This is a genomic window from Fibrobacter sp. (assembly GCA_024399065.1).
GTDB lineage: Bacteria > Fibrobacterota > Fibrobacteria > Fibrobacterales > Fibrobacteraceae > Fibrobacter.
In genome coordinates this window covers 57,672-115,342 of record JAKSIB010000006.1, presented here as the reverse complement: position 1 = coordinate 115,342, position 57,671 = coordinate 57,672, and the positions used below count along the sequence as shown (strand labels likewise).

The window sequence follows — 57,671 nt, the reverse complement described above, 5'->3', positions numbered from 1 at the left end:
ACAAAATTTCTGGAGTAAGAAAGACCAAGGAACGTCTTTTCGTAAGTCCAGGCGATAGTGGAGGAAAGGATGAAGGCCAAGATGAGAGTGTAGGCCAAGGTGATGAGAGATGCATTGGCAGTACCAGATTGTACCGCTAAAAGATCGAGCATAAGGTCTCCGTTTTAGAAAAAAAACACTTCCACCCATAATTTACTTTAAAATTTGACGTTTTTTCGCCATTTTTGTGTAAAAAAGGGTGAACAAGAACCTCTCTCATCCCACAAATATTGCCGTTTTGGAACAAAACTGCCCTATTTCTAAACACCAATAGGATATTTAGAAAAAACGCGTCTAAATTGCTCGTAAATAATTGAAAACGTGAAGAAGCCCACTTTTACAAGCAGGCTCCTTAAAATCTGTCAAATTTTTGAAATTTCGCAGATTTCGTCAATTAATTGAAGCGTCCTGCCACCTGTTTGCGGCGACGGCCCCTTTCGGAGATAAGGGCTTCGAGCAAGAATAGGAAGGCGGCAAAGCCGAGGAAAATCTGATAGCGGTCCTGGTAGTTCTCCATACGGTCGCTAGCCTGCTCCTTCTTTTCGAGGGTGGCGATTTCAGTCAGGACCTTCTGGAGCTGGAATTCACCAGGGCTTGCATAGAAGTACAAACCGCCAGTGACACTTGCAATCTCCTGCAAGGTGCCGTCCTCGAGGCGAGTGGTGACAATGTTACCTTGGGCATCCTTCTTGTAGGCGACTTCCCCATTGCGGCCGGGAACCGGAATAGGAACGCCTTCGCGGGAACCAATACCGATGGTGTAAATGCGGATACCGAGGGCGGCAGCTTCCTTGGCGGCATTAACTGCAGCTGCCTCCAGTTCTTCACCATCACTCATGAGGATCATCACGGAATACTGGCCGGCACTACCAGAATTCTGGTACAAGGCCATACCCTTGCGAATTGCATTCTCAAGGTTCGTACCCGGCATGAGCCAACCCGGGGTAAGTTCTCGAAGCATCATCTGCACCGTACCATAGTCCAAGGTCAAGGGAACCATCACCTGGGCTTCACCGGAGAAAGCAACCAAGCCCACACGATCGCCGGACAAGGATTCCAGGAACGCAGAAATTTCATGGCGGCTACGGGTCAAACGATTGGGCTTAATATCTTCGGCCAGCATGGAAAGGGAAATGTCCTGCAGAAGAACCAGGTCCAAGCCCTTACGTTCAATATGCTCCATCTTGCGACCCCACTGGGGGCGAGCCAGGGCAACAAACAGAAAGGCAATAGCCAAAAGAAGAATCAAAACCTTAGCCAGACGACGCCACGGAGAGACGGACGTGGAAAGTTTCGGCAACATGGACAGGGATACAAATCGTGCTGCCAACTTCTTGCGACGGCGGTAGGCATAGACAAACAGTAGCGCAAAAAGCGGGAGGGATAGAAGGCCCCACAAGAAACTCGGTTCAGCAAAACGCATTACGGGATCCTCACAAAGCGGGTGTTAGCCAAAAGCAGTTCCAGCAAAATCAGGAGAGCGCCCGCCAAAAGCCACGGATAGAACTTCTCTGCATAACGGGCGTAGGCGATGGTCTCGATTTCAGTCTTTTCAAGTTCGTCGATTTCGGAATAAATTCGTTCCAGTTCTTCCTTGTTTTCAGCACGATAGAAACGGCCACCAGTCTTCAAGGCTACAGCCGTAAGCACGTTTTCGTCGATACCTTCTTCGGGAGTAATGTCGCGTTCACCCCAGCTAATTTCACCAGTCCAGGGATTCTGCTGGAAAGAAAGAATCTTGCCGTTCTTTTTACCCACACCGATGGTGTAAACCTTCACACCAAGGGACTGGGCAACTTCGGCGGCGCGCATAGGCGGCACAAGGCTTGCGTTATCACGGCCATCCGTCAGCAAGACAACAACCTTGGACTTTGCTTCGGACTTCTGCAAACGGGCAAGGGCGTTCATCAAGCCATCACCAATAGCGGTGCGGGAAGCGTAAACGGAATCCTGGGCAAGGTCGCCAGAAGCCTTCAAAATTTCAAGCAGGGAACCATAATCTAAGGTCAGCGGGCACTGAGTCATGGATTTGGAACCGAAGGCAGAAAGACCAATGCGGTCACTATGACGTTTCTGGATAAATTCGGCAATCACTTCCTGGGCATAACCCAGGCGGCTGTACTTCCAGTAGTTCCCAGACTTGAGCATGCGTTCTGCATTCATCACCCCGAGCTTAGCCTGTTCTGCGCGGGTAAGCATATCCAAAGTGCCCATAGAACCAGAAATATCCAGGGCAAGCATAATATCAACACCATCGGTAGAAGTGTATTCCACTTCCATGGCATTCTGAGGACGAGCCAAGGCAACGACGAAGCAGCAGAGGGCTGTCAAACGAAGGGCCGGCACGATATGGCGGAAGCGAACCCTTTTACTGGGGACCGCTTTTTTAGCAATGGACAACGCAGGGAACTTGATGGTGCTCTTGCGGCGACGATTCCTGTATATGTAAGAGGCAATCAGAACGGGAACCAAAAGCAAAAGCCAAAAGGCTTCCGGGTTCTGAAAATGCAACGATCCAATATCCATGAATACTCCAAAAACGCTAATTCAATAAAATCACAAAAGAATATACAATTTCTAGACAAGGCAAAATTTACGAAAAATCCTAAAAAAAGACCACACGCAACAAAGGTAAACCACGAATATCATGGTCTATCACCCCAAAGAGGCTCGCAAAACCACCTAGGGTTTCTAACTTATGATTTGAAAAACAAAAAGAGGGATATATGAACTTTATTTCTAAAGCAGCTTTGGCAACATCCGTAATGTGCATTTTCGGATGCGGAAACACAACCAAAGATACAAAGCAGGTTGAATCAGCCACAAACGAAACCGCTACAGAATCTGCACAGGTTTCCTCAGATTACAAGACCATCACTTTAAGCGACGGTGCCTCAGTCACCTGGATTAAGGACAACGCTGGCGACAAGCTGAATCCTCGCGACTTGTTCAGCGACGCAAGCGATTCCCTCTACAATAGTTTGAATCTCGCCGATGGCATTCCGGCATCTGTCAGCACTTTCCTGATGAAGGCTGATGGCGAATACGTATTGTTCGATGCAGGCCTCGGTGACTTCGGCGGTCAAATGGCTAACCATTTGAAGGAACTGAACGTAAATTCCGATGACATCAAGCTGATTTACCTCACCCACCTTCACGTGGACCACATTTCCGGCCTAGTCAAAAAGACTGAAACTGGTTTTGAAAAAGTTTTCAAGAACGCCACCGTTTACGTTGGCCAAGTTGAAAAGGACGCCTGGTTCAACGACATCGAAAAGAACGATTTGCAGAAAGCAATTCTCGGAGTCTATAGCGACAAACTGAAACTGTTCGCTTTCGGCGACATCCTCCCCCACGAAGTGGAAGCTATCGACGCCATCGGTCATACTCCGGGCCACACCGTTTTTCGCCACAAGGAACTTCTGGTTATTGGTGACTTGATGCATGGTTACGCATTGCAAATCAACCATCCGGAAATCAATTCCAACTACGACATGGACAAGACAAAATCCGTCGAAAGCCGCAAGAAAATTCTTGAATACGCCAAGGCAAACAAGTTGACTATGGCCGGTATGCACCTGCCCACCCCTGGTTTCGCAGAATAAATCAAGCCGACTTCGTGGAGTAACCAATGTCTGAAAACAAGTACACAAAGTGGGTAGCCTGCTGGGGCAATGCAACCTCCATTACCGACCGTAAGGAAGCCGTTTATGCCAAGGACATCACCCTTCGCTACCCCATTCGCATGTGCTTTTCTGGAAGCAAGCTGAGGTTCCGTTTTTCCAATTTGACGGGAACAGAAGCGATAACCATTAGCGAAGCATTCGTTGCCCACACCCCCATCACATTTGAAGGAAACAAGCAGGGCGTTATCGCACCCGGCAAGGAACTTGAAAGCGACGAAATTCCTTTCAACGTTACCGCAGGTGAAACTCTTGATGTAAGCCTTTACTTTGCCGACTTCACCCAGATGAACGCCGGCACCTTGATTACGGGTCCTCTTTCCAGCGGCAAGTATAGCTACGGTAATTTTGCAAATGCAGACGAATTGCCCGCAGATCTTACTCGAAATACCAACTGGTTCTATTTCCTGAACACCATCGATATTCTGACCGAAGAAAAGAATTTCGCATTGGTCTGCTACGGCGATTCCATTACTGCCCAAGATTGGCCGGACTACCTGAGCCTTCGCGCGGCACGAGAAGGATTCAACAATGTCTCCATCATCCGCAGGGCTGTCAGCGGAACTCGAATCTTGCGTCAGTACGATTGCATTACCTACGCTGCCTATGGTTTGAAAGGAGCCACCCGTTTCCCCATTGAAATGAATGTGGCCGGAGCAAAGTCCGTCATCATCCAGCACGGCATCAACGACATCATCCACCCGGTGGGCGCCGACGTAAACCAGTTCCGTCCTTGGAGCGACATGCCCACCCCCCAGGACTTGATCGACGGTGTAGAAAAGCTGTATATTGAGCACGCACGCTCATTGGGTCTCAAAGTTTGGAGCGGGACCCTTCTCCCCATTTTCGGTTGGAGAACCTACAACGAAAACCGGGACGTCATCCGTAACGAATTCAACAAGTGGCTTCGTGAATCCGACAAGTTCAATGGTTGTGTAGATTTCGACAAGGCAGTCCAGGATTCTGCTGATCCGAAAAAATTTGCCGACGGCTTTGACTCCGGAGACCACCTGCACCCCAGCGCCAAGGCCTACGAAGCCATGGCAGAATGCGTGCCTGCGGAACTTCTGAAATAAAAATTCAAAGTTTCGATTTCATGAAAAGGTGGATGCTTCATCCACTTTTTCGTTTTTTACACACAAAAAAAGCGTTTTTTGCAAAAATGTTATAAAAACCTTACATTATTAACTATTATTGGTATGGATTGTGAGGTTTTGAATGGTTACACGTGATCATTTTTTGGTGCGTCAAAATGAAGCTGACGCAAATAAAACTGTTGCCAAGGCATTATCGATTACCCTCGGCATATTTACCCTTATCTACATACTGAACCTACTTCATATTTTCATCATCGACCAGAAGGTGATGACAACCGCTTATGTAGTTGGCGCCGTACTTCTTTTGAGCCCGTGGGCATTAAACAAGATTCTTGGCCCGCATAACCCGAAGCTCAAGTACATATACGTTCTGCTGACCAACCTGTTCCTGTTTGACATCCAGACCACACTCACTTTCCACGCCACCATTGTTTACGCCTTCCCCATTGCCATTGCAAGTCTCTATTTCTCCAAGAAGACCACCCTATTCGCATTGATCACCACCATGATCATGTCTACCTTGGGCCAGTTCTCCGGTTTCTTCGGAAACTTCGTTCCGGACCAGAACTTCCTGGTGATGAAGCGTCTTGTTCTTTTCAGCGTATTGCCTCGCGCACTTACCTTGTGCAGTTTCGGCTATCTGCTCTACTTTCTTTCCAGCAGAACAACGAAGCTACTGGACAGACAAATCAACGGAACCCAGAAAATCAAGGAACTGAACCAGGACATTGTTCTCGGTTTTGCAAACTTGGTTGAAAACCGCGACGAAAGCACTGGAGGCCACGTTAAGCGCACCAGCCGTTACGTAGAGCTCCTCTCCAAGGAATTGTTCAAACGCAAGGTTTATCCGGAAATCATCAACATTGAATTCATCGGCAACTTGACCAGCGCCGCTCCTATGCACGACATCGGAAAGATGTCCATCCCGGATCACATTTTGCAGAAACCAGGCAAACTGACCGACGAAGAATTTACCATCATGAAGAGCCATGCGGAACAAGGCGGCAAGATTATTAAGCAGACCTTTTCCCACATCGGCGACGACAATTACCGTCAAATGGTTTACGAAGTGGCCCGTTACCACCATGAAAAATGGAACGGCAGAGGCTACCCCGAAGGCCGTTCCAAAACCGAGATTCCTCTGGCAGCTCGCATCATGGCCGTGGCCGACGTATTCGACGCAATCTCCCAGAAGCGCTGCTACCGCGACGCCATTCCTCTGGAAGAATGTTTCCAGATTATTGAAAAAGGTAAAGGCACTGATTTCGAGCCGGTCCTTGTTGACGTGTTCCTCAGCATGAAGGATCAAATCACTCAGGCCATGAACGAAATCAAGGATGAAGTCTAAGATATCTTTTTGATTTTATCTTCAATGGACTTCATGCAGTTAGCGTGAATGTCCATGATATCATCCTTGATGGACAAGAACAACTCAACAATCTGGGGATCAAAATCTTCCCCGGATTTATTTTTTATGATGTCAAAGCAGGCGTCCAAAGGCAAAGGTTCCTTATAGCAACGCTTTTCAGACAAGGCATCAAAGACATCCGCTACTGCCATAATTCTTGCAGAAAGGGGAATGTTTTCACCATGCAAACCTAGAGGATATCCCTGGCCATTCCACTTTTCGTGATGATGCATGGCGACTTCATAACAGACTTTTGTGTATTCAGGGCTACTGACGTTGGCAAAAGTTCTGCGGATAATTTCTCCACCCTTTGCAGCGTGGGTCTTCATAATATCGATTTCTTCCTGGGTCAGCCTTCCGGGCTTTTGAAGGATTGCGTCAGGGATTGCGATTTTACCAATATCATGCATAGGCGCAGCCATACGAAGATTATTGACAAAGTCCTTTGTCATCACTTCCCCATAAACATTACGGCGCTGCATTTCCACTGCAATACGTTCCGCATAAAGAGAAGTTCTCTTAATATGACCGCCCGTATTGTTATCACGATTTTCAACAAGAGTTGCAAAGCCCATCACCATTTCATCTTGATAATGGTATAGATCCTGAATCACTGGATTTTCATTGGTCAAGAAAATACCGCAAACCAAGACCGTAACACCGGAAGCCGTAATCAAGAAATCAGGATAGATAAACTTGACCACAACAATAATCAAAAGAGAAATGCCATAGAGGGCGATACTAGCCTGTTTCTGTTTTTCAATGAACTTCAACTTTCTAAGGAACACAACCAGCGAGAAGATGGCATAAAGGGTAGCCATAGCGTAACAAGCATTTGCAGAGGTTCCCTCACAATGGTACGATAGTTCGCCAGGAACATAGCGCAAGTACTCCATATTCGTCAACAACAAGAAGAAGTTGACAACCAATGGAGAATACAAAACAACCTTCCCCTTCATCGATTTCGGGAAACAATCCACCATCTGGAGCAGATAACAGAACACCAGGAATACAACGGCGTCAATGCTTGTGAGGAAAAGGAAATGGGCCCACTGGTTCAGCCACTTGGGAACGGAATCCAGGTTGTTGACGGTGTACGCAGACAATCCATCAAAAATAAATTCAACAACCGCACAAATGACAATTGCAATGAAGAACTGGGACGAGCCCTGCAATTTCATATTCTTTGTCTGGATTCGTGAATTGATGTACACATACACGAACAACAACAGACAGCAAATCTGTAGTACACAATAAACCATATTACACCATAACCAACGGTGCAAAAATAGAATTTTGCGAACTTTATGTAAAGTTGCGTTAACAAGAAGGGGCACCAATTTGTCCTAAATGTCGCCCTTTGGATCAAAAAAGGAGTTCTTGCTAAGCCAAATTTTGATAAGAACTAGCAGTTTTTGAAAAACTGAAGGATTCTTTCCTTGTAATCCTTGGCCTCGTCGAATACGGCGTGACCATTTTCTTCGTAGGTGTAGAATTCGCAAGGGACATTGGCAGACTTCAACTTTTCTGCAATTTTGACGGAAGCCTCATAGGTCACCACATGGTCAAGAGCAGCGCCGACCACAAAGGTGGGGCTCTGGATCTTGTGGAGATTGTCGTAAGTGTCAATGCCGGCACAAGCCTCTGCGGTGATTGCGAAACGGAGAAGTTCCTCTTCCGTCAAGTTCTTGTACATCATCAAGAGTGCGCGGCGATAGCGTTGCACAAATGCAGGCGTAAAAGCGTTATCGATGAAATCGCCCACCAAGTCGTCTGCGCGGCCGGCACGAGCGAGAACCGCCCAATTCCCGATGACTTCAAGCTGAAGGGGTTCCGCCTTTGAAGAACTGGAGGCCAGCACCAAGCGGTTTACCAGTTCCGGATGTTCGATGGCAATATGCTGGGCAATCATGCCACCTTGAGACGTTCCCAAAATATCCGCATGTTCAAGGCCCAAGGCCTTCATGGCAGCGGCAGTATCCTTGGCCATTTCCGCGACTGAATACACCGCAGGCATATTCTTGCGGCGGTCAAAAAGGTAAACGGTATAGTCTTCCTTAAAAATCTTGTAGGCGGTTTCTACAGAAGATGCAGAAACCATTACACTACGGAGACTAAGACCCGGAATAATCACGAAAATCTTTGCACCGCTACCAAAGCGGGCGTATTCCATTTCCACTTCGCCGACGCAAACAGATTGAATTTCAGCCATAGCTTATTCCTTTGTACGTGGCGCAATATACAAAATTATAGGTCGTCCAGATTTACACCATAGAACTTGATGTCGTCCAGCCAGAATTCAGCTTCACCATAGGCCGCAATATTGAAGTTAGTAACCCGAGTCTGGATAACGTCCCAACCAATATTGGCATAGGCGCCAGTGCCTTCCACGAAATCGCTTTGCTTGATAACCTTGCGAACCCATTCGCTGGATTCCGTCTTGAGGGTATCAAAGTTAAAGGCCTTGCTAACATATCCTGTAGTGTCTTCGGACTCGAAGGCAAAGGCAATACGGCCATTTCCACGAACAAGGAATTCAACAGAATCGATTGCCTGGAAATTGCTAGGCTTTTCCGCAGAACTGAGCCAGAGGCCAATACAGGACCAGCTACCATTAGGAGATTTAGACTTCCAATGGAAAGCCTTGCCATCGCGGCCAGCACCCGCAGATTCAACACCCTCAATAGCATCGTCCAAACCCGGAGTGGTTTCCACAGAGTCACCCTGGTATTCAAAGTACCAATCAAACACCTTAGCAGGTGCCGTCACATTAGTCTTGAATCCATTTTCGAAATCCACAAGGTTCACGGAGTTCTGCTCGCGAGCCACATCTGCAGAAACAGGTTCCCACAACTTTGAAGAGGACACTTTCTTGGCAGTCTTTTCGTCCACAGCGCCCATACCCCAAGTCAACTTGACATTTTCAGTTTCCGCATCCATCAGCACCTGAATTTCAGCCTGTTCCAAAGTATCGTTCCAGTAGTTGATCGCAAAGGTAATCGGTTCTCCGTCCTCAGTTTCAATCTGGACATCTTTGCCCTGAGTCATGACGTCCTTAAAGTCAAAGTTCGCAGAATTCAAGCGAATGAAACCCACCACAGGTTCACCATTCTGGCGAGCAGACTTGGCAACTTTCATCCAATCAGAAATCATCAAGACGTCGTCATAACGGACATACTTCTTAAGGATAATTTCACCCACATCCTTCGTCTTTTCCGCAGACACACCTGCTTCCATTTCTACGATAGTATTGCTGCTAGAGCCCACATACAAGGTGTAATGAGCGTAAGGCGGAAGGTCATTGATTTCAAAGTTTCCTTCAGCGTCTGTAGTGACAATACGATCCGTTCCATAAATGCGGACTTCTGCTGTAGAATCACCTTCAGCAAAAGTTACACGACCCTTCAAAGAACCAAATTTTTCAAGAGATAAAGTAGTGGAATCGGGAACTGCATCCTCGGAGGTTGCTACAGAGAATATACCGAAGGCACCCTGCTTTTCATCAACCACCTCAACCGCAATATTTTTCATGCTGGAAACATCTTTCTTCGCAATAGAAATAAAGCCCTTGGAATCGGCAGTGTATTCTGCGGCAACACCATCATGTTCTGCGTTATCAACATCTTGCAAATAGCGAGCTGATCGCACACGGGCCAGAGCACCCTTCGCAGGCGCACTACCGTCAGTCACCTGGATGACCAAGGCGTTTTCCGTTTCCACGGTGCTGACACCTGCCAACTTGTCGTCGGCAGAACAACCGAGCAGCGCAAGCATAGCGCCACCCATCAAAGCAAGTCCGCAATTTTTCACAAACATCTTCATTTACGTTTCCTCCCCGATTCCGTAGAACCGCCCTGAGAAACATCAGACACCGGATACAAGGCAAATACAAACTGCATTGCCTTCTTAGGTTCAGGAACTTCTTCCACACGCTTTTGAATCTGGCGGCGGAATTCCTGGGTCATGTTGTTCAAATCTTCATAGCACTCATCGTCCACGCCCACCAAAAGCGAGGAGATGTTGCGCTGCTTGGGATCCACCGTTACAATGGAATCCTGGGCCAGCGCCAAAAGCTGGTTCTGGTAGCTACGAATTGCAGTAACCTTGGCTGCACCGGCAGAAGTAAAGTTTGCCTGGGTAATGGCATAGCGGCCAGAGGCCAGCGGGGTAATCAAGTTCAATTCACGGAGAACTCGGATGGCCTCGTCCAGCTGCTCCTTGGAAATAGCCGGGCGGATCATCTTCAGCAACTTGGAAGGTTCCGCCTCACCGCCATTCATTTCAATAGTCACGCGAACCACAGGAATCCACCACTTGCTGAGGAACATCAGTTCGTTGGAATCAAGGTTACGCATTTTCACGTCTTTCAGCGAAAGGGCCATCTTGTAAAGCTTGTCCTTCTTCGCCTGGGACTTTGTCTTGGAAGCAGCCACCAAAATTTCAAACAGTTCACCACTACGGCCCTTCAATTTCAGAAGGTCCTTTGCCAGGGGAACGCTACGAGTAGGCAAATGGTATTCCTTGTTCAGAACGCGGTATACCTGACTGGTTTCCAGCCCTAATTTTGAGCCCAGCATTTTATAGGAATACAGAGGAAAGTCCAACTTGCGCTGGACATAGTATTCCTTTAAAAGGTCTCGATAATCGCTAATTTCTTCAATATTCAGCATATTAGGGTCTCTATAAATATAAACTAAGCATCCAACCTATAAATAATTTTTTTTAGGTTATTCGCACTAAGACCCGGATTTTTTGTTTTGCGTTTTTTACAAAGCACTTTTTGAGGAAAATCACTCAGAAAAAGCAATTTTAAAGGACTACGACCTTATTTTTGCCAGTTCGTTTAGCCTGATAGAGGGCTTCATCCACACGAACGCAGATGGAATCCACAGAGTCGCCCCTTTTCATTTCGGTGGCACCAAGACTGATCGTCTTTCTTCCAACCTGGGGGAACGAAACCTGAGCAAAGCCTGTACGGACCGCTTCAGCAAATTCAACCGCTTCCCTGATTCCCATATCCGGAAGCATAATCATAAATTCTTCACCGCCCCAACGACCTGCATCCGCATCAGGAGCGTTTTCGAAAGAAGCTGTCTGAATCTGTTTTGAAAGACCCTCAATAACGCAGTCACCAATCTTGTGACCATAGGTATCGTTCACCGACTTGAAGTTGTCGATATCAATCATCACCAGGGACATCTGATCGTAGGGACTTTCTGCAAATCGTTCAGCAATACGCCTCTGGATTTCACCACGGTTGTACAATCCGGTCAAGGCATCCGTAATGGAGTTCTTGGTCATCTTGTTGTACATTTCCATGAGTTCTGCAGAGGAGACGTTGGTAAAGTTTGCCAAGCGACTAATGACAGAAACCCTGCCAGCGCGGGTACCATCATTCACAACGACGGTCTTCATTCTGGAATGGTCCGCATAGCCTTCACGCATGGCAACCACAACAATAGTCGCATTGTGAAGTTTAACGGCTTTGTTTGTTCGTAAAATTTCACCCGACGTATAAAAACCAGCAGTGGGAGCCAAGGTATTAAAAGGCTTTGTTTCCTTGTCCACCTCATCTTCACCCCAGAAGGATCGGCGAGCAACACAGGAATACATAAATACAGCTTCCGGACAGAACTTTGAAAGCCTCGTAGTGCAGGCCTTCACACCGTCCATAATAAACTGAGGATCACCATAGGAAATTCTAGTAGATTCGCCCACCCTCATATCAGTGGCCAATAGCAGAGCCCCTTCTTCAGAACAAGCCAACGGTGTACGTTGAACATACTCCCCATCGCTATGGTAGAACAACGGGAATTCCAAAGTATTGCTATAGAAGTAATAGTCGTTTTCAATGTTCAGGTACTTGGAGTACGCCTCGAAAGCAGGTCTTCCATCCAATTCCCAAAGAACGTTGCCATCAGCCCTGGTGACTGTAAATGTTTTTCCTAGAGGTTTCCATCCGGAAATCTTTGATGTTTCCACATGGAGGCCTTCCCCGCCGTACAAAACACAGACGACAGAACCATTGGAGAAGCCTCCGATATTGGAGAAAATGTAAGCAGGAGTAGCTTCGTTAATCTGCCCTGCAACACCACCAAAAACCTGCACATCTTGGCGAATAGCACTAAGACCATCACAAAAACCGGAGAGGGACATTTCCGGAGCAGCTAACAGTAAGCCAACCGCAGTCACCCAAGGACGTTTTTCCACAGCCTCCGCCAAACCCGCTGCAACCACGGCAGCACTTTCTTCATTCAGGTCATACTGCAAAACACCAATGCGGGTGGTTTCGCTTTCAAAAACAGTACAAGAAATTGAAATGGAGTTTCCCGAGAAAGATCCGTCGACGATGCTACCATTGCAAGAACAACCTATGCAAAGTGCACTGGGGAAATATTGAATAATGGTATTGCAAACAAGTTTCAGCAGCTTGTAGCCAGACTGCTCAGAATACACATGAAACAACAGCTTGGCAGGTTTTCCTTCGCACAGTTCGCCAATATTCTGCAATTCGTCGTCTAACTGTTTTTGACTATCGTATGTAAACTGAACTTGTTTCACTCTTCCAAACCAACTCTAACAAGCTAAAAGATAATAAAAGCGACCTTTCCGCTTTTCAAGTCATCAAAAAATGAGGTTGTATACAAGCATTTATTCTAATTTAGGGCAGAGGATTTATTCAACCATGCATATATTCTACCATCTTCCCGGACTTTTTGAATTTTACGATCTGTACAAGGCGTTTTTGCCCCTGTTCCGTGAACATCGGGAATGGTTCTACGACTGGTGCGAAATCGGTTCCATTTATGGTGCGCCCGCAGACTGCATCTGGGGTGGCGGCCGCGTAGGCTTTGGTGAAGAACCTGCGGAGAATGTTGCTGAACTGATGAAGGAATTCGGAATTTCCGCAAGACTAACCTTCAGCAATTCGTTGATACGTGAAGAGCATTTGGCAAACCCGCGATGCAATGAACTTTGCAGAATGTTTGAAGCGCCGCAAAACGGAATCATCGTTCACTCCGATTTGTTGCTGAATTACTTGAAGAAAAAATATCCCGACTTCTATTTCGTTTCTTCCACCACAAAAGTTCTGACTGAGTTTGCGCAACTTGTGGCAGAATTGAATCGCGATGAGTTCCGCTATGTGGTTCCCGACTTCAGACTCAACAAGGAAATGGATAGGCTCATCGCACTCACCACTGCGCAAAAACAGAAAGTGGAATTTCTCTGCAATGAATGTTGCTGGTTCGGCTGCACCGACCGCAAGAGATGTTACGAGAACGTGAGCCGCAAAAACCTCGGCGAAGACTGCAAGGATCACATTTGCGTCTCCCCCACTTCCAAAAGAGGCTACCGCTTTTCAGACACCATGAAGAATCCTGGTTTCATTGGAATTGACGATATCCAAAACGTCTACGCACCCGCAGGCTTCTCTCAGTTCAAAATTGAAGGACGCGGTCTAGGCAGCGCCCTCATCCTGGAATTTCTGCTTTACTATATGACCAAGCCGGAATACCAATTGAACGTGAGAGAAGAAATCTATCTGGACAGTACGCTGGATTTATTCTAGGGAATCAAGAACTTCAAATAGTCCATTAGCTAATGCAGAATTCGAACAACATAAACGTCTCCAAGATGGACTCTATAGAAGACGATATAGTTATCCACGACAATATGTCTATAAGACTTTAGAGCAACATTCGTCGTCTCTAGATCGGAACCGAGCTCAGGAAATTCAGCAAAATCTTCATACGCATCAATAATTTTCCTGACAACGTTCTTTGCAGCCTGCGGACTTTTCAATTTATTTTCAATATATTCCTTGACGTCGTCCAAATCCTCAACGGCTTTAGGAGACACATATACAACGGCCATCTAGACCTCGTACTTTGCACGTACGTCAGCTGCAGCCAGCCAGCCAGATTCCTTTGCAGATTGTTCGCCTTCCTCCAAGGACTTCTGTAATTTATGTTCTGCAGTCAAGCGTTCATACTCCTTGATATCGATGACCACAAAACAGCCTCGGCCATTCTTAGTCAAGAATACAGGAGACCCCTCGGAAACATTCTGAAGAACCTCGTTATAGTTTCGCAAATCAGATACAGGCAGAATACACGGCATACAAAACCTCCATTCCTCAACATACAAATTTTTAAGTAAAATTTTAAGTAAAATTTCAATATACGCAAAACAGTCCCATATAGACGGTGATTGTCCAAGCCGCAAGCCCCTTTTCTAATTAGCTTTTATATATTTGTAGCGACATAGTTCAGTTTTGCGAAAGCGAGTCTGAACGACCATTTTTATTGAGTTATTTGCTCTAGTCTCCACTTCGAAATCGGCAAAATTTCACGTATATGAGAATAGGGTAAACTGCTCACGTCCCAATTAGGGGCGTGGGTCGTTTGCGTGTATTGATATACAAGGCTTTGCCGAGCCCCGAAGTGCAGTATACGGTTTAGCGACTCCACGCCTTTTTTGTATCGGCAGGAATCCACTATTGTAAGCCTAGGGCGGAAGGATCCCTATGGCCGAAAACGAAAAACAGTTTGATTTAGAAAAGGCAACACGAAATTTTCAAAAGGCTGCGGAGTGCTGCAGTCAGGGGCGTTTTGACGCTGCAAAAGATTTGCTTTTGAAAGGAATCAAAGCATGTCCTACCCATTCCGAATCGCATAGACTGCTAGGGCAAATTTACTTTCAAAACGGAGATACCGAAAAGGCTGAGAATACCGTTCTCGAAGCATTACGTTTAGACCCAAAGAATATGTGGGCTCTAATCCTAATGGGGAACATCTTCGCGAAAGATAAAGATAAGTCAAACGTTGCTGAGACATACTACAACAAGGTTTTAGAGTATTATCCCGATAACGCCATAGCATTGAACAACGTTGCAGGAACATTCCTGGCAAAAAGTGAATACAGCAAAGGTATTTTATATCTAGAAAAGGCTCTTGAGATAGACGACACCTACATCAACAGCTACTATGGTTTAGCTCTGGCTCATTACAAAAACAATAATTTGCAAGAAGCCTTTAAATATGCAGCAGCAGGAGTCAAAAAAGGCAAGAACAGAGCTGAAGATCCGGCTGTTAGAAACGAACTTCTCAAACTTTTTTTTACCATCGCTAGAGATATATGCGAATCAACAGATTATGAATCTATGGTCTTTGATATCGCGCGCAAATTGGAAAATGATTTCAACATTACAATCAAATTCCAACAAAAAGATGATCTTGACACATTGGCAAGGCTGCAATTTGCTGATTTCTACAAAAGGGATTATCATCTCGTTCTTTACAAAAAAGACAAACTCTACCAGCACTACATTCTCCATGAACTAACTCATCTTGACATGATGCTGCGAGCAAAGCAGGCTGGCACATTGAAGGTCATAGGTTCTTCACAGAATAATTTTGACTTATTCATGCAAGAATACAAGCGCCACTTTGATGGACTCAAAAAAACATATTCCCAAGCCGATATACAAAATCTTGCAAAAAGTCTTTTCCAAGGCTTGTCGCTACAACTGATGAACAGCCCTTTGGATATGTTCGTTGAAGAACGAATTTTTGCAAAAACAGAATTTAGACCATTGCAGTTAATGTCTTTATTCAACATGGAACAGTCCAATCTTGGCTCTGTAAAACAAACTGCAAATGTCCAGGAGTTTCCGCAGTTTATCAAGGATACAAATAAGTTGCTCATTCTTGGACAGTCTTTAATGTTAAAGCGTTTGTATGGCATGGACTTTATCGCCAATTTTGGCTCATCGTCCAACATGCTCAACAATGCACACGAAATGTTTAAAGATTTCGAAAATTCATTACTTGGTTACCATGATGGCGACGAGTATGAATTGTTTGAAAGATTTGCCACAAAACTTGGGCTCATCAAATACTTCGCAATTACAAATTTTGCTGTAGGCAAAGATGCAACCTTAACAGAAAACATCAAAAATGATGTAGACCGTAAGCAAGAAGTTTTTGACAGTACACATAATCCAGAAAACGTTGATCCTGCCATCACCATGATGATGTCTTGCTATATGGTTGGAGCCATGAAATACTTTGAAACACTTCTGCCTGAAGATGTGAAGAAAATCGCATTCGAAATAGCAATGCTCGGACAAAACGGAATAAGTCCTAACCAAAAATCTGGATACACCCTCAAATCCATTCCCGATAAGGACTTTGGTGGCTACGAACTTTTAGCCTATTACTATACAAGCTGGGCTCAAGTTGCGCCTGAAATGTTGAGTCAATTGGGACTTCCTTTTGATGACGCTTATAAGATGGCAAAGAAAATGTTAAACAAGTGAGAATGCCATGTCTGATTTTGAAGAACTGAAAAGTAAAATCAAGCAATTCTCCGTTGATCGAGACTGGGATCAATTCCACAATGGCAAGGATTTGGCAATAGCATTGTCTATTGAAGCTAGCGAATTACAAGAAGCATTTTTATGGAAAAATCCAGAAGATGTCAAAATTGAAAAAGTTCGCGAGGAACTAGCCGATATTTTCAACTACGCAATCTTGATTGCCGATAAGTACAATCTTGACATTCGCGAAATCGTACTAAAAAAGTTGGAAAAGAATGCAGAAAAGTATCCTGTAGAGAAAGCTAAGGGAACTGCTAAAAAGTATACGGAATTATAAGGACGCTTCTGCATGATTATTTACGAAAATACAAAGGGAGGTTTTGTTCAAGACATTCGTTCTGGATGCATAGCCTCAAAAGTTCAACAAGCGTTTGAATTAAAAAACATTCATCATAATAATGCCGCCGAATTTCGTGCATGGGCAAATTCGCTTATGTATATGAGAAATGTTTTGGATGATGATGATATTTCCGACGACATAAAACTCGCTGTTGAATACCAGATTCCGTTAACTTCTAAACGCGTTGATTTTCTTATTGCAGGAGAAAATGAAAACGGAACAAAGAACATTGTTGTTGTTGAATTAAAACAATGGGAAGATAGTGGAACAACATCTCGTCCAGATGTAGTCACTGCATTTACAGGCGGATCAAACAAAACCGTATGTCATCCGTGTTATCAAGCATATAGTTATGCTAAAATTATTGAGAACTTCAACGAGGATATTTATAAAGAAGACATAAGGCTAAATCCTTGCGCCTATCTTCACAACTATCGAGAAAAAAACAGGGACCATATTGACAATTCACATTATCAAAACGCAATTTCCTTAGCCCCGATTTTCCTATCCGAAGACGTTGGCAAGTTGCGTTCTTTCGTGAAAACATATGTAAAAAAGAAATCTAACATTGATCTTTTGATGAAAATCGATCATGGAAAGTTGAAGCCAGCTAAAGCGCTTCAAGATTCGTTAGCATCAATGATCAAAGGCAACAAAGAATTCTATCTAATTGATGAACAGAAAGTTGCCTATGAAACAGTAAAAAAACTTGTTGAAAATGCAGTTAAAAACGCAACCAATCCCGTCAAAAGTGGTGAAAAAGCTGTTGTCATCGTAACGGGTGGTCCCGGAACAGGAAAATCCGTTGTTGCAATCCAGTTGCTTTGTGATCTAATTCAAAAAGGATTTAGTGCAAACTATGTCACAAAAAATGCAGCCCCCCGAAACGTCTATTTTGAAAAATTAAAACAAGAAAAATACAAACTTTCATACATTAAAAATCTATTCAGAGCATCGGATGCATTTTGGAATTCGCCTACAAACATGTTGGATTGCGTTATTGTTGACGAATCTCACCGATTGAGAAAAAAGTCTGCAATATTCCACGGGGAAAACCAAATTAAGGAGTTGATAAACTCGGCAAGAGTATCGGTATTCTTTATAGATGAAGATCAAAAAATCACAACCAAAGATATCGGATCAGTAGATGAAATAAAAAAATGGGCGAATTTTCATAAAGCAAAGTTATACGAAGGTGATGACTTGAATCTAGTTTCGCAATTCCGATGCAGCGGAAGTAACGGATATCTAAACTTTCTTGATAATTTACTTGGCATAAGGGAAACCGCTAATATCAATTTTGATTTTGACTATGATTTGAAATTGTTCAACAGTCCAACAAAAATGCGAGAGGCTCTACGAGCAAAGAATGCCATCGCCAACAAATCACGGATGATTGCAGGCTATTGCTACGAGTGGAATTCAGAAAAAGACCCAAATGGTGAAATTTACGACATCATTCTAGAGGATGGATTTAAAGCAAAATGGAATTTCGCCAATTCACTATTCGCCATTGACCCCAAATCATTTGATCAAGTAGGTTGTATCCACACAACACAAGGTCTTGAATTTGACTATTGCGGCATAATAATCGGAAAAGATTTACGATACGACATCTCTCAAGGTGTGTTCACGGATCAAACTAAAGAAGCTATTAGTGATAAATCTTCAGGAATTCGATCTTGCAAAGATTGTGATTTGGCGGCAAAGTTAATTCGCAACACTTATAAGACACTGCTTTCTCGAGGACAAAAAGGATGTTACGTGTATTGCGAAGATAAAGCTTTGTTGCATTACATCAACAAGCAATTTGGCATAGAAATAGTTGATTAACGATAAAAATATTCCCCCGGCGCTCTTGCCAGCCTCGGGGAACATTTTTTTCGCGGTTTAAATCGTCGCAGAATATTTCGTTTTCTTTTCTGCGACAACAAGATGCTTTTTTGCAGGTTTCTTTTTGGGCACAACAGCGATTTGAACATTTAACGCACCCAAAACTTTGAGAATAGTTTCAAATCTCGGGTGTGCGTTTTCGTTCAACGCCTTGTAGAGACTTTCACGGCCAAGCCCTGTTGCTTGCGAAATTTGAGCAATGCCACGGGCTTTCGCCACGTAACCAATGGTTCTAAGCAGGGCTACGGAATCACCAGATTGTAAAGCGTCATTCAACACGCCTGCAATAACATCTTCGCTATCAAGCAGTTCAGACAAATCAAGTTTACTTGTTTTCATTTTGCAATTCCTTCCACATGGTCTTCGCCTTATCAATGTCTTTTTGCTGGGTTGATTTATCTCCCCCGCACAAAAGAAGAATCACAGTTGTCCCCCTTAGAGCATAGTACAACCTATACCCAGGACCAGCATCAATCCTTATTTCAAAAACACCTTCACCAACAGGTTTGACATCGCCAAGATTGCCCAATTCAATTCTAAGCAACCTAGAGAATATCCGTTGTTTTGCTTGGACATCCTTAAGATATCCGTACCATTTTAGGAAAGTTTCCGTCTTTTCTAAAGTATACACGGCACCCTCCTAAATGTATCTAATTGGATACACGGTGTCAAGGGGGCGCGAACAAGCCAATTTCATCTTAACTCCTTTCCGGCGGACAAGCGAAAAACTGCCGGACATCATGAATTTATCAAAAAGTAAACTAATGCTCAAAAGTTCACTATAAATCTATAAAAGAGCCGAGCCTTTGTCAAGAGGCAGAAAAGAAAAATGACAGAGTGCGCAGAGTATATTTGATGCAAAAGTAATAGAAAGCGCAGCGTAATTATAAGTTCATAGAATGCGCAGAGTAAATTATTAAACGCAAAGTCCCCGAAGGGGTTAGCTTCGGGGACTTTTATTAGTATAAAGGAGATCCCGGCTCAAGGCCGGGATGACACGCAAATGAATTCTGCGTACTAGGCTTTTACGGTAGTGAAGCTGAATGCTTCGCCGTCAGCGTCGTTGGCTTCGAGGCCGTCTGCGGAAGCAGCCCAAGCAATCTTGGTAGCCTGAGTTTCGCCAGCAATATATGCTTCGTTTTCTGCGACAGCCTGCTTGAACATGTCACTTTCAGAGAACAAGGTCACTTCAATCTTGTCAGTGATGGTGTAGTTCTGTTCCTTACGGCGGTTCTGAATGCGGTTCACCAGTTCGCGGGCGACGCAAGCGCGGCGCAAGTCGTCGGTGACGTTCAGGTCCAGAGCCACGGTGAAGTGACTATCGGCATCCACAGCCAAGCCTTCCGGCACAATGCGCTGGATCATGAGGCAGTCAGCACCAACTTCGCCGAATTCGAACTTGATTGTTTCACCACCCTGCAGAGCCTTGATTTCGTCAGCGGTGAGGCTGTTGAGCTTAGCAGAGATGACCTTCATGTTCTTGGCGTATTCAGGGCCCTTGGCCTTGATGCCCAGGAAGTTGGGCTTTGCGGTAAGCTTCACCAGAACGGTTTCGTCTTCCAGGAACTTCATTTCGCGAACGTTCAGTTCTTCGAGGATGAGGTCCTTCATGGTTTCGGCAACGTCCTTTTCTACGACACCGTGGGGCACCACAGTCATGCTAGCAATCGGCATACGGTTCTTTACGTTGTTCGTAGCGCGGATTGCACGGCCCATTTCCACCATGCCGCGAACCATTGCGATACGCTGCACCAGGGCTTCGTCCTTCAGGGATTCGTCCGCGCTGGGGAATTCGCAGAGGTGTACGCTAACAGGAGCGTTGGCATCCACTTCGCGAACGAGAATCTGGTAGATTTCTTCGGCCAGGAGCGGCAGGAACGGAGCAAGAATCTTGCTGAAGTCCACCAGCACCTTGTACATGGTAGCGTAAGCTGCATTCTTGTCGCCATCGTTTTCAGACTTCCAGAAACGGCGACGGCTACGACGGACGTACCAGTTGGTCAGGTCATCCACAGCGGCGATGATTGCAGGCACCACGTTGTACAAACGGTAAGCCTTCATTTCCACTTCGACCTTGGCGGCCAGATCCTGGAGCGTTGCAAGCATCCAGCGGTCCAGTTCATTTTCGGACTTCACCACTTCACCCGGATTCCAGTTCAGCTGGCCCTTGGCGGCGTCGGCGTTGTGGTTAGAAACGAAGAAGCTAACGGCGTTCCACAGCGGAAGCATCACCTGCTTCACGATACCCTTCACACCTTCTTCGGAGAAGCGCAGGTCTTCAGCCTTCAGTGCAGCAGAGTTAATGAGGAACAGGCGGATGGCGTCGGCGCCAGTACGTTCGATAAGTTCGTTGGGGTCCGGATAGTTCTTCTTGGACTTAGACATCTTGGAACCGTCTTCGGCCAAGATGATACCGTTCACGATCACGTTCTTGAAGGCGGGCTTCTGGAACAGTGCGTTAGAAAGAACGGTCAAGGTGTAGAACCAACCGCGGGTCTGGTCAAGGCCTTCGGCAATGAAGTCAGCCGGGAAGCTCTTTTCAACCAGTTCCTTGTTTTCAAACGGATAGTGGCGGCTGGCATAAGGCATGGAGCCAGATTCGAACCAGCAGTCAAACACTTCCGGAGTACGCTTGAATTCCTTGCCATCCTTCTTGATGACAATCTTATCTACAAAGTGCTTGTGCAGGTCTTCCAGAGTTTCGCCAGTGAGGTCAGCCAGTTCCTTGATGGAGCCCACAGCGATCATTTCGCCATCGTCAGCAATCCATACAGGAATCGGGGTACCCCAAAAACGGTTACGGGAAAGGTTCCAGTCACGGGCGTTGGCAATCCACTTACCGAAGCGGCCGCTCTTGATGTGGTCGGGAACCCAGTTCACGGTCTGGTTGTTTTCGACCATCCATTCCTTCAAAGTCTTGGTGACACCTTCTGCGTTGGTGACTTCGCCATCGATCTTCAAGAACCAAGTCTTGAGGGCGCGGTACAGCAGAGGCACGCCGGTACGCCAGCAGTGGGGGTAGCTATGAACGAAGGTTTCGTGCTTGAACACGCGGCCTTGTTCCTTGAGGTAGGCGATAATGCTCTTGTCGGCTTCCTTTGCACCCAGGCCCTTCCACATGGGGACCTTGTCGGTGAACTTGCCTTCGGTATCCAGCGGGTCGAAAAGACCCAGGCCAAGAGATGCGCCCAGCTGGAAGTCTTCTTCACCGAAGGAAGGAGCGATATGCACAGCACCGGCACCGTCTTCGTCGCTAACGAAATCGGCAACGTAGATGGTATAACGCTTGGCCAGTTCTTCTGCGGTGGCGTAAGCGTCGCTAATGTGGAACAAAGCTTCGTACTTGAGACCAGCAAGGTCAGAACCCATGCACTTGTCCACAATGTTGGGCTGCTTGAAGTAAGCGCCAGCGCGAGTTCCCATGACCCAGAACTTCTTGCCGTCCTGTTCAACACAAACGTATTCGGCGTCAGCCTTCACTGCAATAGCGAAGTTAGACGGCAAAGTCCACGGAGTAGTTGTCCAAACGAGAATGTTGGAACCAGCAAACTTTGCGTCGTCGGAAACCAGCGGGAAAATCAAGGTCAAGGACGGATCCTGACGGTCCTTATAGCCCTGGTTGGTTTCGAAGTTGGAAAGCGGAGTTGCAAGAGCCGGGCTGTACGGCTGGATGCGGTAGCCCTGATAGATGAGGCCCTTGTCGAAGCACTGCTTGAACACCCACCACACAGATTCCATGAAGTTCTTGTCCATGGTCTTGTAGCCCTTGTCGAAGTCCACCCAACGGCCCATACGACGAACAGTCTTGCGCCATTCACCGGTGTACTTCAGAACCTTGCTACGGCAGGTTTCGTTAAACTTATCTACGCCCAGGTTCTGGATTTCGGCAACGCCAGCCAGACCCAGTTCGTTCTGCACCAGAGATTCAATAGGCAGACCGTGACAGTCCCAACCGAAACCGCGGGGAACCTTCTTGCCCTTCATGGTCCAGTAACGGGGAACGATATCCTTGATGGTACCAGCCAGCAAGTGACCATAGTGCGGAAGGCCAGTTGCAAACGGAGGGCCATCGTAGAAAGTATAGGGTGCAGTTTCCGGACGGCTGTCCAGAGACTTCTTAAAGCTATCATCCTTATCCCACAATCCGAGCACGCGCTCTTCGATCTGCGGGAAGGTTTCTTCCTTTTGTACTTCGCGGAATAACTTTGCCATTGTTTACCTCGGGGCATACAGCCCCCTATTAAATACGAGGCAAAATTTAGCAAAAGGCGAACATCGCGACATTCACACTTGCGTGAAATGACATGATTGAGCCGTACTAAATGCAAGGGTCGCTTGTCAAATTGAAAATAAAAAGGGGGCAGCCGCCCCCTCGCTTCAACTTTTGCGCAATTCACCCCCAAAAGCAGGCGGCGCAAAATTTTACGCTACCCCCACCCCTAAGGGGACACCCCTTAAAAACCCTTTTGAGAAGTTAGGCCGCAATTTCATTTAGGTCGTAAAACAAGAGGCGTGTTCTAGGATCACCCTCGTTTTTCGACCCAAGCTTTTTAAACCCATTCTTTTCATAAAAAGGAATCGCCGCAATGTAGGCATCCACCGTAAGAAACCGGCATCCAGACTTGTTATCCTGCGTAAAAAACATCTTAACAAAATCCAGTATAAAGGTTCCAAGATTTTCACCCTTGAACTCATTAGAAACACCCAAACGGCAAAGCTTAACCGCAGGGTAACTTTTCAATCTTTTTGATTGAGGGAATCCCTGTTTTTTGCGAAAACGATTAAACTCAGTACTATTCGCAAAATCGCCAAGCGCAACCTTATCATTCGCAACGCTGCAGAACGCCAAAGGCTTCTCAGGAGCATTCTTTTCAACGAGTACATAACTGACCGCCAAAAGACTTTGACGATATAGGGAAGCCTCGTTCTGAATAAAATCGTTCAAATCCTCGTCACCGCAATCAAAGCCGGAAACGAGTTCACACCCCTTAAGTTTTCTTATTTCAATTTGCGAAAAATCTACTTTGCATTGCACGCAAGTTCCTCCCTTCGCTGCGATTCTTCTCCACGCTTAAGCATATCCAACGCGATACGATAAACTCCGAGCAAGCGTTCCCGCTCTGCTGGATTTTTCTTATTTGCTTTCATGAGCGCTTCAAAGCGCCGGGCGTCTTCACCAAAAAGAATTGGGGTTTCCTTAATCGGTCTTGCCATAGCCCTCTCCTTACAGGATAATGTTCATATACTAAACTAGGGCTAGGCTAAACAGGCCATGGCCCGGCAACGCACCAAAAGGTGGTAGCGAAAATATATTAACATCTACCAGCCATGTCAAGAGAGCTTCTTGGGCAGCCAAACAACTGTCCCCCCCCATAAAATGATAAACTGGAGAACCGTTTAGGATTTTTGAACGTATATTGATTGTAGGACAACTGGAAATAGAGGTCATTATGATTTTCGATGATGGCGGACTTCTAAAAAAATTATTTGGCTGGATCGCAGGAATTACTTTCGTACTTTACTTTGGATTTTGGTCAATTCTTATCCTTGGTGGGACACTGTTCATCGGCCTTCTTCTTGAGGATATCCTTTTCGACACCCACCATTTTGACTGAAAAGATCAGACCAGCAGATCACAGCTAAAAAAGCCGCCTTTGAAAGACGGTCTTTTTTTATCTTACAGGGACTCTTTTCGAGAGATGTTAAAACAGCGTCGCCACAAAGGCCAATACATAGAGAGGCAAATCGTTGGGCCTATCAACGCAGGCTACAGCCGTACCACTGGCGTAGTGACCCTTATAGACTCTGATTTCTGACGACATGAAACCTCCGAATTAAGTTCCTATACAAACTATAATTTTTTGAGCAAAAGGGCACTCCCAAGGGAATGCCGCAGTTTTTAATTCTGTCGTTTCAGATGTTTTCCAAGAAGGAGATAATTTCTTCTTCATGATTCTTGTAATTACCACACCAGATTTTTTCAAGTTCATCAAGTTTGTCATCGGCAACATCGTCCAACTTAGGAATTCTTCCTTATTTTTTCTATAGAGTAATTCGTTAACGCCTTCGCAAAGAACTTTGTCGCCCATATATGCTTTAACAGACTTGACCGGCTTTGTTGAAATTACGCTAATCACCGTAATTTAATTTGTATTAATTTCATTAGCGCACTTATAAGGATCAACACACGAGACCAACATGAGCGAACAAAATGCGAATAAAATTCTGCTCTTTCTCAAAAAAATTTCTCGCATTATTTCATCCTCTCTTGTTCTAAAATTTCATTAAACGCACCCATTCCTAAGGATACCAAATCGGAATATTGCCGATCTGATTTTACCGCTACAGGCAAATATTTTCCGACAAAGATTCTGTCAATTTCATCGCTAAACATAACCCGTTCCAATGTATTTAGTAAACTGGCTTCAAAAAGACTAAAATCAAGATTTACTTCAGCATTAAGCTCTCCAATAAGTTCAATTCCCAAAGAGGTAAAAACTGCATAGGGATGCATTTCCTCATACGTCATTTGCGGATTATCATAAAAAGCAATCCACTGGTTCTGTATAGTCTGGGCCAAATAGCGATAGGCGGCCCTTTTTTCAGGACTATCGGAAATTTTTTCATCAATCAAAGAATCCAAGTCATCCCTTACGCCATTTCCATCCCTATCATACCCTAAAATTTTTATTCTCGCCGTATCTGCGGCTGTTGCAACATCGTCGTAGTGCTCATTCGATACAGAGGGATGCAATTCATCTGCATTTTCAAACGAAGAACTAGACAAGTTCCTTCCCAAAGATATTAGGGCAGCTGCTAAGACGCTCAAGAATAAAAAAATCAAGAAAGCTTTTTTCATGCCAAAAAATATAAACAAAGCACCCCCAAGGGAGTGCCGTGTTTAATGACAATGCTGTCATCTCTAGGTGTTTTGCAAGAAGGATATGATTTGTTCTTCATGTTCCGTGAAATAACCACGCCAGATTTTTTCAAGTTCATCAAGTTTGTCATCGGCAACATCGTCCAACTTGTATTTTTTACCATTTGCAGACGGCGAAAGCACATGGACATTTTCGCGGCCGATGTCAGCCATCACTTCGTAATCGCTACTCTTGCCAGAACGGGCCACCCATTCGTTAAGCACGTAGCTTCCCCAGCCAAGCAAGGTCTGGTTGTCTTCAACGCGAACCATCATATCCATATCAGTATCAAAGGTAAGGATACGGTAATCGTCGCGGAAACCAGCTCTCTTCAAGCCTGCATTCAAAACCGCAATGGGAGAATTTGCCCACATGCCACCGTCGGCATACCAAGTATCTCCAAGCTTTTCAACATCAAAGTAGGTAGGAGCACAAGTGGACGAAAGAACCGCGAACCACTTATCCACATCGGCATCGCCTCTGTCCCAAACCTTTTCTACAGACTTTTTACCATTGAGTCGAGTTGTGGGAATGAAAATCGGTTTTTCCCAATCGCTGCACTTACCCTTCATGCAGTCCATTAGAAGTTCTTTCAAGCGTGCATGATTATAAGTCGGCTTTTTAAGATCCTTAATGCGTTCCCACAAGGAATATTTCTTGAAAATATCCTTCAAGTTATCGCGGTAGAACTTACGGATCTTTTCTGCAGACATCCCCTCATCGAGGCAAGCCGCTACGATAGCGCCAGTAGAGGTACCACCAAAAGCGGCAGCATTCTTAGAAATCCAGCCTTCCCCAAGCTTCTTTTCAATTTCACACATCAGCGCAACCGGGCCAATGCCCAGAGCGCCACCACCATTAACAGATATTGCAAGTTTTTCTCTTCTCATAGTGGTACGAATTATAGTTATTTGAAAACACCAGATGGTCTTTTCCCGCAAATTATTCCAGTTTGGAATAAAATTTTACATGAATTCCGTATTTTCAACAAACTATCCATCTAAATTGGAATATAGGTTTTACACTTTTTCGTTTGAAAAGCAAAACCTCATATTATATTATCGGCGCTTACTATGTAAAACATCAACATAAAAGGAATGATATGTCTACAGCTAAGTACAATCTCGGGCACGTCATTGTGATTACCCTTTCCGCTGCAATCGGCGGTTTCCTCTTCGGTTTCGACTCCTCCGTTATTAACGGTGCAAACGTGGCTCTTAAGGGCTACTTTGGCTGTAACGACATGCAGTTGGGCCTTGCAGTTTCCTTGGCTTTGATTGGCGCCGCTATTGGTGCTTACTTCGCTGGCCGCCTGGCAGATAAGTTCGGTCGCGTTCGCTGCATGCTGGCAGCATCTGTTCTTTTCTTCGTCAGTGCAATCGGTTCCGGTCTCCCCTTCACCGTTACTGACTTTATTATGTGGCGCGTCATCGGCGGTATCGGTATCGGTGTCGCTTCCATTATCGCCCCGATCTACATTGCAGAAACCGCTCCCGCACACCTCCGCGGCCGCCTGGGTTCCATGCAGCAGTTCGCCATCGTGATCGGTATTTTTGTCGCATTGCTTTCCAACTACGTCATCGTCCGTATCGCCGGTTCCGCTAGCCGTCCCATCATGGGCTTCGAAGCTTGGAAAGTGATGTTCTGGGTCGAAGCAATTCCTGCTCTCATCTACGGTATCGCCGCATCCCAGCTCCCCGAATCTCCCCGCTACCTCGTAAGCAAGGGTAAGATTGACGAAGCCAAGAAGGTTCTCGCCATGATCAACGAAGATGGCGTTGAAGCTGAAATCAATTCCATCAACGAAACCTTTAAGAACAGCAAGCCTGCAAAGCTTTCCGACCTTCTGGAAATGGTTGGCGGCAAGAAGCGTGTTGCTCCCATTGTGTGGGCTGGCCTCGGCATTGCAATTCTCCAGCAGCTTGTTGGTATTAACGTGATCTTCTACTACGGCACCATGCTTTGGCAGAGCGTTGGCTTCGGTGAAAGCGACGCATTCCTTACTAGCTTGGTTTCCAGCGGCATTAACCTGACCATGACTATTGCAGCAGTTCTCCTTATTGATAAGATCGGCCGTAAGCCCCTTCTCCTTATCGGTTCTGCAGGTATGGCTGTAACTCTCGGCACTTTGGGCCTCTGCTTCATCTTCGGTGCAGAAAACGGCCAGCTGAGCCACGGTGCAGGCATCATCGCTCTCTTCGCAGCAAACCTCTATGTAACCTTCTTCGCCGCAACTTGGGGCCCGGTTATGTGGGTTATGCTTGGCGAAATGTTCAACAACCGTATTCGCGCTGTGGCAATCTCCGTTTGCGGTCTTGCACAGTGGGGTGCAAACTTCTTGGTCAGCTGGTCCTTCCCGGTTCTCGTTGGCGAAAACGGTATCGGCGTTGGCCCGACCTACATGATCTACACCGCATTCGCAGCCATAAGCTTCTTCTTCGTAGCCAAGTTTACTACGGAAACTAAGGGCAAGGCCCTGGAAGATATGTAAGCCTCAACAGTTTTTCTTCATAGTAAACAAAAGCGCTCGGCAATTCCGCCGGGCGTTTTTTTGCAAAAATCCCCCCGTTCTTATTTGTAAACAGAGATTTCTATGAAACTCCGTTTTTCCCATTATTTTATTTATATGTTGGGTAAAACTCTGGAGTAATTATATGAGCGTTATTACCGCTATCCCTTGGAACGGTCACAAAGCCGCAGCTAGCTTCACTTTCGACGACGCCTCCGAAAGTCACGTAACCACCTTGGCTCCCTTAGCAGAAGAAATGGGTATCAAGGTCACCTGTTTTCTAACTGGAGACAGCTACTACTTCCGCAACAACTATGACAAGTTCCTCGCAATGGCTAAGGCTGGCCATGAAATGGGAAACCATACGGAAACCCATCCGAAGCTGACCCAGCTAAGCGAAGCCGATCGCCGCCGCGAAATTTTGACATACAAGAAATTCCTCCAGGATAAATTGCCGGGCCTCCCCTTCAATGTCTTCGGCACACCTTATTGCGACAACAACGAAGATGTACGAAAGATTATTGGCTTGGAGCATTACATCAATCGTGATTGCCGAGGATATGGTCGCATCACCTGGAGCAAGGAACCTAATTGGCTTTCTATGGATTCCAAAGCATGGCAACGTTCTCTGAACACCGTTGAAGAATTTCAGCAAATCGCCCAAGACACAAATAACGCCGGTGAATGGATCATCTATATGAACCACGGTGTGGACTTGGATAAAAATAACGACTACTCCATTGACCCTGATGACTTAAAGGCAATTATCCAACAGGCCAAGGATTTGGACATGTGGATAGCTCCATTCGGTACCGTAGGCGCCTATCATAGAGCAGCATTCGCACTAAAGCACGCCTCCACCTCTGAGGACGAGGAAGGCCTTACCATTCATTGGAAAAGCCCTCATGCAAAAATGCCCAAGAGCGTCCCTGTAAAAGTGTATATTGATGTTGATGGAAACAGTAAAGTCATTCAAGGCGGCAATGAATTGCTGCAAAACGAAGACGGAAGCTACACCATCGAATTCATGGAACAAGAATTGAAAATCATTTTCTAGCGTAGCCCTAAACGCTCTGCGTGACACTAAAAAATCCCCCGGCATTTAGCCAAGGGATTTTTCAATTTTCAAGAGTCTGGTTAAGACTGCTTCGTTTGCTTCGGCCATCGGCCTCGCAATGACATTACTTCACAGCAATCTTGCTCATCTTGTTACCGACGCGGACCATGTAGACGCCCTTGTTCGGAACAGTGATGGTCTGATCCATGCCGAAGAATGCCTTGGTAGAAGCAATTGCCTTACCCTGCATGTTGAACACAGCGATATCAGCACCAGCCTGGGCGCCGCTCACAGTGATGTTCATGCCGGAAGCGGTAATCTTAGCCATGCTGAGCTGACTTGCAGCTGCGATAGCATCAGTACCACTGCCATTACCGTTGCCGTTACCGTTACCGTTAGAACCGGTGCCAGTCACAGCAAAGCCAACAATCTTTGCAGGATCAACAACCTGCTTGCTACCATCAAGGAATTCAATAGCCTTCACGGAAAGCGCACCGTAACCGCCCTTGGCATCCTTAACTTCGAACTTGAGGCCCTTGACCTTCTTCAGGATTTCAACACCTTCCGGAGCAGCGTTCTTGTCGACCCAGCTAAGGATGGTAATCAAGCTATCGCTAGAAGTCTTGCAGGTAGTTTCACGGCCGAGGAAGCCATAGTCGCAAGGAGTCAGATCATAAGTGATAGCAGTATAGTCTGCAGTGTTCGGAATGAACATGCCCGGTTCTGCACCAGCTTCAGCAGTAGCTTCGTTCAAGATTGCGAAGCGGATGGGGCCTTCAGTCTTGGCAGTAATGCGGAGGTACTTGATGCCGAGAGCAGAAAGATCCACACCAGTTTCAGCCTTGTTGAAGGACATTGCGATACCTGCAGAAGGATACTTCAAAGTACCAGCAGCAGCAGCTTCAGCAGTCCAAGTCGGTTCCGGACCGATTTCCATCACAGCGTCAGCATAGATTGCGCCATCACGTGCGAACAACGGAGAAGAACCAGAGTCCGGAGACATCTTAGTCTTGCATTCGACATACTTATCATGATATGCACCCCAGTTCCAGAAACCGGAAACACCAACGGTGGTATCGCCACGAGTCTGCTGAACACCGTCAACACCGCTGTCAGAAGAACGCATGAGGCTCGGATCCGGAGTGAACTTTTCGAAGCCAGTCATATCATAGAGGTTCGGCATGTTACCGGTCATGAGCAAGAGGTACAGGAGGTTCAAAGTAGAGGGATAGTACTTTTCGCCACCATCGGTAGTACCGCAGTTTGCAGCGCTCTTACAGCTAGTGAGGCTAGCGAGAGTCTTGTAAACGGTTTCCATGTAGTTTTTGGCAGTCTGATCATCAGCCAAAGAGGACGTTGCAAGACCAAGGCCACCAGAGAAGGTGGAGGAAACGAAGCGACGCTTATCGCTCAATTCTGCTTCACCATTTACATAGTAACCGGAATTGATACCAGAAGCGGTCATGGTAGCCGGCATGAGCCAGCTAGAAATCTTCTTGTTGAAGCTCAATGCATCGCTGTCACCGTACCAGTAGTAAGCCCAAGCGGTGCGCCACGGAGTACGTGCAGCGTCATCAAAGAAACCTGCATCTTCGGACTGGGCCACAGATGCGGAAGTCTTGGTGGGCTGATGGGAGCCCCAAGAGCACCAGTCAGCAACGAGACCAGTCTTGGAGTTCTGGCAAGCAAGCAAATCCTTGGCAACATCAGAACGATGAGTTGCCCAAGAGGACTTACCGGTAACCTTTTCAAACAGCTTGAAGTTAGCAAGACCTGCATAGCTGGGGTTGAAAGCGTCGTTCCAAGCGCTACCCGGCTTCAACTGGGTACCGTTGAAATCGTTATTTTCAATCCAGTTGATCATGGTCTTAGCGTCAGAAAGATACTGGGTGTTGCTCCACTGAGCGGAAGCCTGGACCAAAGCGAGAGCAGCATCGATATCGGAGTCAGTTGCAGAACCGGTACCACCGCTGCAACCGATACGCCAATGCATACCACCGAGACCATCGGCAGAAGCGTTATTGGTCTTCCAAGTATTGTACAGCTTCTTGAACATGGTTTCATCATCCATGTACACGGTAATCAACATACCGTAAGCGATTGCTTCAGAAACGGTAGAGCAAGTACCTTCAGGGGAAAGAATCCAGCCCTGGTTGGCATCGTACCAAGTACCCTTCCAAATATTATAATGTTCCTTAATTACATCCGTAGTTGCAAACGGAACAGTGTAGCCATAGGGGCTCTTGTAATTGTGCGGAAAGGAGGACTTTCCGGCAGTAGCAGCAACTGCAGTGAGCAAAGTTGCGCTAAGCATTACTTTAAAAATATTCTTCATATATTCCCTTTAGTTTTTGAAAAAAATTCAAACCGACCTAAATATAAAACCAAACCCCAAAATCCGCTATACTTTGCTATGTAATAAATCCGTTGCATATTTTTTTGTATCGTAAATTTTTCACAAAAAGTGGCGAATTCAAATAAAAAAAGGCGCTTTCGCGCCTTATGTTTCACTGTGTTTACAAACTATTTTTTGTTCTCTATCCGTTCGCCATTTTAGCCATCTTAGCCTTTTTGCGTTTCGTTTTAAAATGCAAATAAAGGGGGCTTGCTGTATACAGGAAGAGTATAAGAACCAATGTCGCCTGGGGGGAATTCATGTTGGTGAAACCCCAACCAATGGTAATGAGCGGCAGGTGCAAAAGGTACGGATAGAAGGAAGCCCTTCCAATGGTACGTACAATAGGCACGCAGAAAAATCTTGCCAGGAAACCCTTCGCCGGGATCAAACTCATAATAAAGAGCCCGCTAATCAAAATAGGAATGGAGTGGCGCACGATAAAATAGGCTGCCTGGTGATGCACCCAGTTCTGTCCAGCATAACATGTAATATAGAGCGCAACCAGTAAAACCGCCTGGCAAATTCCGGCAACGTAGTTCTTTTCAAGGAAAGCAAATTGACGTTCCTGATACAAGCGGAAAATGATCATGCCGAAGAAGTATTCACACACGTGCATGGCAGGGAACATGTGGAAGAATCTGAAACGGATGCCGTAATCGGGAGAGTAAAGCGTAGTGCAGCCAAAAATCAATCCCTGGATAATTCCCGGGATAAACGTGAGGGCAAAAAGAAGCCATAAGATTTTCACGTTCTTGACTTTATAGAAGAACTTTGCCGCAGCCGGAGTAAATGCGTAGCAAATAAAGAACCCAGTCAAAGCCCAGGAAGGTTCATTCAATTTCATTCCCAATTCAGGAACAAGAGACCAGGTAAGGGTCAGGTGCAAGAAAAGGGTGCGAATGGGATGGGCCATATTCTGAAGCCCATTGACAAAACCCGTTCCAATATCACTCAAGTTGTCAGGTACCCCAGTCAATCCGGAATACTTGAAAACCATGGCCACAAACATAAGCATTGTGCAGATGAAATGCAAACGATAAAGTTTTGCAATTCTACTGAACATGAAGGGCACCACGGGAATGCGGCGGTCAGGATCGCTAAACTTGCTAGCAAACAAAAATCCCGCCAGCACAAAGAATAGGCCAGCAGAAAAGGCGGGACCGCTTACAATAGGTTTTAACCAGGTGTATTTCGCCGCATAGCCAAATGCGCTGGAGGAGGCCAAGTGCAAAAAGACAATATTCAAGGAAGCCAACAAGCGAAGGCCATCGATGGCCGGGAAATAGCCCTTGGTACTTTTATAGGAAAAATTGGATTTTGTTTCCGTCATAATTACTTTTCTTTTTCGCGGGAAACGGAAGGCATAATAGAGGTTTTACTCAAGAGAGCGCTTTCCTTGGAATTCACGAGGCGCTTCTGCTCGCGCATGGAGGCGAGTGCCTTGGAGCGGCGGCGGGCGGATTCCTGAAGGTCCACAGACTCGTCGTACTCGTCCACAATTTCACGGCCAAGGATTTCTTCAAGAACGTCTTCCAAGCTGACGACGCCGGCAATAGCGCCCCATTCGTCAACAACACCGACAATATGGCCACGCTGCTTAAGGAAACGGAGAAGCAACTTGTCCAAAGTCAAGGAATCCGGAATCAGCAGCAGGGGGCGCATCATCTGACGAAGCTTCACATCACGCTTGCCCTCAGCCAACTTGTTGTACGCATCACGACGGAGAACGATACCCACCCAGTTGTCCTTATTCTTGTCGTACAGCGGGACACGGGAGAAAGGCCAGTTTCCGCGTTCGTCAAGGGTTTCACCAATGGTCTTGTCGGCACCGAGAGTAAACACCACCTGACGCGGGGTCATCACCTTGCGCACAGGAACAGATTTTAAGGCCAGAATATTCTTGATGACCACAGACTGTTGTCGGTCAATCACATCTTCACGAAGGCCGAGGCTTACAAGGCTGTTGATGTCATCAATACTCACGTCCTTCTTTTCTTCACTTTCATGAGTCCAATGCTTTGTGAGGGTAAGGCAAAGCCAAATCAATCCTGTGCAAGAAAGCACCTTAGTTATATAGTAGAACGCCACAGAAACGAGGGGAGCCACAACCTTGGCCTGCTTGACGCCAAGCGTCTTCGGGGTGATTTCGCCAAACAGCAAGATCAAGATTGTAAGAATAATTGGGAGTGCTACTTGTCCCGCAGGCGGCAAGTTCTTTACCGCAAGAGCTGTCGCGAGAGAAGCACCCACCGTATTCGCGATAGTGTTCACCACAAGCACAGAAGCGATGTAACGGTCAATATTTTCCTTCACATGGGCCATGTACTTGGCCGTAAACTTTTTCTGCTTCTGCAAAGATTCGATGGTCGCAGGAGTCACACTATAGAAGGAAGCTTCCGTCACCGAGCAAAAAGCGGAAATAGAAAGACAACCTAGAACAGTCAGCACGATATAAAACATTATTCAGCACTCCAAAGGCTGGGTTCCACAGCCCAAAGCTGAGTTTTTTCCATTTCCGTCACGAAATCCACCAAGGCCTTCGGACTAGAATTCGGCATCACATAGGATTTGTCTGCATTCAGGAACACCAATTCTACTTCAGTTCCCTCGTCAATTCCAGCAAGACGTTTTGCAGAGGAAATTGCATCATCAATTCCGCCAAGCTGGTGTACCAAACCAGCCTGGAAAGCTTTATAGCCAACCATTACGCGGCCGCCACCATAGGAGGAATCAACAGTAGCTTGAGGAACACCGGTAGCCTTGGAAACCACACCTGTAAAGCGTTCATAGAAGTCATCCATATATTCCTGCAGAGCCGCCTTTTCTTCGTCGGTCCAAGGTCTTGCAAATGTTTCCGCATCAGCGTAGTCATGAGACTTTACAGGTTCTGCGCGAACACCCAATTTAGACAGGAGACCAGAAACATCAATCTTGCCGCCGTAAATGCCAATGCTGCCTACAATCGACATCGGTTCAGAAACAATATGGTCTGCACCGCAAGCAATATAGAAGCCGCCCGAGGCGCCCATCGATCCAATACTTGCTACGACGGGAGTTCCCTGCTCGCTAACATTGCGAAGGGCTGCCCAAATCTTGTCGGAAGCAATTGCATTTCCACCCGGAGAAGATACGCGAACCAGAAGCGCCTTGGCTCCTGTCGAGGACAAGTTACGAATAGAATTCATGACGGAACGTTCCATTTGACCATCAATCGTACCATCAATATTCAGTACCGCAATAGAAGTTCGGGGAGCCCAACTTTCGTCAAAAATTTTCTTATCCATAGGACGCCAGGTTCTATAACGAGCGTGGGGAGCATCCAAGCCATAGAATGTCTTAAGTGCATAAGCCGGAATTTGGTCTATGTATAATAACGTATCAACCAGACCAACCTTCTGGGCAGTCTTCGCCGTCACAACAGGCTTAGAAACTAGGGAACGAAGGTTTGCGACCAATTCATTCTGATCCTTTCCTTGACCAGATTTTCCATCAGCGACCAAAACCTCAAGGACATCCCACATATCCTTATACAAGGAATCCATATTGGCTCTGGATTCCACAGACATGGAATCGGCAACGTAAGGTTCTACAGCAGACTTAAACTTCCCATGGCGAAGGAATTCCACCTTGACACCAATCTTGTCAAAGAAGCCCTTGTAGTAAAGTCTATTACCGCCTAGGCCTCGCCAATTCAAGTGGGCCGAAGGTTCAACCACAATGCGGTCTGCGTTTGCTGCGGCAATCAATACAGAGGGACGGACATCATCCAGGTAAGCAACAACCTTGCTCCCTCTAGCCCGCATTTTCAATACAGAACGATTGATTTCATTCGAGATTCCAACGTTTCCCTTATAACCAGAGAAATCAAGAATAACAAGACCACAAGACGGATCTCGATACATGTGTTCAAACAGATTACGGATTTTCCAAATGCTTGTAGAAGATTTCTTAAACGGAGAGAACGGAACTTCCGAATCAGAAACCTGCATATCCAAAGGCACTCTTATAATTTGCGCAGATCTGTTGGTCTTAGGATCTCTGGAAGTATGGAAACTAAGTACACCACCCTTGGGCAGCAAATCGTCATACACATGCAGGGCGGCATTGCCGTAGGCTCCAAGATTCGTAGACAAAGTGAATCTAAATTCATCCTTTCCATAGAGAGGAATCTGCAATCCACCTCGGAATCCGTAAGCTTCAAGTTCCAAAAGCAAACGGTGATCTTCAAAGTTTTCAACATCGTAACTAAGGCTAAATGCATTTCCGAGCCTAAAAGTCAAGCCTGCATTTTGGACTCGGCTCGGAGCTTTGGGCCCCATGTAAAGCAAGTTATCGCAAGAATAGCCCAAGGACAAAAACTTCAGGGGGCGATAGATAAGACCCAGGGAAGCATTCCATTCAGTGCCGTCAAAGTCTGCACTTCTTAAAGCGCCAAAACGGGCACCCCAGAACAAGCGTCTGCTAAAAAGGTCATTGGAATACGTCAAATTCCAGCGGGATTCGTCGAGATTACCCTCACCTACCTTGTAATCAAAACCTGCAGCCCAATGCTCCAGATTTCCACCGATTCTAATATCTGAAATGCCATCATTGTAGTCGTAGGAAACCAAGGCTCCTTTGGAATCAAAAGCCGCAAGGCCAGCCGGGTTGCCCCAAATACCGTGAGCACCTTCCAATGAAGTAAAATTGGATTCACCGGGGAGATAGGCAAAAGCAGATACAGCCAAAACGGAAACGGCCGAGCAAACCAGAGCCGTGCATCCAGGAATCTTTTTTCTTTTAAAGTTCATCTTCTATCCTCTCCCGTCCTAATTCAAAAGCCATTTCACGTATAGACCCAAAGTATGTCCCGTTTCCAAGCCAAACAGGTTTCCACGATTCATTTCGTAAAACAAGGCCGTTCCCAGGGAATACTTCATCAAGTTAAAATAATAAGCTCCGTCCAAACGCAACCTTAGCCCGCGATACTGATCATCCATTTTACGGTAGGGTTTGCTTAAAGCGTAATTTTCTGATTCCTGCAAACGCATGCGATACAGGAAAACATAATCAATCTTCCAACCTCGACGGGAAACTTCGTCCCAAGCAAGTCGCCAAGAAATCGACCCCTTCAAGCCCAGCTCATCCCCAGGCTGGAATTCATTTTTTTCAAGGAAGGAGAAATACTCCAGGGCCACTCCCAAGTCCATTCTTTTTGACAAGGGATAAAGCCCCATAGGCGATATCTTCAAGCGATGAAATCGGTTCGTCTGGGATCCGCCAGCAGGAGGAATTCTCCAACCCAAATCCACACCGAAGTAGGGGAATGGCATAACCTTCGCCCCAAAGTAGGATTCATTAAAACCGTTGACCTGAAGATCCACAAGTTCATGACGTTGGTCATGGAGCATTGTATCAAATTCATAGCTCAAAAAACGATAGGAGGCGTCGGCGTAAACAGAAAAACAATTGCAGGGAGCATATTCCACGGACAAACCTACATCCGTACTGTACACGTCGTCTAAAAGTTCCCCTAGCCAGCTGATAGACGCAAAAGTTTGGGGAGAACGAATTGTCCAAACATTTTCTCGAGCTTGCGAAAATAACGCAAAAAAAAGAACTAGGCAAAGCGTAGTCCTAACGCAAAGACTGCTCCAAATGGAGTCCTTTCGATTTTTGCATCCGCGAATGTTCATTACTATAAACCACAAGTTAAAAATTTTCGCCAATACACACAGTGCGCCGATTGGACTAATTCCACATTTTTCTAAGTTTTCAATATGCGGCGTTTCCTTTTGATTATCATCCTTTGCAATTTGCTTTGTTCCTGCGTGTGGAACGAAAATAGCGAAAGCATGGACTACCTGCCGCTAGACGATTCCGAATACCCCTACAGCGGCCTCCCCCGAATCGTAATCGAAACCGAGAACTTCAGGCAGATTTACGACCGCGAAACAAAGATTCCTGCCAGACTCCAGATTTACGGCGAAAAATCCCCCGAAACCGAAATCATGGACCTTACCGTAAAAGGCCGCGGAAATTCATCCTTTGTCTTCGCCAAGCATGGAATCAAACTTGAATTCGAGAACAAGGAAAAGATTCTCGGCATGCCCAAGAACCGCGACTGGGATTTGATTTCCAATCAAAGGGACAAAAGCTTTCTTCGAAACTACATCACCTATCAGTTGGCAGACGCCCTTGGCGACGAATACTCACCACGAAGTTGTTTTGTGGAAGTTTTCCTGAATCGGGAATATATAGGAGTCTACCAGTTGGTAGAGCACATGAAGGTTTCCAAGAACAGAATCAACATTCCGGAAAATGACTCCAGCTTTTTAGTTGAAAAAACATCGGCAACCACGACGGGCGTGGAAATGGACGAGGATGCTCCGGACAATATCAACGGCTATATCAGTACGAATCCGCGCATATTCATCACCCAGCTTGGCTACATATTTCAGATAAATTCACCAAAAAATCCCAGCGACCAGTCCATTAAGCTAGTGCAGGACCATTTCAACGACTTTGAAAATTTCCTGAAGGGTAAGGGGGTCTATAACATGGACTCTCTCGCCAAGTGGATTGACGTAGAAGACTTCATCCGTTACTACACAATCCAGGAATTTACAAAGAACCTGGACGGAGCATTCCGCAGAAGTATCTACTTTACATGGGAAAAAGGGGACGTCATCAAGATGGGTCCCGTATGGGATTTTGACTTAGGGTATGGATTAACAAGTTCAGAAATGAAAACCCATGAAGGATGGTACGTCCGAAATTACGGTTGGTACCGTTTCCCTTTCAAGAACAGTAATTTCAAGAAGGCTGTTCAGGAATATTGGGAAACAAATAAGAAACATTTCGCCGCGTTACCCGACTCCATCGACACCATGGTGTCCAAGCTAGGCAAGGCTGCAAAAAACGAATTCAAACGCTGGCCCGTTCTTGGAACAGACGACTACTGGCCCTTTGTCGAAGCCTACGAAACATACGAGGACGCAGCAAATTCATTGAAGACATGGATTAAAAAGCGCTATGATTGGCTAGAAGAAAACGTAGACAAATAACTTTTTTCTATATTTTACACATCATGAAAAAGATTATCACATACGGAACCTTTGATTTATTGCATTACGGTCACATTAATCTGCTGAAGCGCGCCAAGGCTTTGGGAGACTATTTGATTGTAGCTCTGTCTACCGATGAATTCAACTGGAACCAAAAGCAAAAGAAGTGCTACTTCAGCTACGAAAAGCGCAAGCAGCTCTTGGAAGCAGTCCGCTATGTGGATCTTGTCATCCCGGAAGAAACCTGGGACCAGAAGAAGACCGACGTCAAGGAATACCATGTTGACACCTTCGTTATGGGCGACGACTGGAAGGGCAAGTTTGATTTTCTTAAAGAAGATTGCGAAGTGGTATATTTGGAACGCACTCCTGAAATCAGCACCACTCAAATCAAGAAAGATTTGGAAACTTCCAAGAAATAAGTTTTTGAAAAAAAAGTTCCTCTTATGAGGGACTTTTTTTTATTACCGTACAAATTGCAAAAGGGCAAAAGACATAGCCCGAAATCAAATCGCAGCAATGGTTCGAGGCTAAAGATTCTACATTTACTAGAAGTATGTCTTTGAAGCAAAAAACATTCAAGGGTGTTATCTGGAGCGCTGTAGAAAGGTTCTCTACCCAGGGCGTCCAGTTCTTGTTCGGTATTCTCCTGGCAAGACTTCTAACCCCCAATGACTATGGCATGATTGCCATGCTCACCATCTTTATGGCGGTGAGTCAGACGTTCATTGACAGCGGTTTCGGCAACGCCCTTATACGCAAGCCGGATCGCAACGAAAGCGACAAAGCGACAGTTTTCTTCTTCAATATTTTCATGGCTGCAGCCTGCTACGGAATCATTTTCCTGGCAGCACCATTCGTGGCAGACTTCTACAACATGCCACAGCTTTCCGATATCCTTCGGGTATTGGCAATCAATCTAATTATCCAGGCCTTCGGTTCCATCCAGCGATTGAACCTAACCATCGACCTGAATTTTAAGACGCTGGCTAAGGTTTCCCTGTCGGGCGCCCTGGTGGGCGGTACCGCGGGTCTCATCTGCGCCTACAACGGCCTTGGAGTGTGGTCCCTGGTGGTCCAACAGATGGTCACCACATCCACCCGAGTGGTTCTCTTCTGGATTCTTGTTCGCTGGCGTCCCAGGAGTTTCTTCAACAAGACCTCCTTCAAGAATATGTTCGGCTTCGGTTCCAAGCTTTTGGCCTCCGGATTACTGAACACTGTTTACGACAACGTGTACGACCTTATTGTGGGCAAGGTCTTCTCGGCAGCAACCCTGGGAAACTTCAGCAGAGCAGCCCATTTTGCAAACTTCCCTTCTTCCAACATCACAGGTATTTTCCAGAGGGTAACCTTCCCCGTTCTGAGCAAAATCCAGGATGACCACGAAAAGCTGCGTACAGGTTATCTGAAATTCCTGAACATGGCGACGCTAGTGGTTTTCCCCATGATGATTGGACTTGCCGCCCTGGCAAAGCCGTTTATCCTTCTGGTGCTTACGGAAAAGTGGGTAGACGCCATCCTAATTCTCCAGATTATCTGCTTTGCCCAGATGTGGTATCCGGTGCATTCCATCAACTTGAACGTTCTGCAGGTCATGGGCCGATCCGACCTATTCCTGAAACTTGAAATCATCAAGAAGATTGTGGGCATCACCGTTCTCTGTGTGACACTTCCCTACGGCATTATCGCCATGTGTTTTGGCCAGTGGTTCAACGCCTGCTTCGGCCTGGTGGTAAACACCTACTATTCCGGAAAACTGTTGAACGCAGGGCTTGTACCGCAGCTCAAGATGTATGTTCCCACCCTTTTGAACTCCCTGATCATGGGCGCAATCTGCCTGGGAGTCACTAAGGTTCTTCCCGAAAAACAGTACGCCGTTCAACTTGGTTTAGGCATTACCGCAGGTATTGCCTACTACGCATTGAGCAACTGGATATTCAACAGGGGAACCGTAAACGAACTGTTGGAACTTTTGAACAGAAAGAAAAACAAATTGTAAATTAAACGCTATGAGTGAAAACAAAAAGATTACCGTTACTTCTCCCCTGCTTCCGGACTTGAACGAATTCAAGGCCATGCTGGACGATATCTGGAATCGCAAGTGGCTCACTAACAATGGTCACTACCACGAAGAACTGGAAAAGGCTCTGGCCGACTACCTTGGCGTAAAATACCTCAGTCTGTTCACCAACGGAACTCTCCCCCTCATTACCGCGTTACAGGCAATGAAGATTACCGGAGAAGTCATTACCACTCCATACAGTTTTGTAGCCACCACTCACTCTATCTGGTGGAACGGTCTTAAGCCCGTATTTGTGGACGTAGATGAAAAGACCGGCAACATCGATCCCGAAAAGATTGAGGCTGCAATCACTCCGCATACCACAGCCATTATGCCGGTACATGTTTACGGCACCCCCTGCAACATGAAGCGAATCCAGGAAATTGCCGACATCTATGGCCTCAAGATTATTTACGATGCAGCCCACGCCTTCGGCGTCAAGGTGAACGGTGAATCCGTACTGAAGGCTGGCGACATGAGCACCCTCAGTTTCCATGCCACCAAGGTGTACAACACCGTGGAAGGTGGTGCCCTGATTTGCCACGACGAAGTTACCAAGAAGAGAATCGACTACCTGAAGAATTTCGGTTTCGCCAACGAAACTACCGTTGTTGCCCCCGGCATCAACAGCAAGATGGATGAAATCCGTTCCGCCTACGGCCTCTTGAATCTGAAGCAGGTAGACAGCGCCATTGCCAACCGCAAGCGCGTGGCAGACCTTTACCGCGCAGGCCTCAAGGACGTGGCTGGAATCCGCTATCTCGAGGATATCGAAGGCGTCCAGCACAACTATTCCTACTTCCCCATCTTCATTAGCGAAGAATACAGCATGAGCCGCGATGCCCTTTACGAAAAGTTGAAGGAATACAACATTTTCGGCCGTCGCTACTTCTACCCGCTGATTAGCACCTTCTCCGCCTACAAGGGTCTGGAATCCGCAAACCCCAAGAACCTCCCCATTGCCCACAAGCTGGCCGACCAGGTTCTTTGCCTGCCTATGTACGCAGACCTTAAGAACGAAGAAGTAGAGAAGATCATCAACGTAATTGCAGCCAAGTAAAATCACAAAGGGTGCGTAAAATGTTCAAGGGAAAAAAGCTTCTTATCCTGGGTGCAAATCCCGAAACAGCCAACATCGTGAGGATTGCCCAGGAAATGGGCGTAACCACCATCGTTACCGATTACGACCCTCAGGCGCCAGCAAAGAGAGTATCTGACATCAGCTACAACATCGACGCCATGAATGTCGACGCCCTCTACGAAATGGCAGTGAAGGAAAAGGTGGACGGTGTTCTTGTTGGCGTTGCCGATCCCCTGATCGCCCCCTACCAGAAACTTTGCGCACGCCTAGGCGTTCCCTGCTACGGCAACGAAGATACCGTAAAGGCGTTCACCAACAAGCGTCACTTTAAGGAAACCTGCAAGCGATTCGGCATCGAGGGTATTCCTGAATACTCCGCAGACAACAAGGACACAATCAAGTTCCCTGTAATTGTAAAGCCCGCAGACAGTAACTCCGGCAAGGGCATCACTCTTTGCCGCAAGCGTGAAGAATTGGATGACTGCATTGAACGCGCAAAGAAGGAATCCCGCACCCAGACCGTCCTCATTGAACGCTACATGGAATGCGATGATTTGAGCATCTATTACACCATCGTTGATGGCAAGGTGTACCTGTCCAGCCTTTCTGATCGTTACACATTGCGAACAAACTCCAGCGCCACCCCGATCTGCGTAGGCGACGTTTTTGTTTCCAAGTACTACAATGAATTTGTAAAGAACGAACATCCAAAATATGTGAAGATGTTCAATGAACTGGGTCTGAAGAACGGTGTTCTCTATGTTTCCGCATTTGTGGAAGACGGACACTTCTATGTTTACGACCCGGGCTTCCGTCTCCAAGGCGGTGGATTCCACCTGATTCTCAAGTACATGAACGAATTTGACCAGAGAAAGATGCTGGTGAACTTCGCTCTTACAGGTTCCATGAACTGCGTTGAAACTACTGGCGGAAATTTTGAAGCCAAGAACGATGCACACATGCATGGCAAAAGTGCTGCCGTCGTATGGTTTCTCCTTAAGAACGGAAAGATTGCAGACATCAAGGGCCTGGATTTTGTAAAGAGCCACCCCTCTGTGGACTTTATCATTGATCGTTTTGAAGTGGGCGACGAAGTCACCCAGGCCATGCAGGGTACGGAACGTCAAGTTTTCCTCCGCATTTTCATGCACTGCGATAGCAAGGCAGAACTTGCAGCAATCCTCAAGGATTTTGAAAACCATCTTGCCGTGACAGATGTTCAAGGCGAAAGCATGATTTTGCCGTCTCTGTTGAGCGCCATGTAGGAGAAGCCATGGAAATTTCGCTGAACAAAAAAGTCATTGTCATTTCGGGCGGTACAAAAGGTGTAGGCAAGCAGTTGGCATTGCAATGCGCCGCAGACGGTGCCACCGTGATCATTTCTGGCCGTGACGAAAACAGTGCCTCAAGCATTATTGATGCGGCAAAGAATTTGCCTGGTTCCATTGAATTCAAGAAGACAGATTTGCATAGTGTGCAATCTATCCGTGAACTTTTCGCCTACGTCGCCGACAACTACAAAAAACTGGATGGTTTCGTAAATTACGCAGGCATCACCCCTGCAGCATCTCTCACAGAATGCACTGAGGAACTTTTCGACGATGTCTTTGACATCGACATCAAGGCAGCCTTCTTCTGCAGCCAGGAAGCAGTCAAGCTGATGCAGAAGTCAAATGGCGGATCCATTGTTCTAGTAGGTTCCACGCACCATACCCGCGGAAACAAGGACCGTACCGCATACGCCTGCGCCAAAGGAGCCCTTTACACACTTTCCAACCACATCGGGAAACACTACGCCGAAGACAATATCCGTTGTAACTACCTGGTCATGGGCTGGACTCCTACCGATGGCGAACTGGCTTTGCGCAAGTCTCAAGGCATGACTGTCGAAGAACTCCACGCAGAAGCAGCCAAGGCCATTCCCATGGGTAGAATGACCGAAACCACAGACCTTGTCCCCGCCATGATTTATCTACTCAGTGATGTTTCCTCCATGGTTACAGCCACAGAATTCAAAGTCAACGGTGGAGAGCTGATCTAAACTCATGGCAACCGTAAGCATCATCGTCCCCATCTACAATGTGGAAGCGGAATTGCGCAAATGCGTTTCAAGCATTTTAGCGCAAACCTACAAGGACATTGAAGTAATCCTCGTTGATGACGGATCTCCGGACAACTGCGGCGTCATCTGCGACGAATTCGCAAGCAAGGACAACCGCGTAGTAGTCATCCACAAGAAAAACGGGGGCCTTGTCAACGCCCGCAAAAGCGGTCTTGAAAAATCTAGCGGCCGTTTTATCTCCTACGTAGATGGCGATGACTGGATTGAAGAAGACTTCATTCAAAGCCTTGTTGATTGTCAGCAGAAGCACAACGCGGATGTTGTTGCCGCAGGTTTTTCCAAGGACATTGGGGACATTTCCGACAAGCATTCAAACGCAATTCCCGCAGGCTTTTACGATAAGCAGAAAATGATCGCGGAAGTCTATCCGAGAATGATTTGTGCAGGCCCCTATTTCTATTTTGGCATCTGTTCCTACGTTTGGAACAAACTATTCAAAAAGGAATTGCTTTTTGAAAGCCAAATGGCGGTAGACCCACGCATTTCCGTTGGCGAAGACACTTCCGTCGTGTTCTCCGTGCTGCTCAAGGCCAGTACGCTTTACATCAGTGACAACACCAGCTATCACTATTATCAGAAAGCTTTTTCCATGTTGAAGAGCATGGACTCCCTGGAAAAGGAAAAAGAAAAGGTGGCTTGGTTAAACAACTACCTTGTGGAATCCCTGAAAGACGCTCCCGCCGAATACAAGCTAAGGGAACAAATCGATCGTTACATCGATAGTCTCAGAATCATTCGTTACGGCGAAAAGGAAACTTCTCCTAGAAACCAAATTTTCGATGCCGCCCACACCGACCGTGTCGCCATTTTCGGAGGCGGTATTGTCGGCCAAAACATTTACTCCATCTACGCATCCAAGAAAATTGCCCCCATCACCGGCTGGTTCGACAGAGATGCTGAAATCTACCAAACCCAGGGTTTGCAGGTTCAATGCATCAACGAAATTCCCCATACGAAATTCGACAAAATCATCATCGCCAACCTTGATGAAAAAAGCATTCGGAAATCTCTTGAAATCCTGCAAAATTACGGGATTGATTCAAAAAAAATCATTACCCTTTTATAGGGTTTTAGCCAGTGCGCTAAAGGTATCAAACGCCCCCTGTTTTCCCGGGGCGTTTCTTTTTCACCTGCCGTAAAAAACTATATTTGGAAGGTGAATTGTATACGCATCTAATGATGCTTAACAGGAGCCCCATGTACTACGTTAATCCGATTATCAAGAATTTCTTCCGCTATGGCCAACCTGAAGGTCGCGGCAAGTACGTAAGACTAGACCAGAACGAGAACCCTGATGGAATTCCCCAGTGGCTCTTCGACAAGGCCATGAGCAAGGTGACTCCTGAATACCTTTCTATCTATCCCGAAGAATCCAAGCTTACCGAGGAATATGCAAAGGTAATTGGCCTGAAGGCAGAAAATATCGCCCTCACTGACGGTAGCGTCGTGGCTATGGGTTACGTGATCAAAGTTTTTGGCGAACCGGGCAAGGACCTGCTTTGCGTCACCCCCACATTCGGCATGTACAAAGTTTACGCCGATATGCAAGGGATGAACACCAAGTTCGTTCATTACGAAAAAGATTACACCTTCGACATTAACAAGCTCCTGGCAGAAATTAACGACGACACCAGTTTGGTATCTCTCGTGAACCCCAACATGCCCATCGGCAATGCCTACACCCAGACTGAAATCCGCAAGGTTCTGGACAAGGCTAGGGAACACAGCGCCATGGTCATCGTGGACGAAGCCTACTACCTGTTCCACAAGGAAACTTCCATTGAGCTTTTGAAGGAATACGACAACCTGATTATCCTGCGCACCTTCTCCAAGATGCTCTCTATGCCGGGTCTTCGTATCGGTGTTGTTATTTCTACGGAACAGAACGCCCAGTACATCCGCAACTACAAGCCCCATTACACCGTAAACGCTGTAGCATTGGCCGTTGCCGAAGAAATGATGGCAAACTACGACCGTGTGGTTAAGGAACTTTCCGAAAAGTTTGAAGGTGGCAAGGCCTACTTGCTCAACGCCCTCAAGGAAACCAACTACTCCTTCATCCCCACCCAGGGTTGCTTCATCTGCATTACGCCCAAGCACAAGACTGCCGAAGAAATCACCGAAGAATTGAAGAACCGCGGCATCCTGATTTTCTGTGGCAAGGGCGACTCCGCAGGTTTCCTCCGAGTCACCATCTGGGACAAGAAGTACATGGAACTATTCATGAAGGAACTGGTCGCTATCGACGTGGCCTAATAGGATTTTTCAATGAAGCACGTAGCAATTATTTTGGCCGGCGGTTCCGGCACCCGTATGGGTGGCGCTATGCCCAAGCAGTTTCTTTCCCTGAAAGACAAGCCCGTCATCGTTCATACGTTGGAAAAGTTCCAGCAGAACGATAACATTGACGCAATTCTTATTGTCTGCATCAAGGACTGGATTGAACACCTCAAGGAAATCCTGGACGAATTCAAAATTCCCAAGGTGCAGTGGATTGTAGAAGGCGGAGCCACAGGCCACGACTCTTCCCGCAACGGCATCTTCTTCTTGAAGGACAAGCTGGAAGACGGCGACCAGGTGGTCATCCATGACGCGGCACGTCCTATCCTGCCCCAGCAGGCTATCGACGAAATGCTCCGCGTCTCCCACGAAAAGGGCAATGCCTCCCTGGCCATTCCCTGCCACGAGACCGTGCTTTTCACCGAAGACGGCAAGAGCGGCATCAAAGAACTGGACCGATCCTCCATTATGCGAGTACAGACGCCCCAAGCATACAACTACAAGCTTATCCGCACCGTGTACGAAAAGGCCGAAGCCGAAGACAAGCATGACTTCATCTATGCCGACCTGGTCTGCACCTACTACGGGGAACGTATCTATTTCTCCAAGGGCTTTACAAACAACATCAAGATCACCCGCAAGGAAGATATTCCTCTTTGCAAGTCCTTGATGAAGTTCAGTGACGAAGAATTGTTCAACTCCTAATTAAGCAAGTTCCGCAACTATTTTTTTCGAGAGACAAACCATGATCAAGAAGATTGCCATTGGCGCAGACCACGCAGGCGTAGAATACAAGCAGCCCCTCATCCAGTACCTGGAATCCAAGGGTTACGAAGTTGTCAATGTGGGCACCGACACCACCGATTCTGTAGACTACCCCATCTATGCAAAGAAGGTTTGTGAAGAAGTGACCAGCGGCCGCGTCGATACAGGCATCCTTATTTGCGGCACCGGCATCGGCATGAGCATGATGGCCAACAAGCAGAAAGGCATCCGCGCAGCCGTCTGTGGCGACACCAAGTCCGCAGAATTCACCAGACTCCATAACGACGCCAACGTACTTTGCATGGGCGCTCGCATCATTAGCTTCGAACTCTGCAAACAAATTACCGACGCCTACCTGGCAGCCGACTTCATGGGCGGCAAGCACAAGGTTCGCATCGACATGTTCGAAGACTAGTCTACACTTCAAAAGCCCAGGTTGCCGCGGTGAGTTCCAATACCCCCAAACTCGTTTTCTATGCGCAGTCTACTTTGCTGGAAGGCCCCGCCTTTAGCAAGGAACTGAATTCGGTTTTGTGCGTTTCCATTGAACAGGAACGCATATTTCTCATCGACCCTGACGAGCAATATGTAAAGACATTCAAGACCCGAGGCCAGGTAGGATTCGCCGTCTTTGAAGACAAAGACCACATCATCTACGCAGCCTACGAAGGCGTTTTCCGTCTGTGCATTTCTACGGGCGAAGAAACTTTCCTCTACCACTTGATCAGCGATCCGCAGATTCGCTACAACGACGGCAAGAAAGATCCCAAGGGTAGACTGCTTTTGGGAACTACCGGCTACAAGTGTTTTAAGGAAAAACAGTGCGCCTTGTTCAGCCACGATGGAAACTCTGCCAAGGTTCTTGTCAACGGCACAAGCATTTCCAACGGTATCGGGTTCTACAAGAACTACATGTTCTTCATCGACACCCCAACCCGTAAAGTAGGCCGATACATCTACAACGAAAAGGGCGACGCCACCTTTGACAAGTACATCGTATCTATCGAAGGCAAGGGCAATCCCGATGGAATGGACATTGACGACCAGGGAAATCTTTACATCGCCATCTGGGGCGGTTCCCGCGTAGAGAAGTACAACCAGGACGGCGAAAAAATCGGCGAGTTGCAAATGCCCGTCCTTAACGTCACCTCCGTGTGCATCGTTGGCGAAAAGCTCTACGTCACGACAGCCATGCACGATGATGGGACACAAAGCGAGCCCATGGCCGGCGGCCTCTTCGTTGCAGACAAGTTCTAAAGGTAATTCGCGACCCATTAACAGGATTTTCAAGGCAGGTTTTTCAAAATGACCGAAATCGAAAGAATCAAGCAGGAAGGTTGGCTCCCGGAAAATTTCTGGAACGAGGAAGTCCGCGATGAGTATTTGGTCTCTGCCGAAATGAAAAAAGTATGGGCCATCGAAATGGACCTGTACCGCGAAGTAACCAGAGTCCTTAACAAGTACAACCTTCGTTACTTTACCGATGGCGGAACCACCCTAGGCGGCGTCCGTCACAAGGGTTTCATCCCCTGGGACGACGATCTGGATATTTGCATGCCTCGTGAAGACTACGAGAAGTTGCATCAGTTGGCTAGCGAATTCAAGGATCCCTACTTCCTGCAGTCCACCGTTACGGACCCGGAATACGGATACTCCTTTATGCGTTTGCGCAATTCCAACACATCCGTTGTGGTAAAACCTTTTACTCACGCGAAGTTCAATCAGGGCATCTACATCGACATTTTCCCTCTGGACAACGCCACCATGGAAGACATTGCGCCCCGCATGGACAAGATCAAGAACTTGATTTTGAAGAATTCAGCTTACATGCGCAAGGATTATCCGCAGAAAAGCGAGAATGACCTGCAGAAGATCAAGGACTTCCTTGATCCGAACATGAAGCCCATCGACGTATGGAACGAAATCAACAAGGAAGCCACCGCCGACAACCATATGGATACCGGTTACTGGTCTACCATTGTGACCACCATATTCGCGCCTTCCAAGAATATTTTCCCGAAGAGTATTTTTGACTCTTACAAGGACATTCCTTTTGAGTCCATCTCCATCCGCGTTCCCGCAGGTTATCACGACTTGATGACAATCTACTACGGCAACTACATGGAATTCCCGCCCGTAGAAAAGCGAGGCAACTGGCATGATTTGGTATTCTACCCGGAAATTCCCTACAAGGAATTGTACAAGGAAAAATTCGGATTAGAAATGTAATTAACGGAAAATTTTTCGAACAGAAAACAGCATCAAGATTATGAAAGACTTAAGTACTAGAACCTCTCGATTTAGCGATTCCATGATTCGTCAAATGACCCGCATTTCCTTGGACTGCGGCGCCATCAATCTTTCCCAGGGTTTTCCAGATTTCGATCCTCCCAAGGAAATCACTGATCGCCTGAAAACTGTCGCTGACGAAGGTCCCCACCAGTACGCAGTCACTTGGGGTGCCCCCAACTTCCGCGAAGCCTTGGCACGAAAGCAGAGCCATTTCACCGGTCAGAACATCGATCCCATGAAGAACGTGGTGGTTACCTGCGGCAGTACCGAAGCTATGGTGGCCGCCATGATGGCCGTAACGAATCCCGGAGACAAGGTGGTTCTGTTCTCCCCCTTCTTTGAAAACTATATCGCCGACACCATCCTTTGCGGCACGGAACCCATCTATGTTCCCCTAAATCCGCCGGAATTCAATTTCGACGTGGACCAACTGGAAAAGGCAATCAGCACCGAAGGCGTAAAGGCATTGCTGGTGTGCAACCCTTCCAACCCCAGCGGCAAGGTTTTCACAGAACAGGAACTGCAGATTATTGCAGATCTGGCCATCAAGTACGACATCTACGTCATCACCGACGAAGTCTACGAACACATCATTTACGCCCCCCACGTACACAAGCACATTTCCACCCTGAAGGGCATGGAAGAACGCACCCTGGTTTGCTCTTCCCTCTCCAAGACTTTCTCCATCACAGGCTGGCGCTTGGGCTACGTGATTTCCAGCGAACGCATCATCGACCGCGTCAAGAAAGTCCACGACTTCCTGACCGTAGGCGCCGCAGCTCCCCTCATGGAAGCAACTGTGGTTGGCCTCAACTTCGGTGACGATTACTACATCGGGCTCCAGCAGCACTACACCCACATGAAGAACATCTTCACCCAAGGTCTCAAGGATCTGGACATCCAGTTTACCGACCCCCAGGGCGCTTACTTTGTTCTTGCAGACATCAGCAAATTCGGTTACAAGAGCGACGTTGACTTCTGCGTAGACCTGGCAGAAAAAATCGGCGTGGGCGCAGTACCTGCATCCTGCTTCTTCAAGGAAGATGTGCGCCACCTGATCCGTCTGCACTTTGCAAAGAAGGACGAAACCTTATACACTGCATTGAATAGACTGGAAAAGGTCAACACCTTGATTAAATAACAATCCTCCTGAATGCCATGCTAAACAAAACTCAAGAAGAAATCACTGCAAAGTGGAAAAGCTTAGATACCGAACATCCCTTGGTATCGGTTAAATGCCTGGCATTCAATCAGGAAAAATACATTGCCCAGACTTTAGATGGTTTCCTCATTCAGGAAACTGATTTTCCTTTCGAGGTCATCGTCCACGACGACGCCTCCAAGGATAGAACCGCAGAAATCCTCCGCGAGTACGAAAAGAAATACCCACTCATTGTAAAGCCGGTTTACCAGACTGAAAATCAGTGGTCCAAGCACGACGGCTCTCTCACTCGCGCCGCTAACGCGCCCCTCAAAGGCAAGTACATTGCCGAATGCGAAGGCGATGACTACTGGACAAATCCGAACAAGCTGCAAATGCAGGCCAACTTCCTTGAAAGTCATGACGACTACTTCGCCATTGGCCACAACGTACGCATTGTAGACGACAACGGAGTCCCGATGGCCCAGGACAATCCCATATGGAGAAAGTGGTTCAACACTTACACCAGCATGGAAGATAGGGACTACACACTTCAAGATTTTGAGAAAGGCATTATGTTCGGCCAAACCTGCACTCGCATGTACAGGAACATTATTCAAAAAATGCCTGCAGATCTTGAGCAAAAGTATTTTGCCATGGATTACACCAATGGCGACGTACTCACGTCTTTACTTTGTTTCTGCAATGGAAAGATTCGCTGTTCCTCATTAGTTGCCGCAGACCATCGCAAGTCCATATCCAACGACAGCTGGACCTCCAAGACTTTCAAAAAGAACATGTCCCGCAGAGACATCTTATCTCTATTGGAACAGGAAAATTTCGCAAACAGCTACGGCGTTTATCCAGATTTCACCGATCAGCAATATCGTCACGTGCGAAGTTCATTCCTCTACTTTAAGCAGAGCAAGAGTTTAAAAGATCTCTCCATATTCCTTGGCAATCTTAGAATCACAAGACACAAGGTAAAGTTCTTGAAGAGACTTTTAAAAATCAGCAAATAATTTTCATGAAAGAGTTCCCCATGACTTTCGTCTATGTTCTTGTCAGTAACGAAAAAGACACTTATTATGAACAAACCATGATAAGTGCTAAAAGCCTATTGAAGTACAATAATGACGCCAAGGTTGTTATCATTGTTGACCAGGGAACCATAGCAACGTTCACGGGCAAAAGGTCTTTCCATGAAAACCTCGGCGTAGAAATCCGAGAAATCAAGGTCCCAGAAGAATACAACAACCGAGACCGTTCTCGTTTCTTGAAAACCACCATGTACAACTACATCGATGAGGATTTTCTCTTCATCGATGGAGACACATTAATTTGCGACGAGTTGAAACCCGATTTCAGCGGCGACGCAAACGGCAACATTTCCATAGGCATGGTACTTGACCGTCATCAGAGAATTTCCGAAAATAGCTACAAGAACTTCTATGACCTGCGAGCAAAGCCGCTTGGCTGGAGTTCCGGATACCAAGACTTGCATTTCAACAGCGGCGTTATTTGGGTAAAGAAATCCGACAATGCCCAAAAGTTCTTTGACGAATGGCATAAGCTCTGGAAAGAAACTCTGGAAAAGTATTCTGTCGTGTATGACCAGACTGCGCTGAATGAAGTCAACGTCCGTCTAAACGGAATCGTCAAGGAAATCGATGGTACATGGAACTGCCAGGCAACCCGTAGATCATCCTTCCTTAAGTACTTGCACAACGCCAAGATTATGCATTACTACGCAAGTTTCGGTCTGACCTGCTTTGACTTGGCCAACAAGGAAGTTCAAAAAACAATCCTCAACGATTCACACAAAGCACTGGACATCATCATGGCCAACCCTAAGGTGGCCTTCAGTTCCGTGCAAGACGTGAACGCAGACCTGACTTCTGTGAAAATTCAAAGAACAGCATTGTACAGAGCCATCACATTCATGTACAAGCGACTCGGTTTCGCTTATCGAGTCATCGACAAAGCCTGCGGATTATTCATCCACAAATGAAACAAATCCTGACAACCATCCTTGTTCTACTTTCGTGGGCAACACTTTCCTACGGAGAGGAACTGCGTTACGCCACCTGGAACATCCGCTGGGAAGACCCTAAAGACGTTGAAAAAGGTGACGCCTGGGAAAAACGAAAAGGTCCCATTGCCGATGTCATCAAGGCTAATAACTTTGATATCGTGGGCCTTCAGGAAGGCAGCCCCTACCGTTTAAAGCAGTTGATGGAACTTCTTCCCGATTACGACATCATCCTTTCTGACTCCATGGAATACAACCCCATCGTCGTGCGCAAGGGAATATTCGAAGTCGCCGACATCGGCAGATTCTATTTATCCAAGACTCCCGAAAAGAAAAGTAAAAGCTGGGATTCGAAGCACGCCCGCTACTGCACTTGGGCAAAGCTGAAATTCAATCAAGATTCACTGTACATATTCAACGTGCATTTTGACTACCATGGAAAGGAAGCCCAGAGCGAAAGCGCCAAGTTGATGAACAAAAAAATTCTCTCCATCGCAGGAGACGCTCCATTCATTTTCGCCGGGGACCTAAACTTCGTTGCTGGTTCAGAATCCTACCAAAATTTGGGAACATGCATCAAAATGAACGATGCGAAAAACATTGCAAAAAAAGTCGCCGCTTCAAAAGGAAGCTACAACTACTTTAGCCCAGAACGTCCCAGTGAATGGACTTTTGATCATATTTTAGTAGCACCGCAAATCAAAATCAATCACTATGAAATTCTAAATGCAACGTACAACGACGGCGAGAGAACGCGCTACCCATCAGATCACTCGCCCGTGATCGTCCACTTGGAAATTAATCCTCATTGATTGACTCGTTGATTTTGACAACCGAGGCGCAAAACCTTTGATAACCTCTGTTATCAATTTGTATATTTGGGAAAATGAGCTATATCGTTCTGCTATTCTTTTTTGGGCTGTTGGCCTACATGTTCCTAACGGATTCCCAGGGAAGATTTTTAGCATTGATCATGGGAACCGTCTTGTTTCCAACCACAGCTCTTTTCTTCAAGAATCCGTCCGTTTCTCCGCAGCACATTTTTTTATACGCGTTCTTTATCATTGAATTTTACAAGGATAGAGAAAATTTCAAGAAGAGTATTTTTAGCAACCTGCTGTTGATCCCCATACTCATCAGTGCTGTCAGCTACATATTTACCGCCATATACAATTCTGGGTTGGCCTCCAAAGACATGTACTATGGCGTTCGCGACATTATCGATGGCTTCGGTTACATTTACGCAGCCTTCATTTGCGGCCGCAAAATAGACCTTTATCAATTCGCAAAAAAACTGATTCCTTTTGTATTAGTCCTCTGCTTCTTTGGCATTGCAGAAGCTTTCCTAGGAGACAACGTTCCCTACCGAATCATCAATGGAGCGTTCCCCTATTACGAAGGTACACACGATCTAAACTCAACCATGAGTCTTGCACAGAGTTGGAGAACCAGAACTTGCTTTACAACAAAGCATCCAACAGCTTTCGGAACGTTGCTCATGAGTCTGTTCCTGTTTTTCGTGCCCTACATTCAAAGAGAGGCTTCAGAGCGTAACAAGATTCTTGTCGTACTTGCCTTGCTGGCATTCAACTCACTACTTTGCGGTTCCCGTACATCAATGCTGTGCATCGCTTTCGGCGTCGCCTTCTTGATCTACATGAAGCTCAAGCCTCTTGCGAAAATTTTCATTGCAGGTTGTCTGATTTTCGCATCTTCAGCACTTGTCACCGTGGTACTTGATAATTTCAAGACAAATACAGACCACGGCGGATCATCCCTAGATTTTAGAACATCACAGTTGCTCTTCTCCGTAGCAGCCATCTACAACTCCCCCATTCTTGGCAACGGAAACAAATACACATCTCACGTGATTTTCGGTGAAGACACTCGTGCATACGACAGTAGCGGCAACGACATGGGCGGATTGGAATCCATTGTATTCTCGCTGCTCATTGACAGAGGTTTCCTAGGATTGTTTTCCTACTACCTCCTGTTGCTGTGGATGTTCATATCGCTGTTCCGTTACAGGAACAAACTGCAAGGCATCAGTGGCGGTTATGCGCTAATGGCTAGCGGAGTAGTATTCCTGACACTTTCAGGTACTATCGGAAACAGTTCGTCGTTCCTGTTCCTATTTACTGGTGTTCAGCTAGGATATATCTCGAAATACAAGCAAATCGCCTACGATAACAACTGCGAAGTCAGCGATGATATTGAAGAAATTCCGGCAGAAGTTTGCGACGCCGAAAACAAAGATATTGTTAGCGACGAAGCTTAGCACGCAACTCATACATCAAAGCCGTCACAAAGAACAGGCCGTGGCTCATTAACTTACCGTAACTTTTTTCATTGCCGCAAAGTTTCAAACTTGCAGCTTTTTTTACAGCCGTGATGTAAGGAACGGACAAAAGTATTTCTTTAAAAGTCTTGTAACGGTTAAAGAACGACCCCTCGGCACCTTTACAGAAAAAGCTTCTCAAGGCCATCTTCTTGGTCAAGAAAAGAGCTCTAGACAAGAAAGCTCCTTCCAAGGCTCGTTCTTTATCATGATTATTCAGGAAAACTTGTATTTCGTCCAATATGTTAGAGCAGTCCTTTACCAAGCGCTGTTCATTGACATGACAAAGGGAATTGTTCAAAATCCGATAGTGATATGTCGGGACACTTTTGTAACAAACCTTTTTGGCAAATTGGAATACCTGCAGGGCAACAAGGCCGTCTTCATATAGTTTCAATGTACTGGAAAATTGAATTCCATTTTCCACAAGCAACTTTCGACGAATTAGTTTTGACCAAAGCGCAGAGAACATATAGCCGCAACTGGACGACGGATAGGGAGAATATCCTCTATACAGTACCGTACGTTGCAAATCCTGAATTTGCGTTTTCTCGTCTGCGACAAAATCCTTCGCAAAGAATGTGAATCTTTTTTCCGAGCCATTCTCTGCCCATGTCCAGTGATCCGTAATTACAACATCAACATCATCAGCCAAGGCATCGGCATACTGCTGCAAGGCGTTCTCTTCCAACCAGTCATCGGAATCTACAAACAGGACATAATTGCCAACGGCAGCAGCAAGGCCATCATTACGGGCTGCAGAAACGCCTCCGTTCTTTTTATGAATTACTCGGACACGGTTGTCGGCGGCGGCAAATTCATCTAGGATTGCAGGAGACTCATCAACGCTGCCGTCATCGACAGCAACAATTTCCCAGTTGGCAAATCCTTGATTGCAAACACTATCAAGGCACTCCCGCAAATACTTTGCAGAATTATATACGGGAATGACAACACTAATCTGAGGCGACATCAGAGCCACCACTTACTTTTGAGACAAGGTTTCCAGACCGTGATGATTTCGATCATCAACTTTCGGCGGAGTCATGTAATCACCGTACAACTGAGTGCATACAAAATCATAATCTACAGGGCCGCGAATTTCGGTATCTTCGAAGGGATACATTTTGCCTTCGCCATAATACTTTTTATGGAACATTTCACGGAACTTGTAGGCACCCATGGCGTTCACAAGATAATCAGACTTTTCGTAGGGCGTGCTGGTCAAAACCTTTTCCATACGAGCAAGGCATTTTCTTGTATTAAAGAATTTCTGGATAGGAGTGTGCAAACCAATCCATACCAGGATTCGTTCATGAAGGGGACGTCCCTTCTTGTTCACGTCAACAAGGCGGTCAAAGCCGGAGAAGCGGAACATCGCTCTCAACAACAAGACGTGATACACACGTAACTTGCGGAGGAGTCCGTTATTCGGCATGGCATCCAGCGGGAACAAGTCAATCCATGCGAAAGTTTCTTCCGCCTTAATTTTATCGTGTCTGATAATTTTGAAGCTAGTATCTTCAAGATGCCCAAAATAGCGAATGTATTCTTCGTTATTATGGAAGGAATGAAAACGGATGTTTTCACCCAAGGATTCCTGTTCCAAGATCTTGCAGAGACGTTCATAATCTGGACGAGGAATGCCCACATCAATATCATCATCCCAAGGAATGAAGCCCTTGTGGCGGATTGCACCCAGCAGGGTTCCTCCCAAAGCAAAGTAAGAGATGTGGTTGTCAGCACAAATTTTCTGGAATAACTTGAGAAGTTCCAGTTCCTTCAATTGCAACTGACGTAGGGAATCATCCATTACTTTTCGTCCTTGATCAGGCGGGCGTCATGGACATTCTTATCGGCATCGGCAGGCTCTTTCATGTAGTCGCCGTACATCTGCGTCAGAACCTTGTCGGCATGTTCAGGCCCAGGAAGTTGTTCTCCTTCGAATTCATACATCTTGCCTTCGCCATAGTACGACTTGGGGAACATTTCCTTAAACTTGTACTGTCCCATGAAGTTTACAACCCAGTTGCTATTTTCAATGGGATACTCCTTAAGAAGCGAATCCAGCTTTTCCAGCCAATACTTAAAGGGCTTGCAACCCTTGAAACCAGTAAGCTGAATAAACTTAATCACGACGCGTTCAGAAAGAGGACGGTGAGGACGTTTCAGATTCACCTTTTCAAAACTTGCAATATGGTACATGGCACGAACCCACAGCAAGCGCAGCATATGAATCTTGCGCATGAGGAAATTGTTGGGCATGCCATCCAGAGGGAATATATCCACCCAGACATTTTCCTTACGAGTCACCAAGCTACCGCTACGTTCCATAAAGAAACGGGTATCCACAATACGAGAGAAGTAGTAGTGGTGATCCGTATTATCGCCATAATGGCGCAGTTGCAGATGACTAGGAAGGTTGTCTGCAATGTCCTTCAGGAACTCTTCGTATTCGCTACGTTCAATACCAATATCAATATCATCGTCCCACGGAATAAATCCACGATGACGAACTGCACCCAACAGAGAGCCACCCAACAAATAGAACTTCACAGAACGTTTGTCCAAATAGTCCTTAAGAACCTTGAATACATTCCAGATCTGGACCTGCGCTTCGGACAAAGGAACCGGAGTTCCTGTTTTAGTAGCAAAACCCATTTTTACTCCGCTTTGCCTTTACCAATGCTAGTCACTTCAAAGCCAATCTTGCGAAGGGCTTCGGCGTCCAAAATGTTACGTCCGTCAAATACAAATGCAGGCTTCGCCATAGAACTGTAAATA

The 57,671-nt window shown here is 46.4% G+C and carries 54 protein-coding genes (2 of these 54 cut by a window edge); 27 read left to right on the top strand and 27 right to left on the bottom strand.

Annotation, left to right across the window (positions count from 1 at the left end; translation table 11 throughout):
• From MJZ25_04660 to MJZ25_04650, 3 genes are all read right to left on the bottom strand, one after another.
• Window positions 1-152, bottom strand: the beginning of a protein-coding gene (locus tag MJZ25_04660; GenBank protein ID MCQ2123459.1) for a DUF4956 domain-containing protein. It extends 532 nt beyond the left edge of the window; the window shows 152 of its 684 coding nt (coding positions 1-152); its start codon is at window positions 150-152; the stop codon falls past the left edge of the window.
• A 281-nt stretch (window positions 153-433) separates the two neighbouring features.
• The gene (locus MJZ25_04655) at window positions 434-1,462 is read right to left on the bottom strand and encodes a VWA domain-containing protein (GenBank protein MCQ2123458.1); all 1,029 of its coding nucleotides are present in this window, start codon (window positions 1,460-1,462) and stop codon (window positions 434-436) included.
• Window positions 1,462-2,565, bottom strand: a complete 1,104-nt coding sequence (locus MJZ25_04650; protein ID MCQ2123457.1) for a VWA domain-containing protein — start codon at window positions 2,563-2,565, stop codon at window positions 1,462-1,464. The genes MJZ25_04655 and MJZ25_04650 overlap by 1 nt, the downstream gene beginning before the upstream one ends.
• 200 nt (window positions 2,566-2,765) lie before the next feature.
• On the opposite strand from MJZ25_04650, the gene MJZ25_04645 reads away from it, so the two are divergent.
• From MJZ25_04645 to MJZ25_04635, 3 genes are all read left to right on the top strand, one after another.
• Window positions 2,766-3,644: an MBL fold metallo-hydrolase gene (locus tag MJZ25_04645; protein ID MCQ2123456.1), complete on the top strand. Its 879-nt coding sequence runs from the start codon at window positions 2,766-2,768 to the stop codon at window positions 3,642-3,644.
• A 26-nt stretch (window positions 3,645-3,670) separates the two neighbouring features.
• Window positions 3,671-4,798 (top strand): GDSL-type esterase/lipase family protein, encoded by a 1,128-nt coding sequence (locus tag MJZ25_04640; protein ID MCQ2123455.1) that lies wholly within the window; start codon window positions 3,671-3,673, stop codon window positions 4,796-4,798.
• 142 nt (window positions 4,799-4,940) lie between these two features.
• Window positions 4,941-6,167, top strand: coding sequence for an HD domain-containing protein (locus tag MJZ25_04635; GenBank protein MCQ2123454.1), 1,227 nt, complete (start codon window positions 4,941-4,943; stop codon window positions 6,165-6,167).
• On the opposite strand, the gene MJZ25_04630 is transcribed toward MJZ25_04635, so the two are convergent.
• From MJZ25_04630 to MJZ25_04610, 5 genes are all read right to left on the bottom strand, one after another.
• Window positions 6,164-7,489, bottom strand: coding sequence for an HD domain-containing protein (locus MJZ25_04630; GenBank protein ID MCQ2123453.1), 1,326 nt, complete (start codon window positions 7,487-7,489; stop codon window positions 6,164-6,166). The genes MJZ25_04635 and MJZ25_04630 overlap by 4 nt on opposite strands.
• A 143-nt stretch (window positions 7,490-7,632) precedes the next feature.
• On the bottom strand, window positions 7,633-8,439 hold the full coding sequence (locus MJZ25_04625; GenBank protein MCQ2123452.1) for an alpha/beta hydrolase: 807 nt from the start codon (window positions 8,437-8,439) through the stop codon (window positions 7,633-7,635).
• A gap of 35 nt (window positions 8,440-8,474) precedes the next feature.
• On the bottom strand, window positions 8,475-10,049 hold the full coding sequence (locus MJZ25_04620) for a carboxypeptidase-like regulatory domain-containing protein (GenBank protein ID MCQ2123451.1): 1,575 nt from the start codon (window positions 10,047-10,049) through the stop codon (window positions 8,475-8,477).
• Entirely contained in the window at window positions 10,046-10,897 is an 852-nt protein-coding gene (locus MJZ25_04615; protein ID MCQ2123450.1) for a DUF4423 domain-containing protein, read from the bottom strand. Before MJZ25_04615 ends, MJZ25_04620 begins: the two co-directional genes overlap by 4 nt.
• 139 nt (window positions 10,898-11,036) lie before the next feature.
• Complete coding sequence (locus MJZ25_04610) at window positions 11,037-12,788, bottom strand: diguanylate cyclase (protein MCQ2123449.1); 1,752 nt, start codon at window positions 12,786-12,788, stop codon at window positions 11,037-11,039.
• Window positions 12,789-12,912: 124 nt separating this feature from the next.
• Between MJZ25_04610 and MJZ25_04605 the strand changes: the two genes are divergently transcribed.
• Window positions 12,913-13,797, top strand: coding sequence for a hypothetical protein (locus MJZ25_04605; protein MCQ2123448.1), 885 nt, complete (start codon window positions 12,913-12,915; stop codon window positions 13,795-13,797).
• A gap of 29 nt (window positions 13,798-13,826) precedes the next feature.
• Here MJZ25_04605 and MJZ25_04600 read toward each other — a convergent pair whose 3' ends face one another.
• Both MJZ25_04600 and MJZ25_04595 read right to left on the bottom strand, forming a co-directional pair.
• Window positions 13,827-14,102 carry a type II toxin-antitoxin system RelE/ParE family toxin gene (locus MJZ25_04600; protein ID MCQ2123447.1) on the bottom strand — a complete coding sequence of 92 codons (276 nt, stop codon included), beginning with the start codon at window positions 14,100-14,102 and terminating at the stop codon, window positions 13,827-13,829.
• Window positions 14,103-14,348 carry a type II toxin-antitoxin system prevent-host-death family antitoxin gene (locus MJZ25_04595; GenBank protein MCQ2123446.1) on the bottom strand — a complete coding sequence of 82 codons (246 nt, stop codon included), beginning with the start codon at window positions 14,346-14,348 and terminating at the stop codon, window positions 14,103-14,105.
• Between the two features lie 406 nt (window positions 14,349-14,754).
• Between MJZ25_04595 and MJZ25_04590 the strand changes: the two genes are divergently transcribed.
• The 3 genes from MJZ25_04590 to MJZ25_04580 are packed head-to-tail and all read left to right on the top strand — an operon-like array spanning window position 14,755 to window position 18,781.
• A complete protein-coding gene (locus MJZ25_04590) occupies window positions 14,755-16,548 on the top strand; it encodes a tetratricopeptide repeat protein (protein MCQ2123445.1) in 1,794 nt (597 codons plus the stop codon).
• 7 nt (window positions 16,549-16,555) lie between these two features.
• Window positions 16,556-16,885: a nucleotide pyrophosphohydrolase gene (locus MJZ25_04585; protein ID MCQ2123444.1), complete on the top strand. Its 330-nt coding sequence runs from the start codon at window positions 16,556-16,558 to the stop codon at window positions 16,883-16,885.
• Between the two features lie 12 nt (window positions 16,886-16,897).
• Complete coding sequence (locus MJZ25_04580) at window positions 16,898-18,781, top strand: DUF2075 domain-containing protein (protein MCQ2123443.1); 1,884 nt, start codon at window positions 16,898-16,900, stop codon at window positions 18,779-18,781.
• A 57-nt stretch (window positions 18,782-18,838) separates the two neighbouring features.
• Here the strand turns inward: MJZ25_04580 and MJZ25_04575 are convergent, their stop codons facing one another.
• From MJZ25_04575 to MJZ25_04555, 5 genes are all read right to left on the bottom strand, one after another.
• Window positions 18,839-19,180: a putative addiction module antidote protein gene (locus tag MJZ25_04575; protein MCQ2123442.1), complete on the bottom strand. Its 342-nt coding sequence runs from the start codon at window positions 19,178-19,180 to the stop codon at window positions 18,839-18,841.
• Entirely contained in the window at window positions 19,167-19,472 is a 306-nt protein-coding gene (locus tag MJZ25_04570) for a type II toxin-antitoxin system RelE/ParE family toxin (GenBank protein MCQ2123441.1), read from the bottom strand. The genes MJZ25_04575 and MJZ25_04570 overlap by 14 nt, the downstream gene beginning before the upstream one ends.
• 386 nt (window positions 19,473-19,858) lie before the next feature.
• The gene (ileS, locus tag MJZ25_04565) at window positions 19,859-23,053 is read right to left on the bottom strand and encodes an isoleucine--tRNA ligase (GenBank protein ID MCQ2123440.1); all 3,195 of its coding nucleotides are present in this window, start codon (window positions 23,051-23,053) and stop codon (window positions 19,859-19,861) included.
• Between the two features lie 262 nt (window positions 23,054-23,315).
• The gene (locus MJZ25_04560) at window positions 23,316-23,876 is read right to left on the bottom strand and encodes a GNAT family N-acetyltransferase (protein MCQ2123439.1); all 561 of its coding nucleotides are present in this window, start codon (window positions 23,874-23,876) and stop codon (window positions 23,316-23,318) included.
• Window positions 23,861-24,055, bottom strand: a complete 195-nt coding sequence (locus MJZ25_04555; protein ID MCQ2123438.1) for a hypothetical protein — start codon at window positions 24,053-24,055, stop codon at window positions 23,861-23,863. The genes MJZ25_04560 and MJZ25_04555 overlap by 16 nt, the downstream gene beginning before the upstream one ends.
• A 236-nt stretch (window positions 24,056-24,291) precedes the next feature.
• On the opposite strand from MJZ25_04555, the gene MJZ25_04550 reads away from it, so the two are divergent.
• On the top strand, window positions 24,292-24,456 hold the full coding sequence (locus tag MJZ25_04550; GenBank protein MCQ2123437.1) for a hypothetical protein: 165 nt from the start codon (window positions 24,292-24,294) through the stop codon (window positions 24,454-24,456).
• A 219-nt stretch (window positions 24,457-24,675) separates the two neighbouring features.
• Here the strand turns inward: MJZ25_04550 and MJZ25_04545 are convergent, their stop codons facing one another.
• The 3 genes from MJZ25_04545 to MJZ25_04535 all read right to left on the bottom strand — a co-directional run bounded on the left by MJZ25_04545 (window position 24,676) and on the right by MJZ25_04535 (window position 26,651).
• Window positions 24,676-24,978, bottom strand: a complete 303-nt coding sequence (locus tag MJZ25_04545) for a hypothetical protein (GenBank protein ID MCQ2123436.1) — start codon at window positions 24,976-24,978, stop codon at window positions 24,676-24,678.
• A 116-nt stretch (window positions 24,979-25,094) separates the two neighbouring features.
• On the bottom strand, window positions 25,095-25,700 hold the full coding sequence (locus MJZ25_04540; GenBank protein MCQ2123435.1) for a hypothetical protein: 606 nt from the start codon (window positions 25,698-25,700) through the stop codon (window positions 25,095-25,097).
• A gap of 63 nt (window positions 25,701-25,763) precedes the next feature.
• Entirely contained in the window at window positions 25,764-26,651 is an 888-nt protein-coding gene (locus MJZ25_04535) for a patatin-like phospholipase family protein (protein MCQ2123434.1), read from the bottom strand.
• A gap of 212 nt (window positions 26,652-26,863) precedes the next feature.
• Here MJZ25_04535 and MJZ25_04530 point away from each other — a divergent pair, with 212 nt between their 5' ends.
• Together MJZ25_04530 and MJZ25_04525 are read left to right on the top strand one after the other, a co-directional pair.
• Complete coding sequence (locus tag MJZ25_04530; protein ID MCQ2123433.1) at window positions 26,864-28,252, top strand: sugar porter family MFS transporter; 1,389 nt, start codon at window positions 26,864-26,866, stop codon at window positions 28,250-28,252.
• Between the two features lie 163 nt (window positions 28,253-28,415).
• Window positions 28,416-29,327 carry a polysaccharide deacetylase family protein gene (locus MJZ25_04525; GenBank protein MCQ2123432.1) on the top strand — a complete coding sequence of 304 codons (912 nt, stop codon included), beginning with the start codon at window positions 28,416-28,418 and terminating at the stop codon, window positions 29,325-29,327.
• A 124-nt stretch (window positions 29,328-29,451) separates the two neighbouring features.
• On the opposite strand, the gene MJZ25_04520 is transcribed toward MJZ25_04525, so the two are convergent.
• The 5 genes from MJZ25_04520 to MJZ25_04500 form a co-directional block, all read right to left on the bottom strand.
• Window positions 29,452-31,641, bottom strand: a complete 2,190-nt coding sequence (locus tag MJZ25_04520) for a glycosyl hydrolase family 8 (GenBank protein MCQ2123431.1) — start codon at window positions 31,639-31,641, stop codon at window positions 29,452-29,454.
• Window positions 31,642-31,864: 223 nt separating this feature from the next.
• Entirely contained in the window at window positions 31,865-33,055 is a 1,191-nt protein-coding gene (locus MJZ25_04515) for an acyltransferase family protein (GenBank protein ID MCQ2123430.1), read from the bottom strand.
• A 2-nt stretch (window positions 33,056-33,057) separates the two neighbouring features.
• Window positions 33,058-34,185 (bottom strand): hemolysin family protein, encoded by a 1,128-nt coding sequence (locus tag MJZ25_04510; protein MCQ2123429.1) that lies wholly within the window; start codon window positions 34,183-34,185, stop codon window positions 33,058-33,060.
• The gene (gene sppA / locus MJZ25_04505; GenBank protein ID MCQ2123428.1) at window positions 34,185-36,515 is read right to left on the bottom strand and encodes a signal peptide peptidase SppA; all 2,331 of its coding nucleotides are present in this window, start codon (window positions 36,513-36,515) and stop codon (window positions 34,185-34,187) included. The genes MJZ25_04510 and sppA overlap by 1 nt, the downstream gene beginning before the upstream one ends.
• An 18-nt stretch (window positions 36,516-36,533) precedes the next feature.
• The gene (locus MJZ25_04500; GenBank protein ID MCQ2123427.1) at window positions 36,534-37,220 is read right to left on the bottom strand and encodes a hypothetical protein; all 687 of its coding nucleotides are present in this window, start codon (window positions 37,218-37,220) and stop codon (window positions 36,534-36,536) included.
• 264 nt (window positions 37,221-37,484) lie between these two features.
• Here MJZ25_04500 and MJZ25_04495 point away from each other — a divergent pair, with 264 nt between their 5' ends.
• The 17 genes from MJZ25_04495 to MJZ25_04415 all read left to right on the top strand — a co-directional run bounded on the left by MJZ25_04495 (window position 37,485) and on the right by MJZ25_04415 (window position 54,827).
• Window positions 37,485-38,771 (top strand): CotH kinase family protein, encoded by a 1,287-nt coding sequence (locus tag MJZ25_04495; protein ID MCQ2123426.1) that lies wholly within the window; start codon window positions 37,485-37,487, stop codon window positions 38,769-38,771.
• A 23-nt stretch (window positions 38,772-38,794) separates the two neighbouring features.
• The gene (tagD, locus tag MJZ25_04490; GenBank protein ID MCQ2123425.1) at window positions 38,795-39,193 is read left to right on the top strand and encodes a glycerol-3-phosphate cytidylyltransferase; all 399 of its coding nucleotides are present in this window, start codon (window positions 38,795-38,797) and stop codon (window positions 39,191-39,193) included.
• A gap of 134 nt (window positions 39,194-39,327) precedes the next feature.
• Entirely contained in the window at window positions 39,328-40,773 is a 1,446-nt protein-coding gene (locus tag MJZ25_04485) for a lipopolysaccharide biosynthesis protein (GenBank protein MCQ2123424.1), read from the top strand.
• Between the two features lie 10 nt (window positions 40,774-40,783).
• On the top strand, window positions 40,784-41,896 hold the full coding sequence (locus MJZ25_04480; protein MCQ2123423.1) for a DegT/DnrJ/EryC1/StrS family aminotransferase: 1,113 nt from the start codon (window positions 40,784-40,786) through the stop codon (window positions 41,894-41,896).
• A 20-nt stretch (window positions 41,897-41,916) separates the two neighbouring features.
• Window positions 41,917-43,182 (top strand): hypothetical protein, encoded by a 1,266-nt coding sequence (locus MJZ25_04475; protein ID MCQ2123422.1) that lies wholly within the window; start codon window positions 41,917-41,919, stop codon window positions 43,180-43,182.
• A gap of 8 nt (window positions 43,183-43,190) precedes the next feature.
• Window positions 43,191-43,958, top strand: coding sequence for an SDR family oxidoreductase (locus tag MJZ25_04470; protein ID MCQ2123421.1), 768 nt, complete (start codon window positions 43,191-43,193; stop codon window positions 43,956-43,958).
• Between the two features lie 4 nt (window positions 43,959-43,962).
• A complete protein-coding gene (locus MJZ25_04465) occupies window positions 43,963-45,105 on the top strand; it encodes a glycosyltransferase (GenBank protein MCQ2123420.1) in 1,143 nt (380 codons plus the stop codon).
• A gap of 110 nt (window positions 45,106-45,215) precedes the next feature.
• Window positions 45,216-46,295 carry a histidinol-phosphate aminotransferase family protein gene (locus MJZ25_04460; GenBank protein ID MCQ2123419.1) on the top strand — a complete coding sequence of 360 codons (1,080 nt, stop codon included), beginning with the start codon at window positions 45,216-45,218 and terminating at the stop codon, window positions 46,293-46,295.
• A 12-nt stretch (window positions 46,296-46,307) separates the two neighbouring features.
• Window positions 46,308-47,024: a 2-C-methyl-D-erythritol 4-phosphate cytidylyltransferase gene (locus tag MJZ25_04455; protein MCQ2123418.1), complete on the top strand. Its 717-nt coding sequence runs from the start codon at window positions 46,308-46,310 to the stop codon at window positions 47,022-47,024.
• A 40-nt stretch (window positions 47,025-47,064) separates the two neighbouring features.
• Window positions 47,065-47,499, top strand: a complete 435-nt coding sequence (gene rpiB / locus MJZ25_04450; protein MCQ2123417.1) for a ribose 5-phosphate isomerase B — start codon at window positions 47,065-47,067, stop codon at window positions 47,497-47,499.
• 29 nt (window positions 47,500-47,528) lie between these two features.
• On the top strand, window positions 47,529-48,341 hold the full coding sequence (locus MJZ25_04445) for an SMP-30/gluconolactonase/LRE family protein (GenBank protein MCQ2123416.1): 813 nt from the start codon (window positions 47,529-47,531) through the stop codon (window positions 48,339-48,341).
• Between the two features lie 48 nt (window positions 48,342-48,389).
• Window positions 48,390-49,313, top strand: a complete 924-nt coding sequence (locus MJZ25_04440; GenBank protein MCQ2123415.1) for a LicD family protein — start codon at window positions 48,390-48,392, stop codon at window positions 49,311-49,313.
• An 82-nt stretch (window positions 49,314-49,395) separates the two neighbouring features.
• Window positions 49,396-50,517 (top strand): aminotransferase class I/II-fold pyridoxal phosphate-dependent enzyme, encoded by a 1,122-nt coding sequence (locus MJZ25_04435; GenBank protein MCQ2123414.1) that lies wholly within the window; start codon window positions 49,396-49,398, stop codon window positions 50,515-50,517.
• Window positions 50,518-50,534: 17 nt separating this feature from the next.
• Window positions 50,535-51,539, top strand: coding sequence for a glycosyltransferase (locus MJZ25_04430; protein MCQ2123413.1), 1,005 nt, complete (start codon window positions 50,535-50,537; stop codon window positions 51,537-51,539).
• Between the two features lie 20 nt (window positions 51,540-51,559).
• Window positions 51,560-52,528, top strand: a complete 969-nt coding sequence (locus MJZ25_04425; protein ID MCQ2123412.1) for a glycosyltransferase — start codon at window positions 51,560-51,562, stop codon at window positions 52,526-52,528.
• Window positions 52,525-53,361: an endonuclease/exonuclease/phosphatase family protein gene (locus tag MJZ25_04420; protein MCQ2123411.1), complete on the top strand. Its 837-nt coding sequence runs from the start codon at window positions 52,525-52,527 to the stop codon at window positions 53,359-53,361. Before MJZ25_04425 ends, MJZ25_04420 begins: the two co-directional genes overlap by 4 nt.
• Window positions 53,362-53,435: 74 nt before the next feature.
• The gene (locus tag MJZ25_04415) at window positions 53,436-54,827 is read left to right on the top strand and encodes an O-antigen ligase family protein (protein MCQ2123410.1); all 1,392 of its coding nucleotides are present in this window, start codon (window positions 53,436-53,438) and stop codon (window positions 54,825-54,827) included.
• On the opposite strand, the gene MJZ25_04410 is transcribed toward MJZ25_04415, so the two are convergent.
• The 4 genes in view from MJZ25_04410 to MJZ25_04395 are tightly spaced (at most 12 nt apart) and all read right to left on the bottom strand, a layout consistent with a single transcriptional unit that may run on beyond the window.
• Complete coding sequence (locus MJZ25_04410) at window positions 54,811-55,860, bottom strand: glycosyltransferase (protein MCQ2123409.1); 1,050 nt, start codon at window positions 55,858-55,860, stop codon at window positions 54,811-54,813. The two genes, MJZ25_04415 and MJZ25_04410, sit on opposite strands and share 17 nt — an antisense overlap.
• Before the next feature lie 12 nt (window positions 55,861-55,872).
• Window positions 55,873-56,700: a LicD family protein gene (locus MJZ25_04405; GenBank protein MCQ2123408.1), complete on the bottom strand. Its 828-nt coding sequence runs from the start codon at window positions 56,698-56,700 to the stop codon at window positions 55,873-55,875.
• Window positions 56,700-57,548, bottom strand: a complete 849-nt coding sequence (locus tag MJZ25_04400) for a LicD family protein (GenBank protein ID MCQ2123407.1) — start codon at window positions 57,546-57,548, stop codon at window positions 56,700-56,702. Before MJZ25_04400 ends, MJZ25_04405 begins: the two co-directional genes overlap by 1 nt.
• Window positions 57,549-57,550: 2 nt before the next feature.
• Window positions 57,551-57,671: the 3' end of a nucleotide sugar dehydrogenase gene (locus MJZ25_04395; protein ID MCQ2123406.1), read on the bottom strand. Its footprint extends 1,250 nt past the window's final position; the window shows 121 of its 1,371 coding nt (coding positions 1,251-1,371); its start codon lies beyond the right edge, outside the window — the gene reads right to left on this strand; it ends in the stop codon at window positions 57,551-57,553.

Bases quoted from the DNA above. Each gene is read 5' to 3' on its own strand.
- MJZ25_04655 (MCQ2123458.1), bottom strand. From the start codon at position 1,462: ATGCGTTTTGCTGAACCGAGTTTCTTGTGGGGCCTTCTATCCCTCCCG.
- MJZ25_04650 (MCQ2123457.1), bottom strand. From the start codon at position 2,565: ATGGATATTGGATCGTTGCATTTTCAGAACCCGGAAGCCTTTTGGCTT.
- MJZ25_04645 (MCQ2123456.1), top strand. From the start codon at position 2,766: ATGAACTTTATTTCTAAAGCAGCTTTGGCAACATCCGTAATGTGCATT.
- MJZ25_04640 (MCQ2123455.1), top strand. From the start codon at position 3,671: ATGTCTGAAAACAAGTACACAAAGTGGGTAGCCTGCTGGGGCAATGCA.
- MJZ25_04635 (MCQ2123454.1), top strand. From the start codon at position 4,941: ATGGTTACACGTGATCATTTTTTGGTGCGTCAAAATGAAGCTGACGCA.
- MJZ25_04630 (MCQ2123453.1), bottom strand. From the start codon at position 7,489: ATGGTTTATTGTGTACTACAGATTTGCTGTCTGTTGTTGTTCGTGTAT.
- MJZ25_04625 (MCQ2123452.1), bottom strand. From the start codon at position 8,439: ATGGCTGAAATTCAATCTGTTTGCGTCGGCGAAGTGGAAATGGAATAC.
- MJZ25_04620 (MCQ2123451.1), bottom strand. From the start codon at position 10,049: ATGAAGATGTTTGTGAAAAATTGCGGACTTGCTTTGATGGGTGGCGCT.
- MJZ25_04615 (MCQ2123450.1), bottom strand. From the start codon at position 10,897: ATGCTGAATATTGAAGAAATTAGCGATTATCGAGACCTTTTAAAGGAA.
- MJZ25_04605 (MCQ2123448.1), top strand. From the start codon at position 12,913: ATGCATATATTCTACCATCTTCCCGGACTTTTTGAATTTTACGATCTG.
- MJZ25_04600 (MCQ2123447.1), bottom strand. From the start codon at position 14,102: ATGGCCGTTGTATATGTGTCTCCTAAAGCCGTTGAGGATTTGGACGAC.
- MJZ25_04595 (MCQ2123446.1), bottom strand. From the start codon at position 14,348: ATGCCGTGTATTCTGCCTGTATCTGATTTGCGAAACTATAACGAGGTT.
- MJZ25_04590 (MCQ2123445.1), top strand. From the start codon at position 14,755: ATGGCCGAAAACGAAAAACAGTTTGATTTAGAAAAGGCAACACGAAAT.
- MJZ25_04585 (MCQ2123444.1), top strand. From the start codon at position 16,556: ATGTCTGATTTTGAAGAACTGAAAAGTAAAATCAAGCAATTCTCCGTT.
- MJZ25_04580 (MCQ2123443.1), top strand. From the start codon at position 16,898: ATGATTATTTACGAAAATACAAAGGGAGGTTTTGTTCAAGACATTCGT.
- MJZ25_04575 (MCQ2123442.1), bottom strand. From the start codon at position 19,180: ATGAAAACAAGTAAACTTGATTTGTCTGAACTGCTTGATAGCGAAGAT.
- ileS (MCQ2123440.1), bottom strand. From the start codon at position 23,053: ATGGCAAAGTTATTCCGCGAAGTACAAAAGGAAGAAACCTTCCCGCAG.
- MJZ25_04555 (MCQ2123438.1), bottom strand. From the start codon at position 24,055: ATGGCAAGACCGATTAAGGAAACCCCAATTCTTTTTGGTGAAGACGCC.
- MJZ25_04550 (MCQ2123437.1), top strand. From the start codon at position 24,292: ATGATTTTCGATGATGGCGGACTTCTAAAAAAATTATTTGGCTGGATC.
- MJZ25_04540 (MCQ2123435.1), bottom strand. From the start codon at position 25,700: ATGAAAAAAGCTTTCTTGATTTTTTTATTCTTGAGCGTCTTAGCAGCT.
- MJZ25_04535 (MCQ2123434.1), bottom strand. From the start codon at position 26,651: ATGAGAAGAGAAAAACTTGCAATATCTGTTAATGGTGGTGGCGCTCTG.
- MJZ25_04530 (MCQ2123433.1), top strand. From the start codon at position 26,864: ATGTCTACAGCTAAGTACAATCTCGGGCACGTCATTGTGATTACCCTT.
- MJZ25_04525 (MCQ2123432.1), top strand. From the start codon at position 28,416: ATGAGCGTTATTACCGCTATCCCTTGGAACGGTCACAAAGCCGCAGCT.
- MJZ25_04520 (MCQ2123431.1), bottom strand. From the start codon at position 31,641: ATGCTTAGCGCAACTTTGCTCACTGCAGTTGCTGCTACTGCCGGAAAG.
- MJZ25_04515 (MCQ2123430.1), bottom strand. From the start codon at position 33,055: ATGACGGAAACAAAATCCAATTTTTCCTATAAAAGTACCAAGGGCTAT.
- MJZ25_04510 (MCQ2123429.1), bottom strand. From the start codon at position 34,185: ATGTTTTATATCGTGCTGACTGTTCTAGGTTGTCTTTCTATTTCCGCT.
- sppA (MCQ2123428.1), bottom strand. From the start codon at position 36,515: ATGAACTTTAAAAGAAAAAAGATTCCTGGATGCACGGCTCTGGTTTGC.
- MJZ25_04495 (MCQ2123426.1), top strand. From the start codon at position 37,485: ATGCGGCGTTTCCTTTTGATTATCATCCTTTGCAATTTGCTTTGTTCC.
- tagD (MCQ2123425.1), top strand. From the start codon at position 38,795: ATGAAAAAGATTATCACATACGGAACCTTTGATTTATTGCATTACGGT.
- MJZ25_04485 (MCQ2123424.1), top strand. From the start codon at position 39,328: ATGTCTTTGAAGCAAAAAACATTCAAGGGTGTTATCTGGAGCGCTGTA.
- MJZ25_04480 (MCQ2123423.1), top strand. From the start codon at position 40,784: ATGAGTGAAAACAAAAAGATTACCGTTACTTCTCCCCTGCTTCCGGAC.
- MJZ25_04475 (MCQ2123422.1), top strand. From the start codon at position 41,917: ATGTTCAAGGGAAAAAAGCTTCTTATCCTGGGTGCAAATCCCGAAACA.
- MJZ25_04470 (MCQ2123421.1), top strand. From the start codon at position 43,191: ATGGAAATTTCGCTGAACAAAAAAGTCATTGTCATTTCGGGCGGTACA.
- MJZ25_04465 (MCQ2123420.1), top strand. From the start codon at position 43,963: ATGGCAACCGTAAGCATCATCGTCCCCATCTACAATGTGGAAGCGGAA.
- MJZ25_04460 (MCQ2123419.1), top strand. From the start codon at position 45,216: ATGATGCTTAACAGGAGCCCCATGTACTACGTTAATCCGATTATCAAG.
- MJZ25_04455 (MCQ2123418.1), top strand. From the start codon at position 46,308: ATGAAGCACGTAGCAATTATTTTGGCCGGCGGTTCCGGCACCCGTATG.
- rpiB (MCQ2123417.1), top strand. From the start codon at position 47,065: ATGATCAAGAAGATTGCCATTGGCGCAGACCACGCAGGCGTAGAATAC.
- MJZ25_04440 (MCQ2123415.1), top strand. From the start codon at position 48,390: ATGACCGAAATCGAAAGAATCAAGCAGGAAGGTTGGCTCCCGGAAAAT.
- MJZ25_04435 (MCQ2123414.1), top strand. From the start codon at position 49,396: ATGATTCGTCAAATGACCCGCATTTCCTTGGACTGCGGCGCCATCAAT.
- MJZ25_04430 (MCQ2123413.1), top strand. From the start codon at position 50,535: ATGCTAAACAAAACTCAAGAAGAAATCACTGCAAAGTGGAAAAGCTTA.
- MJZ25_04425 (MCQ2123412.1), top strand. From the start codon at position 51,560: ATGACTTTCGTCTATGTTCTTGTCAGTAACGAAAAAGACACTTATTAT.
- MJZ25_04420 (MCQ2123411.1), top strand. From the start codon at position 52,525: ATGAAACAAATCCTGACAACCATCCTTGTTCTACTTTCGTGGGCAACA.
- MJZ25_04415 (MCQ2123410.1), top strand. From the start codon at position 53,436: ATGAGCTATATCGTTCTGCTATTCTTTTTTGGGCTGTTGGCCTACATG.
- MJZ25_04410 (MCQ2123409.1), bottom strand. From the start codon at position 55,860: ATGTCGCCTCAGATTAGTGTTGTCATTCCCGTATATAATTCTGCAAAG.
- MJZ25_04405 (MCQ2123408.1), bottom strand. From the start codon at position 56,700: ATGGATGATTCCCTACGTCAGTTGCAATTGAAGGAACTGGAACTTCTC.
- MJZ25_04400 (MCQ2123407.1), bottom strand. From the start codon at position 57,548: ATGGGTTTTGCTACTAAAACAGGAACTCCGGTTCCTTTGTCCGAAGCG.